The sequence below is a fragment of the Pelosinus sp. IPA-1 genome, assembly GCF_030269905.1.
GTDB lineage: Bacteria > Bacillota > Negativicutes > DSM-13327 > DSM-13327 > Pelosinus.
Genome location: NZ_BSVC01000005.1, coordinates 230,687 through 288,357 on the forward strand (window position 1 = coordinate 230,687; position 57,671 = coordinate 288,357).

58 protein-coding genes and 1 pseudogene (2 of these 59 running past the window's edge) are annotated in these 57,671 nt (G+C 39.2%); 21 read left to right on the forward strand and 38 right to left on the reverse strand.

Features of this window, described 5'->3' with window-relative positions:
* From QSJ81_RS13835 to QSJ81_RS13870, 8 genes are all read right to left on the reverse strand, one after another.
* Positions 1–816 carry the 5' portion of an ATP-dependent DNA helicase gene (locus QSJ81_RS13835; RefSeq protein WP_285717964.1) on the reverse strand. The gene continues 630 nt to the left of window position 1, outside the view, so only the first 816 of its 1,446 coding nucleotides appear in the window; it begins with the start codon at positions 814–816; the stop codon falls past the left edge of the window.
* A gap of 52 nt (positions 817–868) precedes the next feature.
* Entirely contained in the window at positions 869–2,212 is a 1,344-nt protein-coding gene (locus QSJ81_RS13840; protein ID WP_285717965.1) for an MATE family efflux transporter, read from the reverse strand.
* Between the two features lie 81 nt (positions 2,213–2,293).
* Entirely contained in the window at positions 2,294–3,166 is an 873-nt protein-coding gene (locus tag QSJ81_RS13845) for an AraC family transcriptional regulator (RefSeq protein WP_285717966.1), read from the reverse strand.
* 91 nt (positions 3,167–3,257) lie between these two features.
* On the reverse strand, positions 3,258–3,674 hold the full coding sequence (locus QSJ81_RS13850) for a GNAT family N-acetyltransferase (RefSeq protein WP_285717967.1): 417 nt from the start codon (positions 3,672–3,674) through the stop codon (positions 3,258–3,260).
* Between the two features lie 160 nt (positions 3,675–3,834).
* Positions 3,835–5,154 (reverse strand): gluconate:H+ symporter, encoded by a 1,320-nt coding sequence (locus QSJ81_RS13855; RefSeq protein ID WP_285717968.1) that lies wholly within the window; start codon positions 5,152–5,154, stop codon positions 3,835–3,837.
* The gene (iolC, locus tag QSJ81_RS13860; RefSeq protein WP_285717969.1) at positions 5,145–6,200 is read right to left on the reverse strand and encodes a 5-dehydro-2-deoxygluconokinase; all 1,056 of its coding nucleotides are present in this window, start codon (positions 6,198–6,200) and stop codon (positions 5,145–5,147) included. Before iolC ends, QSJ81_RS13855 begins: the two co-directional genes overlap by 10 nt.
* 55 nt (positions 6,201–6,255) lie before the next feature.
* The gene (locus QSJ81_RS13865) at positions 6,256–7,272 is read right to left on the reverse strand and encodes an alcohol dehydrogenase catalytic domain-containing protein (RefSeq protein ID WP_285717970.1); all 1,017 of its coding nucleotides are present in this window, start codon (positions 7,270–7,272) and stop codon (positions 6,256–6,258) included.
* Between the two features lie 244 nt (positions 7,273–7,516).
* Complete coding sequence (locus tag QSJ81_RS13870; RefSeq protein WP_285717971.1) at positions 7,517–7,735, reverse strand: helix-turn-helix transcriptional regulator; 219 nt, start codon at positions 7,733–7,735, stop codon at positions 7,517–7,519.
* Between the two features lie 158 nt (positions 7,736–7,893).
* On the opposite strand from QSJ81_RS13870, the gene QSJ81_RS13875 reads away from it, so the two are divergent.
* The gene (locus QSJ81_RS13875; protein WP_285717972.1) at positions 7,894–8,271 is read left to right on the forward strand and encodes a helix-turn-helix domain-containing protein; all 378 of its coding nucleotides are present in this window, start codon (positions 7,894–7,896) and stop codon (positions 8,269–8,271) included.
* Between the two features lie 591 nt (positions 8,272–8,862).
* Here QSJ81_RS13875 and QSJ81_RS13880 read toward each other — a convergent pair.
* The 3 genes from QSJ81_RS13880 to QSJ81_RS13890 all read right to left on the reverse strand — a co-directional run bounded on the left by QSJ81_RS13880 (position 8,863) and on the right by QSJ81_RS13890 (position 11,562).
* A complete protein-coding gene (locus QSJ81_RS13880) occupies positions 8,863–9,918 on the reverse strand; it encodes a DUF4917 family protein (protein WP_285717973.1) in 1,056 nt (351 codons plus the stop codon).
* A 38-nt stretch (positions 9,919–9,956) separates the two neighbouring features.
* The gene (locus tag QSJ81_RS13885) at positions 9,957–10,508 is read right to left on the reverse strand and encodes a DUF6680 family protein (RefSeq protein ID WP_285717974.1); all 552 of its coding nucleotides are present in this window, start codon (positions 10,506–10,508) and stop codon (positions 9,957–9,959) included.
* Between the two features lie 274 nt (positions 10,509–10,782).
* Positions 10,783–11,562, reverse strand: coding sequence for a hypothetical protein (locus QSJ81_RS13890; protein WP_285717975.1), 780 nt, complete (start codon positions 11,560–11,562; stop codon positions 10,783–10,785).
* A 263-nt stretch (positions 11,563–11,825) separates the two neighbouring features.
* Between QSJ81_RS13890 and QSJ81_RS13895 the strand changes: the two genes are divergently transcribed.
* A complete protein-coding gene (locus QSJ81_RS13895; RefSeq protein WP_285717976.1) occupies positions 11,826–12,047 on the forward strand; it encodes a hypothetical protein in 222 nt (73 codons plus the stop codon).
* A 590-nt stretch (positions 12,048–12,637) separates the two neighbouring features.
* On the opposite strand, the gene QSJ81_RS13900 is transcribed toward QSJ81_RS13895, so the two are convergent.
* Together QSJ81_RS13900 and QSJ81_RS13905 are read right to left on the reverse strand one after the other, a co-directional pair.
* On the reverse strand, positions 12,638–13,981 hold the full coding sequence (locus QSJ81_RS13900) for a TIR domain-containing protein (protein ID WP_285717977.1): 1,344 nt from the start codon (positions 13,979–13,981) through the stop codon (positions 12,638–12,640).
* 159 nt (positions 13,982–14,140) lie between these two features.
* Positions 14,141–14,761, reverse strand: coding sequence for a helix-turn-helix domain-containing protein (locus QSJ81_RS13905; protein ID WP_285717978.1), 621 nt, complete (start codon positions 14,759–14,761; stop codon positions 14,141–14,143).
* Positions 14,762–15,205: 444 nt separating this feature from the next.
* On the opposite strand from QSJ81_RS13905, the gene QSJ81_RS13910 reads away from it, so the two are divergent.
* The 3 genes from QSJ81_RS13910 (at position 15,206) to QSJ81_RS13920 (ending at position 17,280) form a co-directional block, all read left to right on the forward strand.
* Positions 15,206–15,547, forward strand: coding sequence for a LysR family transcriptional regulator substrate-binding protein (locus QSJ81_RS13910; RefSeq protein ID WP_285717979.1), 342 nt, complete (start codon positions 15,206–15,208; stop codon positions 15,545–15,547).
* Positions 15,548–15,994: 447 nt separating this feature from the next.
* On the forward strand, positions 15,995–16,567 hold the full coding sequence (locus QSJ81_RS13915; RefSeq protein ID WP_285717980.1) for a lipid-binding SYLF domain-containing protein: 573 nt from the start codon (positions 15,995–15,997) through the stop codon (positions 16,565–16,567).
* Between the two features lie 350 nt (positions 16,568–16,917).
* Complete coding sequence (locus QSJ81_RS13920; protein WP_285717981.1) at positions 16,918–17,280, forward strand: hypothetical protein; 363 nt, start codon at positions 16,918–16,920, stop codon at positions 17,278–17,280.
* A 142-nt stretch (positions 17,281–17,422) separates the two neighbouring features.
* Here the strand turns inward: QSJ81_RS13920 and QSJ81_RS13925 are convergent, their stop codons facing one another.
* From QSJ81_RS13925 to QSJ81_RS13955, 7 genes are all read right to left on the reverse strand, one after another.
* Positions 17,423–18,577, reverse strand: a complete 1,155-nt coding sequence (locus tag QSJ81_RS13925) for an epoxide hydrolase family protein (protein WP_285717982.1) — start codon at positions 18,575–18,577, stop codon at positions 17,423–17,425.
* 298 nt (positions 18,578–18,875) lie between these two features.
* Entirely contained in the window at positions 18,876–20,168 is a 1,293-nt protein-coding gene (locus QSJ81_RS13930; RefSeq protein WP_285717983.1) for a 3-deoxy-D-manno-octulosonic acid transferase, read from the reverse strand.
* A 188-nt stretch (positions 20,169–20,356) separates the two neighbouring features.
* Entirely contained in the window at positions 20,357–20,533 is a 177-nt protein-coding gene (locus QSJ81_RS13935; protein WP_285717984.1) for a hypothetical protein, read from the reverse strand.
* 217 nt (positions 20,534–20,750) lie between these two features.
* The gene (locus tag QSJ81_RS13940; RefSeq protein ID WP_285717985.1) at positions 20,751–21,197 is read right to left on the reverse strand and encodes a hypothetical protein; all 447 of its coding nucleotides are present in this window, start codon (positions 21,195–21,197) and stop codon (positions 20,751–20,753) included.
* A 326-nt stretch (positions 21,198–21,523) separates the two neighbouring features.
* The gene (locus QSJ81_RS13945) at positions 21,524–22,183 is read right to left on the reverse strand and encodes a suppressor of fused domain protein (protein ID WP_285717986.1); all 660 of its coding nucleotides are present in this window, start codon (positions 22,181–22,183) and stop codon (positions 21,524–21,526) included.
* 147 nt (positions 22,184–22,330) lie between these two features.
* Complete coding sequence (locus QSJ81_RS13950; RefSeq protein WP_285717987.1) at positions 22,331–22,915, reverse strand: hypothetical protein; 585 nt, start codon at positions 22,913–22,915, stop codon at positions 22,331–22,333.
* 282 nt (positions 22,916–23,197) lie between these two features.
* Positions 23,198–23,392 carry an aspartate/glutamate racemase family protein gene (locus tag QSJ81_RS13955; RefSeq protein WP_285717988.1) on the reverse strand — a complete coding sequence of 65 codons (195 nt, stop codon included), beginning with the start codon at positions 23,390–23,392 and terminating at the stop codon, positions 23,198–23,200.
* 309 nt (positions 23,393–23,701) lie between these two features.
* Between QSJ81_RS13955 and QSJ81_RS13960 the strand changes: the two genes are divergently transcribed.
* On the forward strand, positions 23,702–24,043 hold the full coding sequence (locus tag QSJ81_RS13960) for an SMR family transporter (RefSeq protein WP_285717989.1): 342 nt from the start codon (positions 23,702–23,704) through the stop codon (positions 24,041–24,043).
* A gap of 2 nt (positions 24,044–24,045) precedes the next feature.
* Positions 24,046–24,360, forward strand: a complete 315-nt coding sequence (gene mdtI / locus QSJ81_RS13965; protein ID WP_285717990.1) for a multidrug/spermidine efflux SMR transporter subunit MdtI — start codon at positions 24,046–24,048, stop codon at positions 24,358–24,360.
* Positions 24,361–24,915: 555 nt separating this feature from the next.
* Here mdtI and QSJ81_RS13970 read toward each other — a convergent pair.
* Together QSJ81_RS13970 and QSJ81_RS13975 are read right to left on the reverse strand one after the other, a co-directional pair.
* Positions 24,916–25,815, reverse strand: a complete 900-nt coding sequence (locus tag QSJ81_RS13970; protein ID WP_285717991.1) for an alpha/beta fold hydrolase — start codon at positions 25,813–25,815, stop codon at positions 24,916–24,918.
* A gap of 420 nt (positions 25,816–26,235) precedes the next feature.
* Positions 26,236–26,724 (reverse strand): GNAT family N-acetyltransferase, encoded by a 489-nt coding sequence (locus QSJ81_RS13975; RefSeq protein ID WP_285717992.1) that lies wholly within the window; start codon positions 26,722–26,724, stop codon positions 26,236–26,238.
* 220 nt (positions 26,725–26,944) lie between these two features.
* Between QSJ81_RS13975 and QSJ81_RS13980 the strand changes: the two are divergent.
* Positions 26,945–27,283: pseudogene (locus tag QSJ81_RS13980) on the forward strand (transposase family protein); the annotation flags it as partial.
* A gap of 147 nt (positions 27,284–27,430) precedes the next feature.
* Positions 27,431–28,081 (forward strand): hypothetical protein, encoded by a 651-nt coding sequence (locus QSJ81_RS13985; protein WP_285717993.1) that lies wholly within the window; start codon positions 27,431–27,433, stop codon positions 28,079–28,081.
* 134 nt (positions 28,082–28,215) lie between these two features.
* Here QSJ81_RS13985 and QSJ81_RS13990 read toward each other — a convergent pair whose 3' ends face one another.
* The 4 genes from QSJ81_RS13990 to QSJ81_RS14005 form a co-directional block, all read right to left on the reverse strand.
* Positions 28,216–28,398, reverse strand: coding sequence for a YgjV family protein (locus tag QSJ81_RS13990; RefSeq protein ID WP_285717994.1), 183 nt, complete (start codon positions 28,396–28,398; stop codon positions 28,216–28,218).
* A gap of 497 nt (positions 28,399–28,895) precedes the next feature.
* A complete protein-coding gene (gene dapF / locus QSJ81_RS13995) occupies positions 28,896–29,750 on the reverse strand; it encodes a diaminopimelate epimerase (RefSeq protein WP_285717995.1) in 855 nt (284 codons plus the stop codon).
* Positions 29,751–29,916: 166 nt separating this feature from the next.
* Positions 29,917–30,627, reverse strand: coding sequence for an alpha/beta hydrolase (locus QSJ81_RS14000; RefSeq protein ID WP_285717996.1), 711 nt, complete (start codon positions 30,625–30,627; stop codon positions 29,917–29,919).
* Positions 30,628–31,010: 383 nt separating this feature from the next.
* Positions 31,011–31,640, reverse strand: a complete 630-nt coding sequence (locus QSJ81_RS14005) for a class I SAM-dependent methyltransferase (protein WP_285717997.1) — start codon at positions 31,638–31,640, stop codon at positions 31,011–31,013.
* 375 nt (positions 31,641–32,015) lie between these two features.
* Between QSJ81_RS14005 and QSJ81_RS14010 the strand changes: the two genes are divergently transcribed.
* Positions 32,016–33,074: an NAD(P)-dependent alcohol dehydrogenase gene (locus QSJ81_RS14010; RefSeq protein ID WP_285717998.1), complete on the forward strand. Its 1,059-nt coding sequence runs from the start codon at positions 32,016–32,018 to the stop codon at positions 33,072–33,074.
* 294 nt (positions 33,075–33,368) lie between these two features.
* Here QSJ81_RS14010 and QSJ81_RS14015 read toward each other — a convergent pair whose 3' ends face one another.
* Both QSJ81_RS14015 and QSJ81_RS14020 read right to left on the reverse strand, forming a co-directional pair.
* A complete protein-coding gene (locus tag QSJ81_RS14015; protein ID WP_285717999.1) occupies positions 33,369–33,938 on the reverse strand; it encodes a dihydrofolate reductase family protein in 570 nt (189 codons plus the stop codon).
* A gap of 56 nt (positions 33,939–33,994) precedes the next feature.
* Positions 33,995–34,177 carry a GntR family transcriptional regulator gene (locus QSJ81_RS14020; RefSeq protein ID WP_285718000.1) on the reverse strand — a complete coding sequence of 61 codons (183 nt, stop codon included), beginning with the start codon at positions 34,175–34,177 and terminating at the stop codon, positions 33,995–33,997.
* Positions 34,178–34,267: 90 nt separating this feature from the next.
* Between QSJ81_RS14020 and QSJ81_RS14025 the strand changes: the two genes are divergently transcribed.
* From QSJ81_RS14025 to QSJ81_RS14065, 9 genes are all read left to right on the forward strand, one after another.
* Positions 34,268–35,182, forward strand: a complete 915-nt coding sequence (locus QSJ81_RS14025; protein WP_285718001.1) for a DMT family transporter — start codon at positions 34,268–34,270, stop codon at positions 35,180–35,182.
* 563 nt (positions 35,183–35,745) lie between these two features.
* Positions 35,746–36,204 carry a MarR family winged helix-turn-helix transcriptional regulator gene (locus tag QSJ81_RS14030; protein ID WP_285718002.1) on the forward strand — a complete coding sequence of 153 codons (459 nt, stop codon included), beginning with the start codon at positions 35,746–35,748 and terminating at the stop codon, positions 36,202–36,204.
* A 295-nt stretch (positions 36,205–36,499) separates the two neighbouring features.
* Positions 36,500–36,982 (forward strand): Fur family transcriptional regulator, encoded by a 483-nt coding sequence (locus QSJ81_RS14035; RefSeq protein ID WP_285718003.1) that lies wholly within the window; start codon positions 36,500–36,502, stop codon positions 36,980–36,982.
* A 360-nt stretch (positions 36,983–37,342) separates the two neighbouring features.
* Positions 37,343–37,885 carry a TetR/AcrR family transcriptional regulator gene (locus QSJ81_RS14040; protein WP_285718004.1) on the forward strand — a complete coding sequence of 181 codons (543 nt, stop codon included), beginning with the start codon at positions 37,343–37,345 and terminating at the stop codon, positions 37,883–37,885.
* A gap of 45 nt (positions 37,886–37,930) precedes the next feature.
* Positions 37,931–39,049, forward strand: a complete 1,119-nt coding sequence (locus QSJ81_RS14045; RefSeq protein ID WP_285718005.1) for an efflux RND transporter periplasmic adaptor subunit — start codon at positions 37,931–37,933, stop codon at positions 39,047–39,049.
* Positions 39,046–42,165, forward strand: a complete 3,120-nt coding sequence (locus QSJ81_RS14050; protein WP_285718006.1) for an efflux RND transporter permease subunit — start codon at positions 39,046–39,048, stop codon at positions 42,163–42,165. Before QSJ81_RS14045 ends, QSJ81_RS14050 begins: the two co-directional genes overlap by 4 nt.
* Before the next feature lie 88 nt (positions 42,166–42,253).
* Positions 42,254–42,697, forward strand: a complete 444-nt coding sequence (locus tag QSJ81_RS14055) for a universal stress protein (RefSeq protein ID WP_285718007.1) — start codon at positions 42,254–42,256, stop codon at positions 42,695–42,697.
* A gap of 189 nt (positions 42,698–42,886) precedes the next feature.
* The gene (locus QSJ81_RS14060; protein WP_285718008.1) at positions 42,887–44,182 is read left to right on the forward strand and encodes a TolC family protein; all 1,296 of its coding nucleotides are present in this window, start codon (positions 42,887–42,889) and stop codon (positions 44,180–44,182) included.
* A gap of 282 nt (positions 44,183–44,464) precedes the next feature.
* Entirely contained in the window at positions 44,465–45,667 is a 1,203-nt protein-coding gene (locus QSJ81_RS14065) for a CynX/NimT family MFS transporter (RefSeq protein ID WP_285718009.1), read from the forward strand.
* Positions 45,668–45,828: 161 nt separating this feature from the next.
* Here the strand turns inward: QSJ81_RS14065 and QSJ81_RS14070 are convergent, their stop codons facing one another.
* Both QSJ81_RS14070 and QSJ81_RS14075 read right to left on the reverse strand, forming a co-directional pair.
* Positions 45,829–47,106 (reverse strand): aminotransferase class V-fold PLP-dependent enzyme, encoded by a 1,278-nt coding sequence (locus QSJ81_RS14070; RefSeq protein ID WP_285718010.1) that lies wholly within the window; start codon positions 47,104–47,106, stop codon positions 45,829–45,831.
* A gap of 285 nt (positions 47,107–47,391) precedes the next feature.
* Positions 47,392–47,955 carry a TetR/AcrR family transcriptional regulator gene (locus tag QSJ81_RS14075; RefSeq protein ID WP_285718011.1) on the reverse strand — a complete coding sequence of 188 codons (564 nt, stop codon included), beginning with the start codon at positions 47,953–47,955 and terminating at the stop codon, positions 47,392–47,394.
* Between the two features lie 138 nt (positions 47,956–48,093).
* On the opposite strand from QSJ81_RS14075, the gene QSJ81_RS14080 reads away from it, so the two are divergent.
* Positions 48,094–48,855, forward strand: a complete 762-nt coding sequence (locus QSJ81_RS14080) for an SDR family oxidoreductase (RefSeq protein WP_285718012.1) — start codon at positions 48,094–48,096, stop codon at positions 48,853–48,855.
* Positions 48,856–49,013: 158 nt separating this feature from the next.
* Here QSJ81_RS14080 and QSJ81_RS14085 read toward each other — a convergent pair whose 3' ends face one another.
* Positions 49,014–49,757 carry a tetratricopeptide repeat protein gene (locus QSJ81_RS14085; RefSeq protein WP_285718013.1) on the reverse strand — a complete coding sequence of 248 codons (744 nt, stop codon included), beginning with the start codon at positions 49,755–49,757 and terminating at the stop codon, positions 49,014–49,016.
* Between the two features lie 744 nt (positions 49,758–50,501).
* Between QSJ81_RS14085 and QSJ81_RS14090 the strand changes: the two genes are divergently transcribed.
* Positions 50,502–51,389, forward strand: a complete 888-nt coding sequence (locus QSJ81_RS14090; RefSeq protein ID WP_285718014.1) for a VOC family protein — start codon at positions 50,502–50,504, stop codon at positions 51,387–51,389.
* A 59-nt stretch (positions 51,390–51,448) separates the two neighbouring features.
* On the opposite strand, the gene QSJ81_RS14095 is transcribed toward QSJ81_RS14090, so the two are convergent.
* The 7 genes from QSJ81_RS14095 to QSJ81_RS14125 all read right to left on the reverse strand — a co-directional run.
* Complete coding sequence (locus tag QSJ81_RS14095) at positions 51,449–52,543, reverse strand: threonine synthase (protein ID WP_285718015.1); 1,095 nt, start codon at positions 52,541–52,543, stop codon at positions 51,449–51,451.
* Positions 52,540–52,923 carry a RidA family protein gene (locus QSJ81_RS14100; protein WP_285718016.1) on the reverse strand — a complete coding sequence of 128 codons (384 nt, stop codon included), beginning with the start codon at positions 52,921–52,923 and terminating at the stop codon, positions 52,540–52,542. The genes QSJ81_RS14095 and QSJ81_RS14100 overlap by 4 nt, the downstream gene beginning before the upstream one ends.
* A gap of 14 nt (positions 52,924–52,937) precedes the next feature.
* Positions 52,938–53,573, reverse strand: coding sequence for a helix-turn-helix transcriptional regulator (locus QSJ81_RS14105; RefSeq protein ID WP_285718017.1), 636 nt, complete (start codon positions 53,571–53,573; stop codon positions 52,938–52,940).
* 328 nt (positions 53,574–53,901) lie between these two features.
* A complete protein-coding gene (locus QSJ81_RS14110) occupies positions 53,902–54,462 on the reverse strand; it encodes an acyloxyacyl hydrolase (RefSeq protein ID WP_285718018.1) in 561 nt (186 codons plus the stop codon).
* Between the two features lie 423 nt (positions 54,463–54,885).
* Complete coding sequence (locus QSJ81_RS14115) at positions 54,886–55,605, reverse strand: tetratricopeptide repeat protein (protein ID WP_285718019.1); 720 nt, start codon at positions 55,603–55,605, stop codon at positions 54,886–54,888.
* A gap of 270 nt (positions 55,606–55,875) precedes the next feature.
* Positions 55,876–56,508, reverse strand: a complete 633-nt coding sequence (locus QSJ81_RS14120; RefSeq protein ID WP_285718020.1) for a CBO0543 family protein — start codon at positions 56,506–56,508, stop codon at positions 55,876–55,878.
* Between the two features lie 170 nt (positions 56,509–56,678).
* On the reverse strand, positions 56,679–57,671 hold the 3' portion of the coding sequence (locus QSJ81_RS14125) for an MATE family efflux transporter (RefSeq protein ID WP_285718021.1). The gene runs 315 nt beyond the window's last position; only the last 993 of its 1,308 coding nucleotides appear in the window; its start codon lies beyond the right edge, outside the window; it ends in the stop codon at positions 56,679–56,681.

A 57,671-nucleotide genomic window follows, 5' to 3' on the forward strand; every position in this document is an offset into this window, starting at 1 on the left:
GGCCGTGGCTTGCTTACCTAGTATCCGCACTGCTCCCCGGGACTCGTTCGGAACAATGATCTGTTTAAGATTTCTAAGGCAGGTTGCATACAGTAGAATCTCACTGCTGGCGCCTTGACGCTTTACCTCGGTCAGTTCAAAATTTTTGTTATGGAGGATTTCTGGATCGTCACCGACGGGTTCTAATTGAAAGCTGTCGCCAAAGAAAATGACTTTTGCCTTCGCGGATTGCACTTCGTTGATGAGATCACTATAAACACTTCTGCTAATCATGGAGGCTTCGTCTACGAGAATGAGATGATAAGACTTAAAGGTAACACTCGGTACCCAATCGCCAGTATCAGGATCAGGAGAACCATAGAGGATGGAGTGAAGGGTTTTAAAAACGACTTTGATATCACCGAATTTTTCCTTCAACACCTTAACCGCTTGGTTGGTGGGAGCTGTGATGATACATTCATATTTAAGGGATAGCCCATATTTGACGATGTTCTCCGCTATCGTTGTTTTTCCTGTGCCAGCATAACCAGCCAGAATATAGCTGGATTCTTTTTGACTTAATAAGAAGGCGTCGATTTCCTTTAAAGCTATTTCTTGCTGTGCGGTATAGGCTATGGGATTGCTACGAAGGGTGAGAATGTCATCATTCGATACGATATCGGGAACAAACTCTTCTTCTACGGCTTCTTTTTTCGTTTCTTTGATTGGCTTCATTCGAGTTTTCCGAGGTTTAGACTCGCGATCCAAGGGAAATGAAATGAGTGCAAGCTGCTCAATATCGGACTCTTTTTTACCACTTATTTTAGTAAAACTCATATTCCCACCTCTTTGCCTTCACCTTTTAATCAGAGTACTATTACTCAATTCATTATCCTATATTGTCTTGTATATAGGCCAGTTTTTCTTTCGTTCTAGTCACTAAAAAGTACGCTATGACAAGCGTTACGGCCTCTGTCAAGGGCGTAGTCAGCCATATTCCTATATCACCTAAGATATGTGGTAACACCAATAAAAATATCACCAGCAGAATAAGACTTCGCAGACTGGAAACCAGCGCGGCTACTTTGGTTTCGCCAATTGAAGTAAAGAATACTAACGCAATAATGTTATAGCCATTAAGTATGAAAGCGATTGAAAAGATTTTTAGTCCTATCCCGCCAATATGTAAAAGTTCCGCATTTCCCTTAGAAAATATACTGATTATACTTTCCGAGGCAACAAAAGACACCATAAATACCAACACCCCTACTAAGAATACCGCTTGTAAAGCCGTTTTTAGTAGTTTGAAGATCATTCCTATATTCTTTGCTCCAAAATTATAGCTTATAACTGGGTGAATACCTATAGCAATTCCAGTAAGTATCATATTCTGTATAAATAAAACGTAACCAATAATGGTAAATGCAGCAACCCCATTGACACCAAATCTCTCTAGCAGCACCAAGTTGAATATAAATGTAGTAATTGAAATAGAAATTTGTGATATAAATTCCGCCGAACCAATCATCAATATATTTTTGAAATCAATTAACGTAACGCTAAATTTGTTGAATCTAAAGACTGATCTTTTAGTAAAAAAATATCCTATACCAAATAAAAAAGGCAGCAAAACGGCGATACCTGACGCTAATGCGGCTCCCTTCATGCCCCAATCCAATTTCATAATAAACACATAGTCCAGAATAAAATTAAAGACATTTCCTGCCAATCCAAAAAGTAAGGATAACTGTGGCTTGCCCTCTGCTCTGATAAACATGGAGAAGGCCATATTCATCATCATGAATATATAAAAATATACTACGACACTAAGGAAGTCCTTTACATATTGATACATAAAGTCCTTCGCATTTAACAGCATTACGACCTCGTCCAGAAATACTGCAATCATTACTACTATTATTGTATTTATAACGAAAATTGCCATCAAGGAAAATGAAAAGTAGTAATTTGCTCGATGGTTTTCTTTCGCTCCAAGGCTCTGCGTAGCAAGAGTTACTCCGCCAACCCCTATTGTTATCGTAACTGCCATTAAAATATAAAACACTGGAAGTGTAAGATTTATTGCCGCAAGACCATTTTCTCCTACTTTCCACCCAATAAAGATACCATCGACTATGATAATAAAAGATGTAAGAAACATACCTACAATACACGGAATGGAATAGTTTAAAAACGTTTTAATAATATTTTTTTCTCGAAATATTTCACTCATTTCTGAATACCCCTCTCATATCGATCTTTCTGATATGTATTCTACATTTTTTTATAAAAGGGGGCTTCTGAATTTGAGCTTTTAATTGTAGCTACTCTTTATGGGTATACAAATTTCAACAGCTATATTTCCTTTTTCATCCACGCCATCTTGGTAAATTTCCAAACTCGGCTTATTGTCTAATTCATATTTGCAAAAAGGGAACCACAACGCAAAAATTTCATTAAAAACCAATATAAGTTTCTCTAATTTATCGTAAAACTCATAACAGGCATACATCCCTGATTCAATCCGATGTACATTGATGCCTGATACCTGATCAACAACCATGCACATATCATATATACATCTTTCTTCATCCGTAATGAGTGGATCGTCATAAGAAATACCCACAAATCGAGAATTGATATCCAGTAATTTTTTCTCTTCCATTTCTTCACAAAAGATTTCCCATGCTCCTTGCAGGTCTCTCGTGTAGTTACAAATAGTCCTCTTATATACTAGATTCATACCTTCCATTCTTTTTATCCGTATTTTAGCGTCAATCTCTTCAAATATATTTTCTTTCTTTTTTAGATTATGAATATGATCGAATACCGCAGCAAATGAATCCTTGAAGGGTACACCATTCAGTTTTCTATAATCAGTGGCACTCAATCCGAAATATTGCTTGAAAGCAGATGCAAAATTGGACGGACTGTAGCCAATTTCTATTGCAATATTGGTTATAGGGCTATCTTTCGAAGTTCTCAACTTGAAAGCAGCATTCTCCAATTTCATTCGCTTTATGAAGGAATATATATTTTCACCAACGATTAACTTAAATACTCGATTGAAATAATACTTCGAAAAGCAGCAATGATCCGCGATCTCATCCACTGTCAAGTTCTTGTCCAAGTTCTGATAGATATAGTTTAGCGCCTGATTGATGCTCATAATATAATCACTATGCAAAAAATCGATCCTCCTATCGCAGAAACTATTAGGTGCATTCATTATAGCAACTATAAGAGTACTCTAGTTTTTATATAATCTAATTGTATCATTATGCCAATTGCTTTACAAAGTAATGACGTTTTCCTGTGATAGGATATTGCTCCAAGGTAAATACTTCTTTGTAACCTAGTTTTATATAAAAATCCTTAGCTTGAAAACTAAATGTATTTAGAAATACATAAGTACAGCCTCTTTTTTGGGCTTCGGTTTCAACATCCCGGACCAATTTTGAGCCAACCCTTGCCCCTCTTGCTTTCTCATCCACCCATAAATAATCGATTTCGAGCCAATTACCATGTGTTTCTCCGGTAATTCCCCCGATTTTACTACCATTTTCATCAGTAACAAAGATTGCGATCGGTTTGACGAGTTTGCATTCAATACGACTAAGATTGTATTCACGAAGATGATTCAATATTTCTTGGATATCCTCTTCCTTTGGGTTATCGGTCATTGTAAACTTCATATGCCCCTCCTAAAAATTGTCATTCCATTAATAATACAGTATTTTAAATTAAAAAGAAACAAAAGGGGCAAAACCTAATTATACATAAAAATACCCTATAGAGTAGACTTTTTTAAGAGTCTACTCTATAGGGTACATTTTTTTTACTGTGATCCATTCATTACGAGATAAAGGCATTGATTAAGAGTACGCCAGCCAAGCCCATGAAGGAAATGGCGGTTTCCATCACGCACCAGGATCGTACCGTCTCCCGCACGGAAAGATTGAAGAACTCTTTGAACATCCAAAATCCTGGGTCATTGGGTGGCCCCGCCATGACACTGCCCGCCCCGGTAGCCAAAACCATAAGTTCCGGGCTGACTCCCGTTGCCGCAACGAGTGGCAGTACCATTCCTCCTGTCGTCAAGGCAGCCACCGTTGCAGAACCTACTGCAAGGCGAAGAACAGCGGCAATGATCCATGCCAATACTAATGGGGACAACTGAGAGCCTGCCATTAAAGAGGCAATGTACTTGCCTACCCCGCTGTCAATCAGCACCTGCTTAAAAGCACCGCCACCGCCAACTACCAGCAGAATCATGGCAATGGTCATGGCAGACTGCTGTACTGATTCCATGATCTCTGCCACGGTTTTTCCCCGTTTCAATCCAAAGGTGTAGAAGGCGACAAGAACGGCTAATAATAAGGCCATATCTGCATTACCTACGAAGGCAAAGAACTGAGTCACAGGCGACTCCTTGGGAAGGGTTAACTTCGTAAGGGAAGCTGCCGCCATCAAAAATACAGGAATCAAGGTAGTAAAGAGACTCGTCCCAAAACTAGGCATTTCTTCTTCGCTAAACGACTTATGGCTATGCAGTCCTTCTGGTACAGAAGGATTGAGATCCTTCATGGTTTCGTAGAAGAAAGGGCCGGCTACAATAATCGTCGGTATGGCAATCAGAAAACCATAGACTAACGTAAGTCCAATATCTGCATTAAAGATGACAGCGATTGCCGTAGGCCCTGGATGGGGCGGCAAAAAGCAATGGGTAACGGATAAAGCCGCCGCCATAGGTACACCAACTTCCAACAGAGGCACCCCTGCCGATACGGCAATGGTAAAGACTAAGGGAATGAGGAGGACAAAGCCCACTTCATAGAATAAGGCAATGCCCACAATGAAACCCGTCAAACACACTGCCCATTTCACATACTTCTTACCAAACTGGTCAATGAGATGAAGGGCAATGCGCTGTGCCCCGCCACTGTCCACCATGAGTTTGCCTAGCATAGATCCCAGACTAATGACTAACGCCAAATGTCCTAAGGTTCCCCCTACACCGCTTTCAATGGAATCCACTACTTTTAAGAGGGGTAGTCCCTCTGCCAGACCAACAGTTAAGGAAACTAAAATCAAGGACAGAAAGCTGTTGAGCTTCACCCCAATAATGAGAATAAACAGGATGACAATCCCTAAGGCTAAAATCACTAACGGCATGATTTACCTCCTGTGATGGACTGATCCCAGGGAATTTCCTGAGCGATTGTTCCTGCTTCTTGGCTATTGGCAATGAAGCTTTTGATTTCCTCAGCCGTGGACATGGCATCGGAACAACTATGACTGGATACCACCCTTGCCGCCGAGGCCGCCGCAAATTCTAGTGATGGGGCTAACTGCCAGCCTTCTAAGATCCCATAGAGAAAAGCGGAAGCATAGGCATCCCCACCGCCGAAGGATTTTAAGAGTTTCACCGAGAAGGAACCCACTTGATAAGCCTTCCGATCACTGCTGTAGGCAAGAGAACCTTTCTTGCCATGTTTGATAATGACAATCTGATTCCCATGACTGAGATATTGATCGGCTAGGCAGTAGTCGGGTATGTCATTACCCTGTTCTAGCTTTTCCATGAGTTCGAATTCTTCCCGAGAACCCATGAGGATATCACTGCGCTGGCCTGTCAAGGAGTAGTATACCGCTACTTCCGCTTTTGACTTCCAGGTATAGTTACGGTAGTCAATATCAAAGATCACCCTGGTATCATGCTTCTTGGCATACTTCATCGCTAAGAAGCAAGCTTCCCGGGAAGGACTAGCTGCCAAGGCTGTCCCTGAGATCAAGAGGAACCTAGCTCTCTTAATGTACTCTTCGGAAACATCCTCGGGAGCTAATTGCAAATCCGCAACCCCCTCACGATACATGAGAATCTGACTTTCCGTGGGACTGGATATTTCCGTAAAGGTCAGACCTAAGACCTCCCCATGCGATGCCTTAGAAACGTGAGAGACATCAATCCCCTTTTCGATAAAGTAGTCTGTCACGTATCTGCCAAAGGCATCATCAGACACCTTGCCGATAAATCCTACTTTCTTACCAAGACGGGCTAAACCAACGGCGATATTGGCAGGAGAACCGCCTACATATTTGGTAAAGGTGTTGACCTTATCCAAGGTTCGATGAATCTCGTTAGGGTTCAAATCAATGGCAATACGCCCCACGGCAATAACATCAATATCTTTCGTAGATGCAAAGCTGAACTTTTTCATACGAATAACCTCCTATGATTTTTGTATTTTTAATTCGCTACTTTCACCGTTTCCTTTATAGCACCGCTACCACTTTCACAAACTTGTCGGGAAAACTAGCCATATTCATGACGGAATCGGGAATCTCGTCGAAAGTCACTACTCGACTGATGATCTCATGCACCTTGATTTGCTTGTTTTGTAGTAAGTCAATGGCTTCGGGGAATTCATTGGCACTGGTACGGGAGCCTACAATATCTAGTTCCTTCTTGGTAATCACAGCCGTAGGCAAGGGCGTTTCCCCATTGGGCCAGCCCACCAAGGCAATTCGCCCTGCGGCAGATACATAGTCAAACATCCCAAAGATAGCCCCTTTAGCTCCTGAGGCTTCGATAACGACTTCTGCCATACGTCCCTGAGTAATAATGTTCAGTTCTTGTATCACATTGCCCTTAGACGGATGCAGGGTATAGGGTATGCCAATCTCTTTAGCCAGTGTTAAGCGTTTCTCTTCCACATCTACTACGATGGGAACCGCTCCATAGACCATAGCAACCTGGGCCGCTAACAAACCAATGGCTCCCGCCCCAATTATGAGAATATGCTCCCCGTCCTTCACTCGAGCCCGATGATTGGCATGGAGAGCAATGGTCAAGGGCTCAATCATGGCAACCTCTTGCCACTCCATTTCGGCAGGTACTACATGCACCAAGTTGAGTGGATGAGACACATACTCCGCCATACCTCCATCCGTCTGCACTCCTAAGACTTTTAACTGTTCGCAGCAGTTGGTTCGGCCAATACTGCAAGGGTAGCACTGGTAGCAAGGTAGATAAGGTTCTAATACCACTCTGTCCCCTACCATAATTCCCTTGCTGTTCTCTCCAATCTCCACGACTTCCCCGCCGATCTCATGACCGATGATACGAGGATAGCTTACGGTGGGGTTGACGCCCCGATAGGCACCAATGTCTGATCCGCAGATGCCTAGGGCACGGACTTTGATGAGAACTTCACTGTCGTTCTTGCGTTCTGGCATGGGGATGTTTTTAATGCCGATTTTGAGGGGCGAATCTAGAGTTATTGCTTTCATGGTTTTGTCTCCTTTTGATGTAAGATTTAGTTTTTATGTACCGTTACTAAAATACGAACCTCCTTTCTGAGAATTAAATGCAGAATTTTACAAATATTGTTGGTATAATCTAGGTAACAGAAATTAATTGATCATTTCTTTACTACTGAAATTAGAAGGACTTCTGATTGTTATTGTCTTTTCTTTGGATATTTGACCGATAGAGAACAATTTATCACCTCCTTAGCTGGATCTAGATGTAGCATTATTCTTTTTGTCGCTTTTCGCTACATTTTTCTGCAAAAAAAAGTTCCCAATCAAAATCAAGAGTTAAAGCTATTCTTTTTGCAACTTTAGGACTTGGGTTTCTTAGTCCTAATTCAATTTGTGTATAATATGCCCGCTTTATATTAGCCTTGTCTGCAACCTCTTGATGAGTTACCCCTTGCTGATGTCGAAACTCTACTAACCAATTTCTTACCATCCTCATCACCTTTGTTCTAATTCGCTACAAATTCATTATAGTAGCGTTTCGCTACCATGTCAATGATCTTTATATTTATTTGTGACTTATTGCTACAATATATTTTAGTAGCAAACCGCTACATATATAATAAGCAGTAAGAAAGGTTGTGATGAGCTTTGTTAGGTAAAAGACTAAGAGAATTACGAACTGCCAAAGACTTAACACAACAGAAATTAGCAAATATGCTGGATATCCCCCGCGGAACGTATGCCCATTACGAAATTGGAAAACGTGAACCAGATAATGCTACCCTTTTGCAGCTTGCTAAGTTCTTTAATGTTACAGTTGATTATTTATTAAATAATGATACTGCCGGTCTCCAATCTGCTCAACCAAGCAAAGAACCTCCTAATGACTTAATTAAATTTCTTGATCAGCCAGAAATATTACTCGAAGGTATGTTGCTAACTAAAGAAGATAAAGCCAAAATTAAAGCATCACTTGATATTATATTCTGGGATACAAAACAAAAAAAGAAGCGGGAAAAATCGTAAATCGATTTTTCCCGCTTCTTTAGCATGCGAAAATTTTCAAAGCAATGCTCTGTTTCACGTTTCTTACAATTGGCAGCTTCTTTAATCCCAATAAGAATCGTATCTTAGGATTATCTTAATTATTATATTGCCTCTTCCATCTCCCAGGACAAACAACCTGACCCCGTGTCCCACTCTATAACTTCCTTAGTATTTATGATACATATAAAAAACAGGCTCTGAGTACAATACTCAGCAGCCTATTTCATTTTATTAGGCGGGCGAATGCATGATAATATCGTAGGAATAATCTAGTAAGGTCTTTGAGATCATATAATACTACATAAATTTTCCTCCCGGTCTCACACGGGTTACCTCATGCCCATCTCAGTGCTCCATCACCGCAAGTAAATCTCAAGATAAATTATATTATTATATTGATTCCTTATTCATTCCTGACCGAGCGCTCTACGCTAATTCGCTTTCGATTTATTACGGTAAGGGCTCAATTGTATTTATTATTCTCTATAATATTATATAAAATATCCTCACCGTTGGCAGTTAGTAGACAATGCCAACATTAATTAACGCAAATGTAACACATTTTACTTTTCACCCTTCATAATTCACCCAACAATTTTCATTTGACGCATTAAAAAATTTCACTTCAATCTCCTTATTTCTTCTTTTCAACAAATTGATAATTCTATCTTGTTCATCTCTAATATCATTAACAGAGGATTTCTCTGATATATATATTGATATCATTACTTTGCTAACACCATTTTTATGAAATATCCTATTTACCAGATGCTCTTCTTGCTCAGCTAGCCTCCAACCATATATGACTGCAAATTTTCCCAAATCCACTAATATATTTTCATATACATAATTAAGATAGGAACTCCTTTTTATCGTTCTTAATTTTTGCTTAGAATCTCCTTCACTCACAAATAAGGGGACATAATTTTTGCTCCATTTCTCAGATATTTCCTCAAATAAATTGTTCTGACTAGATACTGTTATTTTTAATTCTTCATTATTATCATTAGTTGCTAATATTAAACTACCATGCGGATAAAAAACTAATGTTGGGTCACTAACGCCTCCGTATCCACTTCTATATTTCTGAGTTTCGTAATCAAATCCAAGATTACCATCATCCATTTTCGCCGTGAAGCAATCCTTCATTTTATAATTTGCTTCAAAATTATTACTCATCATTGCCCAATAAATTAATAAATCATAATTCAAACTTATAACTGTCTTAAATTGTTCCATAAATTTTTTTATATTAAATAATTTAAAAAGTACATCACCATGCTTTACATGATTTTCCTTTACAACATTTATTAGTGCTTTTCTTATACTATCATAAGTCTTTAGAGCAACATTATCATTATCTAAGTCTAACACGTTATTAATAATTGATGCTTGTCTTAGTTTATTTAATACTAGTTCAAAATCTGTCGTATCTAATTTTTCAAATAACTCTCTAGAGTTACAATCTAATATTGAATTGCTACAAGCCATATCAAATAATTTTGAATAAAAAAAACAATCACTAACAGCTATACTTGCTCCATTTCCTAAAATTAAAACTGCACTTTTTAAGACTTCTTTATTAGGTATAAGATCATCAAATTCATAAATTTCATAATCCTGCATCCTATCACCACCTTATTTTTTTTATTTTATCAAGAGTCTTATGCAGTTTCTTTTTTCAATGTTGTAACGTGATCACTTTTTGATTGCTCCTGTGGTATAACTGCCATAACAGATAAAGCGCGTTCTGAATTAAGTAACTCTATTAGACCGATTCTAATAGATTGCAATTCAGAATCTAAATTAGCATATCCTTGCGGAAAGTAAGATGTTCTTTTTATATGTGATTTACCAAAATCATAGTTTAAACTAAGAGCCATATTTTCTAGTAATTCAATTAATAGTTCCTCGCGTTTTTCAATCCATAATTCAATTTGCATCTTATTGTTATTTAAATGATCTAAATACACCTTCCATGATTCCATAACCGCTCTATCTTTTTTGTCCGTGCCATAAAATATAACATCAATCAGATTTAAAGCTTCTACGTGTTCTGGGTTCAATATAGAAGCACGAGTTTTCATAAGCGTTCTAAATATATCCTCTTTACGTTGCTTCTTTTCAGCACTTTTTTGAAGTCGCCGACTAACTTGTAATGCAATAAGCGGTGACAAAAGCATTGCAGAAAGTGTTAAAACATTAATTAATTCCATTAATAACGCCATCCTTTCTAATTAATCAAATTAAGCTCTTCGACATTTTGAAGTTATTCACTATTTCCCCTAAAAATCCTGTCTAATTCTAAGAGATAAATAAAAAACCGTCTACTTTTCAGTAGCGGCGATATTAATAATTTACTGCTTTTATTTAATTTCACATTGGAGCGTATATCACATTAAATCAACCATAATAACGGTAAATAGCCAGAACATAGGCAACACCTCTATAGAGGTTACTATTCCCATATGGCAAACAGGTATTAAGTAATTAGTCTCTCTTCTTCATTAATAAATCATATGTTGTTTCTTGCCAAAATTGTAATACTAATTCTTCTTGCTTCTTTTTATCCTTCTTATCTTTTTCTTCTATTTCAAGCTCATATTCTCTAAGTGAGATTATGTGATTAACCAACGCAAAAGAAATACCTAAGGCAGATATAATAACTTTAATAATATCAATAATATCAATTTTAGAATAGTTATTTGCAAAATATAGTAATGAAGTCACTGTTGTAGATATCCATAAATAAAAAGTCAATAGTGCTTTAGCCGTTTTGGGAGTTACTTTATCGTTAATCACAACATGATAGGAAAACCATAATACTATAAATATTGCCAAAATACAAAGAAATATTTCAATTATATAATAAAAAATTATCTTGACACTATAATTAAATTCTCCTGTAAGAGTATATACAAAACAAATTAAAATAACAAATATAAGTGACATTAACTCAAAAGAAAATTTATATAATCCTGTCAAAAATGATCGGTGTGAAAATTCTTTCACTAATTCTAATCCAGCTTTGTCATCTCTTTTCGGTCCTTTCTTTGTTAAATATTGTAATAACATCAAGAACCAAAAATAAGTTCCTGTTATACCTATCATTAGAGAATTTAATCTAAAAATATGAGATACACTGATTGATAATATTACCATAATTATCAATAGTAAATAGTATAATTTAATATTAAATATACTCATTTTATTAAACCATTCAACTACACTTTCCATAATTGAAAATAATTTTCGGATTATATTGAGCATAAATTTGTACTCCTAATTTAAATAGTTACTTTAAAAATTCTCATATATCTTTTCCAAATTCGACCATAAATTGACAAACTCCTTTATTAAAGTAAAAAATAGAGGTAGGGCTTTTAGGTATCCTACCTCTTGTTTATCAATATTCTTCTGGGAGAAGCATCATAGAAGAGACGTGGGGAAGAGACGTGGGGACGGTGGTTATGTCTTGTTGAAAATCAAAAGACATAACCACCGTCCCCACGTCCTATTTTACACTGTCAACAATGCGATTTGCAGATGAGATCGTTCCTGTAAAGGAACTAGAAACTTACCTGCCTACAGATGTACAACTGTCTGACAAGGAACTTGGCATGGCTAAAACTCTCATTGATACCTTAATTACTAAATTTGATCCATCCAATTATGAAAATGAGTATCATAAGCAAGTTATACAAATGATTGAAGATAAGGCAGGAAATGAAGATATTGCCTTAATAATCCGGTAAATGAAAAATATAATGAGGACAATAGCGATAAATCCATATGGAGCGTTTGAATTTGAATTTGAATTGCGCATCATGTTACCTGCCTTAGTGATTTTCTAAACATATTTTTCTATACATTCTAGAGATTACGTCTCTTTAAAGTCTTAATTCATGAGGAAGCGAGGGGACAGTTCTTTTGCTTCCAATATTATCTTTCATTAAAATATTAACTTTTTATTGCTTTCAAGAATAAAAAAGACTACGCTTTTGCCATTCATGGGACACAGAGACAGGTTCCTTGTCCCATTAAAAACGCTAGCTTTCAATTGTCTTTAATTTATCGCTAAGTCAAATTTAAAGAGAAGCTCCTCATAAATCTACAACTAGGTCATTATGGGTAGCTTCTCTTTTGCAAAAACTAATTCCTGCTATATTTTTACATTATATTCATTATTTTACCAAAGCAATGCTCCGTTTCAGGCTTCTTATCAATTGACAGTTTCTTTAATCCCAATAAAAATCGTAGCTTAGAATGATCTTAATTATATATTGCCTCTTCCATCTCTCGGAACAAACAACATGTCCCCGTGTCCCAATCATTGCTACTAAAATCAACAAGTCTTATCTAAAACTTTACGTATTTTTTTTGCTATCTCAATTACACTACTAAATTCACTCGATAATGCAAGTCTATCTGCTAGCATTGGACTATAGTTAAGAATTTCATGTTTACTCACATTGTGCCAAATAGGTAAAATAACTTTTTGCCCATTAAGTTCTTTAGCAACTAAAGAATTTAATTCATATTTAGTCCAAGTTTTATCTATAAATTTTTTAGATAAAACTACAATTCCATATCTTGAATTTATTAATCCCTTATCTATAGCCTCCCTTAAACTATCACCTACTTCAAATTCAAATTCATCATAGCAAATCCTAAATCCATATTTTATAAGTAACTTTGCTAAAGGTCTAACAAATTCGTCTTTATCTTCACTGGCATGGGAAATAAATGCATCATATTTCTTCGCTTTTAAGCGCGCATTTAATTTTGAAGATAATTGCTGCTGAAATGATTGCTTTTGTATTGACAACTCAATTTCGCTTGCAGCAAGCAAATATACATCAGCAATATCTTTTACTTTTTTATCTAAAAATAAATCCTTTCCGCTTGCTATATAATTATTTATTCTCGATGTTCCAGGAATAACTGCTTTAATAATTGAAGCATCCATACCTAAATGTTCATCATAAGACTGAATTAAATTTGCTAATGCTTCATCAAACCATTGTTGATATTCCAGTTGTTCTTTTGTATTACCTTTGTTGTAGAAAAAGTAAATTTTCTTTGCTTTAGGGATTCCTATCAATTGATTAGCTTGCATTTTTTTTAAATAATTATATATAGATTGTACTCCGCGCAACGCATGCATGCTGTTATTTATTGGGAAAATAATAATATCTGCTAAATATATACTTTGTCTTTCAAAACTTGTATCTGTTCCGCGTCCACTGTCACACACGATATACTTATATTTCTTTGACGTACATATATCATTAAAAAGTCGTTTCAAATTTTCTTTTCCATTAATAAGCTCTTCTTCCGTTGTTATATTCTTAATACTACTATATGTAAGAATATCTACTCCTTGAGAATTAGTGTATATAGTAATTGGAGGAATACCTATTACTTTTTGCTTCACCACGTTATTGCTTAACTTGGCATCTATATTATATAATTGATGTTCTTTAAGGACCCCTAAAATCATTGAAGCATGATCCGCTGTATTTAAATTTGCACACAAAACCTTTTCCTCAGTTAACTTAGAAATAGCTACACTCAAAAAAGCAGTAGAGCATGATTTCCCTACTCCGCCTGCACCACTGCATATTACTATAACTTTGGAAGTTTCTTCATTACCTGAAATTGGGAGATTGTATATTTCTTCAGCCATTTGAATTCATTCCTTTTTTGAAGTTATAACACTTTATCTATACTCACAACCGTTAATCATTATATTTATCAATATTGGTATCAGAGCATTTCAAGCCCATCAAATATTTCAACAAGGTTTTTATGCTTAAATGCTACCTGCTCTCCTAATCTAGAGATTTTACGTGTACAATTGTTGCTGTTTAGGGTCGATTATAAAATCCTCTAAAAACTCGGGTAAGTAGCGCTCACATATTTCTTTCCTAACGATAGCCTGTCCACCAAACAGGCGAAATACAATTACATCATCCTCCTCGTTAAGTAACATCGGCCTCCCATACATTTTTGTACATGCTTCAATCGCTTTCATCGGAATAACTGGTCTCAACCTTCTGACTTCCAACGTGCGCGTTTCATCTGACCAGCCAATCCATTCGGTTTGTCCGCCGATTACGTTATTTTCTTCAGAATGAATCCAATAATATTCAGAACTCTCATCCACAGTAGTACTTCTTTTGCATTTAAGATAACGTTTATAAAACATATTATTTTTTCCATCATGAAAAATTTTGTTTGATTCTGCTTTTAAATCTCCCTCAAAAGCCAATAGTCCAAGCAAATAGTCTGCAGAGACATCAAAGTATGTTGCGAGCTTTACCAACGCGTAGGAATCAGGTTTAGATTTATCTGTCTCGTATCTCTGAATAGATTTTATGCTAACTCCTAAATCTTCCGCTAATGTTCCTTGGCTCAAGTTGAGAGAATTTCTTAGATCTTTTATCCTTTGCCCCTGAGTTTTCATAGGCTTCCCCCTCCAATTGTCTGTATATCTCGATAATAATACAAATATTTCCGTTAGAAAACAGACAATTATGTCCTATCTGAGTAATGGGACGGTTCTTTGACTCACAATGTTACTTTCCATATGAGACACGGAAACAGATATCCCTATATGTATCTTTAAACTGTCCGTATTTCATCTTTATGTCAAATTTAAAGAGAAGCTACCCATAATCTATTAATAAGGTAGATTATGGGTAGCTTCTCTTTCATAATTATTAAATCCTGCTATATTTTTACATAAGAGGAAGCAAGAGGACAATTCTCTTGCTTCCCAATAAGAAAAACGATACGCGTCTTTAAAAACAAAACATTTTGAAACACGAAGAGTATGAAGAACACGAAGGCTTTTTTTACTATTCTTCTTTTGTTTCCTTCGTGTCCGCACTAGCGGCTTCGCGTCTTCGTGTTTAACGTTTTTTCACCCATGGGACACGGGGACAGGTTAGTTGTTTCTTACCAGATTCTCCATGAAACAGCGTACCTGTCCCTATGTTTTAATCCAGTGATTGAGATGATGTCAATAGATTCGTTAATTGAGGTGGTCGGGCAGAATTTAGCTGTAACGATTATTCCGAAGTCATATGTAGAAAACATTCATGACAGTAGGGTTCAAGCGATTTCTATCATAAACCCTATATTTAAAAAAGATGTAGGTATTGTATACAGAAAAGATAGATTTATGTCAGCTGCTACCAAGGCATTTATTCAGCAATTAAAAATTGTTATTCAGACGTCAACAGATTGAGTTTAGATATTTCCAATCTGAATGGCAGGTTACCGTTCTTTTGGGAGGCGTTTTTTTCTTAATTGTCATAAATTTGCCATATTTTTACTGTATAATCACTGTATGGAACTTCATAAGGGATGTATATTGAAGATCCGTGTAATAGAAAGAGCTAGGTATGCTCTTATAGTAAAGAGAAGAAGAGGTTAATTATGAATAACAAAAAAGAAAGAGAAAATGAGTGGCGCGGTCATCCCATTGTAATATTTACTGGACTGCTAGTGCTATACACTGCCAGTAACTCGCTTATGGCACTATTCCATTTCTAATTACAAAAATAGGCCGCAGAAAACCTGACTAGGCTTAATTTGATTTGAAAGTTAAAAATAGATAACCTATTCAATCATTCCGTTGCTTTTCCTAGGGCGGTACAATATGTTTCAGTTACTAAATAAGGGGGATAATAATATGCATCTGAACTTACTTTACAGAATATGTACAATGATTACCGTCATCATGATTTTTCTTGCTCCTGTTGTTTCGGCAGCTAGTATAGGGGAAAAACGTCAAGCTATACGAGATATGTCTAATGAAACCCTGGATAAATTGTATGAGGTGCACCCGAAGGCTAGGGAAGCTATTAAAAATGCAGCAGGATATGCCGTATTCAGCAACTACGGTATAAAAGTTATTGTGCTTGGTGGTGGTAGAGGTAAGGGAATGGTTATTGATAGGAATAGCGGTAGAGAGGTTTTTATGAAAAAAGCTGATGTCGGTTTAGGTTTGGGGCTGGGAGTGAAGAATTATAGGGAAGTTTTTGTTTTTGAAGACAAAAAAGCACTGAACCGCTTTATCGATCAAGGATGGCAGCTTGGCGGACAAGCTACATTTGCGGCAACAGATGGCGTAACTGGGGGTGCTTTTCAGGGAGCGGTTTCTATTTGGCCTGGAGCGTGGCTGTATCAAATAACGGATAAAGGACTTGCTCTTGAAGTTACCGGACAGGGAACTCGCTATTATAAGGATAGTGATCTAAACTAAAATTACAGTAGTTCGGTTCTGTTTGGCAGCTAGTTTATACGGAAAATGACATCATTTCATATAAAGACCTATTCCGTTACAAGGAGAAGCGGAATAGGTCTTATATGTTTTCTTAGGTATTGACAACCTCCCCTGCCCAGTGTACTATTTCTCTAATACACCGGGCAGGGGAGGTTGCGGACTAAGGAGATGAAGGTGTGAATTTAGAATTTGATGCTAAAATGCCTATATATATAAATTATGGAAAAAACATTAGGGAATACAAATAGTGGTTGCTTTGAATAGTAAGCAAAACAAGTCAAGAAACAGTGCCTTGCCTTATGATACTCTTGGTACAGGAGGTGAAACAAATGGAGAACTGGGATAAGATAGATGCAGTCCAGCGGATGCAGAATTATATTGAAGAGCATCTGACTGAACCAATCATGCTGTATAGGTTAGCGCAAGCCGCTGGTTATTCTCCCTGGCATGCATCCCGTATATTCAAGGAGTTGACAGAAAGGAAGCGAGGGGACGGTTCTTTTGCTTCCAAAAAGGAAGCGAGGGGACGGTTCTTTTGCTTCCAATATTATCTTTCATTAAAAATAAGAGACAAAAGGGACGTTTCTTTTTTGTCAACCTTTTGGCTATTATGCCTTGCGTTATTCCCGTTGCTCGCGCAATTTGACGTATCAATAGCCCGTCTTCTTTTATTCGCCGAATTACATTATTAATGCCAAGGGGACGGGGTTATTGACACTACCTTCAATCGATTCCATTGTCAACAACCCCGTCCCTGTGAAATTCCTTAGCTGCGACAATTAGCACACAGTAAAACCCGCCGCAAGGGCAGGTTTCTTCCAGACCAGGCAGACGTTACTTTTTGGTTCTAAAGGGTCTGTAGAATGCACGAATGTCATCAGCGAGAGGTTCCGGTTCCTCCATAGCCGTAAAATGTCCACCGCGAGGCATTAATGTCCAGCGAGTTATATTTAGATTTCGCTCAGCCCATTCTCTAGGTGGTAACAGTATATCAGCGGGAAAGAGTGCAATGCCTGTCGGGACTTCTATAGGCCCCATAGATGGCAAAGAATGCATGTTTTCATAATACATATGTGCTGACGACCCTATAGTATTTGTTACCCAATAAATCATTATATTAGTAAGCAGTTCATCCTCGCTAAATATCTGCCGAAGATCACCATTACAATCACTCCATGCACGGAATTTTTCAACAATCCAACCAGCCAAACCTACTGGTGAATCTGAAAGTCCGTACGCAAGGGTCTGGGGTTTCGTCGATTGGATTGACATATAGGCTCCCTCTTGGGAAACCCATTTCTGAGCGCTTATCTTGTAATTTAATTCTTCTTTTGATAGACCTGCCTGATCGTTAGAATTCATGAGATCTCTAATGATACCGATGTCAGTGAGGTGGATTCCCACTAGAAGTTCTGGATGGTTTAATGCCAGATATCTAGTGACACCAGATCCCATATCTCCACCTGCAGCAGCAAATTTTCCATAGCCGAGTTCTTCTGTCATTAGTTTTGCCCAGAGCTCGGCAACACGAGAATTGTTGATGCCGCTATGGTCAGGGCGACTCGAGAAACCAAATCCAGGGATCGAAGGAACAATCACATCAAAAGAGTCCTCTGGGTCACCGCCATAACGTGCTGGATCCGTCAGAAGAGAGATGATTTTCTTGTATCGTATAAAACTGTCCGGCCATCCGTGGGTAAGTATAATGGGCAAAGGGTTTGAACCTTTACCACGTTCGTGTACAAAGTGAACATCGATCCCATCGACATTACAGCGAAACTGAGAATAGCGGTTCAATTCCTGCTCTTGTGCACGCCAATCAAAATGATCCCGCCAATACGACACGAGGGATTGCAAATAACCTATTTCAGTACCTCGTTCCCAACCTGAGTCTTTTAATTGATCTGGCCAGCGGACATGATCGAGTCTATATTTTAGATCGTCAAGTACTTCCTTAGTAATTTGGATACGAAAACGTTCAACAGCCATAATGATCCTCCTTCCGTTAAATTGTATACATTCAGGAATGTCACAAGACGCGGGGACGGTGGTTCTGTCTTGTAACTTCTTTAAACAACTCCCTTATGCCTGCACCATCCCCGTCTCCATAACTATTCGATATTAATTAGTAGCTGATTTAATAAGAGGGTGATTCTATGAATGAAATTGAATTACATGCTACCATCGTTATTGCCTAATGATAGAACCTAGTGGGACAAGTTGTTTGTCCTGGATGGAAGAGTCAATATGAAATTAAGAGTTCAAAACTGATTCTTATTAGAACGAATTAAGATACATGTAATATTTCTTTTATATGTTGTACAGTTTTATTCGCTGCACCGCGATTTTCTCGGGTAATTAACAAAGCGCGTTCACCAATTAATTGTCTCTTCTCATCATTCGCCAATATTGCAATTAATTTTTCGGTAAGATCATCGCAGTCAAATGCTGTTTCACATGCGCCACGTTTACTAAATAAATCATAAATATCCTTAAAATTGAACATATATGGTCCAACTAAAATAGCTTTCCCATGTACGGCGGGCTCAAGAATGTTATGACCACCCTTTGGAACTAGACTACCGCCCACAAAAACAATATCCCCGATACTATAAATTTTTCCTAATTCACCGATCGTGTTAAGCACTACAACATTATGATTACACTCTAATTTGTTTACTGTTGTACGTAATATGGGTGATAAATTATAATTATTCGCAAGATTCGCCACTGCTTCTGCTCGTGTTATCTCACGTGGTGCAATTATTAAAACTGCTCGATCAAAGTATTCTTGTATTTTTTTGAAAGAAGTAAATAATATTTCTTCTTCACCTTTATGAGTGCTGCCAGCTATTATAATGGGCCATCTTGTTTTTAGTCCCATTTTTAGAAGTAGCTCTTCTTTTTTACTTTGAATCGTGTCGATATAAGTTTGGTCAAACTTAGTATTCCCAGTTACAAAAACCCGATGGGGATCTGCACCTACTTTTATAATACGTTGTGCATCACTAATAGATTGCATACAAAATCTTGTTACTGACGTCAATATGTGTGGGAAGAAATGCAGTATAAAAAGAAAGCGGCTTAAACTTTTCTCACTAAGACGACCATTGACTGTTAATACGGGAATACCCATAGATTGGGCATTCCATAAAAAATTAGGCCACAATTCGGTTTCAACTAGCAATATAATATTGGGCTTGATTCTGGATATTAGATTACGCACTTGGAAAGGTAAATCGGGAAGGATAAAAATAATGCTATCAGCTTCGGGAATTATCTGTTTGGCCATTGCATAGCCATTGACCGTAATTACTGATATTAGAATTGGTATTTTAGGAAGTTGTTTGCGCATTTCTTTTACAATTGGACTGGCAGCAACTATTTCTCCGACTGACGCCGCATGTAGCCAAATACATCCTTTATCGGCTATCGGATCTAAAGTAACTTTCGGTATGAAACCAAAACTTTGGCGAAAACGTGTACTGAAACCCTTTTCTCGTAATAGCCGAATAATATATAACGGTATAACTGCTAAAACAATTACTATTACTACCAAAATATTATATAAAATAATCATAATTAGTACCTATTTCCCTTCGCTGAGGATGCTCCGTATGCAAGGTGTGGAGACAGTGGATGTGTCTTAGAGAAGCGCCGGGACGAATCTTTTCCTTCAGCCTAACACAAGACACGGGGACGGTGGTTCTGTCTTGCAAATTCTTTCAACAACTCCCTTATTGCCTGACACCACCTCCGTCCCCATTATTATTTCGTATAGATATTTAATCCAATCTTTATATCATCATTATTAGGTATAGATTGATTCCCCTCTGTACTGGCAATAATAATTGATTTACCACTACTTGACTTGCCAAAACGCTGGGATAAATCTACCTTTATTGTTAAAATATCTCCCTCAATGACCATATCAATATTTTTCATGCTTATACCTCCATTTCCCTTTGTGACTTGTGACTTTTTAAAAGAGGCAGGTTATATTTCACCACTATGGCAAATCCACAAGACGTGGGGACGGTGGATGTGTCTTATAGATAATCAAACGACAGTCTATGCTGACTTCCATCCCCCTGTCTTCTTTTTTACTAGGAGCGAAAGGTTCTGCCCTTCTGGATATTGTAACAGTAACCCTCCATCTAACCTACAACTCCACTCTCCATTTTTGTTCCATCTCTTTAGTTATATCATAACTTTCATATTCGCTTAGATACCCTTCATGCCAAATATGAAATCCATCACCAGCACATTTAACAAAAATACATTTTGCCCTCTTTTCTCTGCTGGAATAGTACTTAAACAGAAACCTTTCATTACTATAATCAACCCATTTTTTTACTAACGGTATCTCACCCACAAAAGTAGTGTAAATTTTATTATTAACAGTTTGGTAAGTGGCAATTTCCGTGCCTTTGCCATATTCCATAGTCCAAATTACATCATTACCTGATATTTCAGGAAAATAATTTATATTAATTATATACCTAAATAACTCCGTAAAATCGAAATCATCATCAACTTCAATATCAAATGCATGCTCTTCTACATCATCACCCATACATACACTATCTCTATCTATAAAGATTTTCATAATGGACCACACTTCCTATGTGTTATTTTTTTTAGGTTGGATTTTTCAAATCATCTCCGAAACTTTCTTCCTGAATTATGTGAAGGACAAAAGGGACGTTTCTTTTCCGTCAACTTTTTGGCTATTATGCCTCGCGCCATTCCCGTTGCTCGCTCAATTTGACGTATCAACACAAGACACGGGGACGGTGGTTCTGTCTTGTAACTTCTTACAACAACTCTCTTATTACAAGACATCACCTCCGTCCCTCGCGGCCCTTTCCCGTGTCCCTTTTATTCATTATAAATTTTCCCATTAACTATAAATACAAGTTACTACAATTTTGTTTACAAATAAGAATTTATACGCTTCATATCTGTAATCAAGCACGGATTATCTTTTTTCATATTTTCATAAAGTACACTTGCTTGTGTATGGTCCTCTTTCAGTACTTCCAATTCCCTTTGTGTAATTCCAACTAATTGCATAAATTCCACTCTGCCATGAACAGTATCAATTCCATTGCATTCAGTATCATTTACAACGAAAAGTGCTGTAATTGCAGATTCAAATCCTATATGAAGAGAAGTACCATTACCAGCAATGTATTGCATTGGTTCAAAGAACCTTTTCTTTGTGTATGTATATCGAGCGAGATTAGATAGCATATCTATCGCCCATTTACAATCCTCCACCGAATCTTCTTTAAGTTTTATAGTCATTTCATAACCCCATCGGCTCCACTCACCACCAAACGCTTCTTCATCTACGTAAAGCTCTGTCATTCCGTAAGTCAATAGATGCATGTAGCCATTTGATGATTGATAAATACTATAGCCATCTACATATTCATCTCCGCCGAATATAGCACGGCTTGTCAATACAGCCCCGAAATGTGTAGGTTTTTGATTAGGATATAGTTTTTCAAACATCTCATCAATTGCTTCCCATCCCGGTGCCCAATCTTCCTCTTCTGATGCACGCTTTTTATATTCATCTAAAGTCATATAGTGCTCCCCCTATAACTTTGTTTTTTTAGTTCAATAGCTGTTAGTTGATACATCCAGAAAAATGCCACGGGGACGGGGTTATTGACACTAACCCTCAACCGATTTTATTGTCGACAACCCCGTCCCTATGACATCCTTTTAAGTCTACTTATTATTATCTTGGCTTTGTGTTTCCATCAATTCTCGCATCTTATCAGTAAGTTGAGTATTAACCATAGATGAATATGACCCGTCTTCGTTCTGCCATATCAGGTAGTAACAGGTACTCTCATGAGACAGTTCTTTACTAAAGACAATCTTTTGCTGTTGCGGATCGTAGAAAAAGTCAACACCGCTAATCCCAATTCGATCATTAACTACCATTTTTATAGTGTCTGGTTTAGCTTTAATGTGTTTTAAAACCCAAGGGACAGCTTTTTCCCCTTGTATCACAACTACATATTTTACGTTATCAACTTCTTGGTCTAGCGTAAGGACGGAATTTTCTTTATCGTAACTCCACTTATCTGGTTGAACCCGAGTTTTCGTTCTGTTTGTTTTGTCAGTGCTTACAATATCTACTAACTCAACCGTCTCGAATGCTATGGGTACGCGGTAAAGCTTTTCTTGCCCTTCAACTTTCTGACAAACAGTTCTTGTGAACTCCTCATTCGCACTGGCTATTGCTGTTCCTGTTATTAACAGAACTACCGCTCCCATTAACAATGCCATCAACAAAAACTTTTTCATTTTTATAACCATTCCTTTCGCTTTGCTCAAGGCACAAAATAATGTAACGTATTGTCTTTGAGCTATTTTTTTACTATTCTACAGTCATATAGAGACACATGGGGACAGGTTCCTTATCCCAATTAAAGACGCTAGCTCATTTGTCTTTAATTTATCACTATATCAAATTTAAAGAGAAGCTCCCCATAAATCTACAACTAGGTAATTATGGGTAGCTTCTCTTTCATAAATACTAATTCCTGTTATAAATTTACATTATATTCATTATTTTTACCAAATCAATTATCTTAATGCATATTCAGCAGCAGCTTGGACATGCAAAAGAGCCGTATCATACACGGGAAGAATACTGTCCTCCTGCCTGATAAGCAGGCCAATTTCCGTACACCCTAAGATAACAGCTTCAGCCCCACGCTGCTTTAGTGAAACAATTATATCTTGAAAACATTCACGTGATATTTCTTCGATTTTTCCCAAAATCGGGATATATAGGTAGGATTTTCCATCTGCAATGCCTTATAGATTTAGAAATTCTTCATATCTCAAGAACGTGGTATCCGCCAGGACTTTGGAGAAGGTTGGCCTTTTTTCATAGCAAGTCAGCGGAAGTCAGCGGAAGTCAAGGGAAGTCAGGGGAACTTCAGAGCCATATCAAGCTATTACATTTAAACCACTAATAGAACGAATAGGCAGCTTTGTGGTTATACTTATCCTCATGATACAATCACAATATAGCTTTCATTGGTATATTTACCAAAATTTAGTTGTGTTAAAGAAGGTGACGATGTGTTTTATTGGTTTATGTTGTCCATTTCTATTATTGCCGAAGTCATAGGCACCATCAGTATTAAATTTGCTGGAGATGACGCTGGACCGATTGACTATTTGCTTTTATTTTCTTTAGTAGCATCATCCTATTACTTTCTTTCCAAGGCAGTTCAAGGTATACCTCTGGGCTTAGCCTACGCTATATGGGAAGGCTTGGGGTTAATAATGATGCTAATATCTGGTTACCTATTTTTTAATGAACGGATATATAAAGAGAAGTTTTTAGCTTGCATCATAATTATAATTGGCATAGTGATGCTTAACAACGGACGGATAAAGGCTTCTCAAAAGGGAGAATAATTATGAGTTGGATGTTCTTGATTATTGCAATTTTATTGGATGTTGTTGCTAACATAGCTTTAAAATTTTCGGACGGTTTTCGTCGAAAACAACATGGTATTTTTGCACTATTGTGCATTATGGCAGCTTTTGCTTGTCTGGCACAGGCACTTCAGATCATAGAATTAAGCATAGCCTATGCCTTCTGGGGAGCAATTGGACTTTGCTTGACTGTGTTTAGCGATTACTTTTTATTTGGGCAAAAGTTGACGGCACTTGGATGGTTTGGAATGATATTTATGGTCTTAGGAGTAGGTCTTTTACATTATACTAATTGATTTGTAGATTTCATCATTATGACAACAGGGACGCTCCTTTAGTACTATAAAAGTGTGAACACTAAATAAAAAATTTAATTGTTCGCACTTATTTTTATTATAATGAAGGAAGCGAGGCGACGGTTCCTTTGCTTTCAAGAATAAAAAAGACTACTCCTTTGCCATTCATGTGACACAGAGACAGGTACTTCGTCCCACTTAAAACCGATAAGTTCTTAATTCTATTTCTATCAGTATGTCACTAAAAAAGAGAAGCTGCCCATAAATTTACTAACTAGTTATTATGGGTAGCTTCTCTTTATCAATGTTAAATACTGCCATATTTTTACATTATAAACATAATTTTACCAAAGTAAGGCTCTGTTTCAGGCTTCTTATCAATTGGCAGTTTCTTTAATCCTAATAAGAATCGTAACTTGGGATTATCGTAATGATTATATTGCCTCTTCCATCTCTCGGGACAAACAACCTGTCCCCGTGTCCCATTTCATTTTCATATTGTTCCTCGATTTTATTGGATGCTTGATTCATTTGATGCGAACAGTTATGGGGATCTCAAACAAGTATGGGTTGTGTTGATTTTTTTATATGACGGGAAATAGCGGTTACTATTTCCGACCAGACCCCCGTGGGGAGATCGTGCCCCATTCCTTCAATAATCAATAAATTTGCCCCAGGAATTACGCGAGCTGTATCTTTCCCCGCTTCGACTGGGATCAGCGGATCACCGGATCCGTGTATTACGAGTGCCTGGGCTTTAATGGATGAAAGGGATGCTGTTCTATCGCCACGGGAAAGAATAGCCATATTTTGACGCGCCATTCCCTGTGGGTAATATGAGCGGTCATAGCTCTTCTCCAGGTATGTCCGAGCTCTTTTTTCCTCAAATGGAAAACCGGGACTCCAAATCTTTCGCCACACATTCATATTGTGTTCAATATATGCTTTGCGCTCCGTTGGCGGCGGTGCTACAACAGCGGCAATCGCATCCGGCCGTCCCTGCGGAAGATTGGGATTTCCCGTGTTTGACATGATTGAAATCAGACTCAGAACTCGCTGTGGATGCCTATAAGAAACAACTTGGGCTATCATGCCGCCCATCGAAGCGCCGCAAATATGTGCTTTTTCAATGTGCAAGGCATCAAGTAATCCCACACAGTCATCTGCCATATCGTCTAGGGAATATGCCGCTGCAACATCCTTGCCTTCCATAGCGCCTTTGATTGCAGCCATAATATCCGGGACTCCAGCTTCATCAAATTTTGTTGAAAGACCAGCATCGCGATTGTCAAAACGAATAACAAAAAGCCCCTTTTCCGCTAATAATTCGCAGAACTCGGCATCCCAGAAGAGCAACTGGGCACCATTGCCGGCAATTAATAGTAAGGCCGAAGAAGACCTATCGCCGAAAGTATCATACTCAATCTGAATTCCATTGGCCGTCACATTAGGCATTGTTTTCTCCTTTCTGCATCGTTTTCCAAATTGGCGCTTTTTACGCCTTTATTTCAAACTATTCCTCTTCAATTATAGCCCGAGGCTGAGAAGAAGCCATAAATGATCGGTAAACCCAAGGACATACAAAAACAGTCTGCCATTCTCTTATTATAAATCTTCGATTAAGCAGATTGAAACCATTTTTTTGTTTTCGCGTAACAAACTAAAATGTGCATGTAATGGGGACAGGTCCATTGACATAGTCACCTGCATGCAAGACGTGGGACGGTGGATGTTTCTTAGTTTTTAATAATTAAAAATTCTTTTTAGTTAGATTTTCCTGGAATCACTGAAAGTAATTTAAGCTTATAGCGTAGCTGGTATGCTTACTATTAGAAAGTCATCTAACTATTATTAAGAGCAATTTTTTTCTATTTCCTATAGATTTAGAAATTTTCCATATCTAATTTGGTCTCTATTATCAATAAAGACCCTGTCTACCATTTTAAAACCATTGCTTTCGTAAAAATTTCGCAGCCTGTTTCTAAGTGTACCGCAATTTAACCTCAACCATTTTATGTTACGCTCTTTGCATATTAATTCAGCAGATTCTATTAGTTTGCTTCCATACCCATTCTTTGCACTTTCTCTACAAACAGCTAACTTGTGTAGTATACCAGATTCATTCTCCTGTAAGCTCGCCCAAAATAGAGGGTCATACCATTGCAAAATATATACTCCAATTAAGTTGCCTTTCTCATAGCATAATTTCATATCCTCGATACGATATTTCTTTAGTAATTCTTCACTTGTTATATCTTCATACTTCCACATTGGTTGATTTATAGAATTAAGCCATAGGGAAGAGTCAGTTAAAACCTTTGAAAAAATATCTATACTTTCATGAGTTACATTTACTACTTCCATATTTATCCTCCTTTTCTATATGAATTATTGAGAACTGCATATTATCACTCCGTTTATTAGTTTATATAATTAAGTAGGAACTATCTGTGACAATATATCTCTTATTCCACCTGCTTAGAAGTATTTTTTTGGGTCAAATAATATACATTTATACAAACTGTAAATAAATTAAACGGGGTAGTAGGTTAGCTCCTCCTGGGGTATACTACTATTAAGAAGTATTCTTAATAGTGGAGGGCCAACAGTGAAATCTGTACTAGTCGCGGGAGTTGACTACCCAAACACATACCGGGAATTTGTCAAAATGTTTTCTGACGATGCTGCGTGCGCGGCCTATTTAGAACAGTTGCGATGGGGAGATGGATTTGTCTGCCCGGCTTGCGGAGCCAATCAACCCCCATGGCGACAAACTCGCGAACGTCTTGTGTGTACGGCCTGTCGCCACCAGGCGAGCGTAACCGCCGGTACGATTTTCGATAAAACACGGACACCTCTGACGACTTGGTTTGAAGCTGCATGGCATGTGACAACCGCCAAGAATGGTCTTTCGGCAAAAACGGGGAGTGAATAAAAAGAGTATATAAATTGTTGCTATGTTACAATGTTTATAAGAATGAAGAATATAATCGATAATTTGACCGATCCTGATATAAGGGAAACAGGGTCGTTGGGGTAAATTGACAATAGAAAGGAAATAATGACTATCATGAACACTGAACCAACTTCATCTATTATCGCAAAGGCGCAGCCGATTCTCGATGCCTTCTACGAAGCCATCGTGGCGTGCGGTCGCATCCCTCCGTTCAAGCCAACTATCCGCGTCGAGACCACACCCGGCGCGATACGCTACGACCAAGCAGACCGATCTGTTGTACTTGTCCCTTATGAGGTACTTCCTCCTGCTCAACGCGCGTCCATGGATCGCTTCGCGGCAATTGGCACACTCGGCTTGTCTGGACCCGAACAATACTCTGAGGTATTCAACAGTCTGCTGATTGCGCACGAACTTGGTCACTGGCTGCAGGAGGTTGCTCGTCGGCCATTGAATCGCTGGCAGGCCGAATATGAGGCGAATCAAATCATGGTTGCCTTTTGGCGCGAGCATCCTGCTCCGTCTCCAGCAGCTACGACAGAGAAACGGCTTGCGAATTTTGTTGCGCAATCACTAAATATGCCCTGTCCCATGCCAGAAAATGCCGGCATGAGCGTCGAGGACTATTTTAATGCCCATCTTACCGAAATTGAGAGTAATCCGATGGCCTATGCTGGCTTTCAGAAGATGATGGTGCGCGAAGCTATTGCCGAAAGTCCCGCTCCAAGTTTCTGTCAACTCGTGGCGACAACATGGCCGAAGTAGCGGTAGATTGTGAACGATAAACGAGATGTATATTAAATCGGTTCAGCCTTTAGCTATTCAGATCGCTGGTGCCTCCGGAGAACTTTACTTATGTATGTAGAAAACGAAGGCGTATAGCAGGAGGAGCTAACCGACTACCCCGTTAAATTAATTAAGGCCACTGGTATTGCATGAATAGCAACAGCGTAGATGACAAAACATATGGAACCTACCATGTTCACAAAACGTAGTTTATTTATAGATTTCATTAAGAAGGAAATAGCTACTAGAACTGAAGCCAAATAGCCCAAACATTCCACCAAATTGATGTTTTCCATATTTCCTCAACCTTTCTTTATAGTTTTAAAAACTGAGTACACCTTTAGCTAAATAGACTATTCAGATTAGCAGACAATCAACGACAGCCTTTGAAATAATCGGCCTGACAAAGTTAATCCTCCTTACTGATTTTTCCCAACATTTTTAAATATTCTATCGTAAATTATTGTAAAGTTAAAACTAAGTTTTAACACAACTACGAGTTTTATACTTTATGTAGCTTTGTGACGTCATGGAAAAGCCATCAGCAAATTTTAAGCATTTTTTCCATGATACTGAAACCTTCTATAAGTTCGAGTTTTACAAGTTCACGTAAAATTAAAAAGCATCTTTTCCTGTTTGATAAAGAAACAGGAAAAGATGCGAATTGATGTTAAACTTATTTTAATTTATAGCCATCTTTAGCTTAATATAATTCTATATCCTTACAAAAAATCCTGCTATATTTACATACCAATAACCCATAATCCTAGGCACTACCAATCCGAGCTCTCCTTCATTCACAAATTTGTTGCCGCAGGTCACTTGAGAAAACTCCTTTACTTACGCTTGTTACACTACCAGTCATATGGATGTGACCATCGGAATCAATTAAGATGTCAATAACCCCACCCTGCATATGAACACTGACCTTGTTTTCGGTCAAACCCAAACGGTATGCGGCACTAGCTGAAGCCGAGCTACTACTTCCCGAAGCAAGTGTATATCCTGCTCCCCTCTCCCAAATTTCAATTTGAATATTGTTACTATCTATTACTTTCATAAATTGAACATTGATTCGATTTGGAAATAATTCGTTTGTTTCAATTAATGAGCCGAATTTTTCGGCAAGTGATTTTGAGACTTCATCTTGTAAAATCACACAATGAGGATTTCCTACCGAAACACACGTAATTTTGAATTCATGTCCGTCAATAGCAAATGATTCATTAATTACTTCGCGAACAGCTCCAGCTACTGGTATTTTCGAGCTTGTAAAAGTAGCTTTACCCATATCAACTTGAATCAGGCTTGCATTATTATTGAGAATCTTAACCTTCACAACTCCTCCCAATGTATTAATCAGGAAGTCATCAGACGAAAGATACCCAGTGTCAAACAGATAGCGAGAAAAAATTCGAATTCCATTTCCGCTTTTTTCAGCCTCACTACCATCGGGATTAAAAATACGCAAGCGAAATTGACCATCTTCCAAAATTGGACCATACAAAATACCATCCGAGCCAACTCCGAAATTACGATGGCAGATAAGTTCAATCACTTCTTTTGTTAAGGGAATATCCTTGATTTGTGGGTCAATCACGATATAATCATTACCTAACGCATGGTATTTTGCATAATCAAACTTCATTTTGTACACCCCTTATTCTTATGATACTATCATATACAATACTAACTGTGTGGGACACGGGCACAGGTTCCTTGTCCCATTTATAAACGATAGTTCTAATTGTCTATTGAAGGTAGCTTTTCTTTACAAAATATAAAAACCGAATTAACTAAATCTCCTATTATACTCAAAATGTTAAGATATTGCCTTTCAGCCACTGTCTAAAATATTGCAGTTGTTCGTCAGTATGAAAATAATGCTCCCCATTCTCCAACACATGTAACTTGCAATGATAACGTTTAACAAATTCAGAAACCACATTAAACTCCGAAAGATTATCGTCGGAACCATAGAGAATTGCAGTCGGTTTGTTCCAATTGTCAATAGCATGGGATTTTACATAACAGTAATAATCCCAATAGAGTGTCTGCCCGATTGGTGTTTCAATTTCTTTTTCGATTTTTAATCGTTCTTCGCTTACATCGAACCATAGCATCATATTATTTATGATGCGCTCCATGTTTAACACAGGAGAGAGGAATAGGCATTGTTGGAGTTGCAACTCTCTGTATGCAAGTAAACTGAAATAGGAACCCATACTGCAAGCAAATACGCTTACATTATTTGAAATAGTTTGCGCATATCTCATAATAGCAGTAAGATCACTAACACAGTTTTGAACCTTGCAAACATAGTCTTCACCTTTACGATCTCCATGTTCAGGTAAATCAAAGCTGAGTACCTGGTATCCTTTGTCAATTGCTTCTTCTGCGAGAACTACAATTACATCATCATCCTTTTTGGACATGTTTCCGTGAATAGCAATAAATAGTTTATCCGATGACTCTCCCCACAGAATTGCAGGAATGCCTCTAATCGCCAAATTAATTTTTAACATGATTCTTTCCTTTCACCAAATATGGGATACGGGGTAAGTAGACCAAGAAACGACAGTGGGGACGCCTTTTTATTTACTAACTAATTTATGATGGTATCTTCTCTTTCATAAATGGAAAATCCTGCTATTCTTATACATTATAAGCATAAAGCAAGGCTTTGCTTCAGGGTTCTTATTAAAAGATCAATCAGTGACTACCTATGAATAGGTAGCCACTGATTGATCTTTTTTACAGCATTCAACATGGGACACGGGACAGGTTCCCTGTCCCACTAGGTGTCGAGGGGACGGTGCTATTGACATTAACTCTCAACCAATTGAATCTATCTCCGCGACATCCTTTAATTCTTCCAGTGCAGCGACTACTCCTAATTACAAGTATCTTATAGTTCTTTTTGACATTTTACCATTATAAATTTAAATGGAGGTTTATTTTCCATATCCTTATGTGGCTCAACAATTTCCGAGAATTCTATCAGTCCATACTTTCCAAATTCTTGTTTTATCGAGTCAGAATCATAAAAAAACATTTTTACCCCTTCCATTATCTCGAAATAGTCTTTACCCAATTTTTTACCCTTTCCAAACATTGGGGCTTCTTTTGAAATAGTAGTAAAAATCATGTATCCGTTTGGTTTTAACTGACTATAACAATCTTTAATAAATTTCTGTCTTTCGTTATTATTCAATAAGTGAATAAGTGCATAGCAAAATATACCGTCATAAAGTTTGTTTTCAAAGGGCATCTCAGTTACTGAGCCCTGATAGATATTAATATCAATGCCATTTTGTCTTGCCAAATTAATTGCTGTTTTTGAAATTTCAATACCTGTTACATTAATTCCGTTGTCAATAAAAACCTTTGCATTTCTGCCATATCCAATACCCGGTATTAATACGTCCTTGACTTTCTTTTCAAGAAAAAAGTCTTTTGTCAAGATTGCCGAGTCTGAAGGTTCAAATCCCCACATTGTTTGTTTTTCTATAAAACTTGACTCCCAGAATTCTGTCATAACTTTATCTCCTTACTATTTTATTTGACTCTGTCCGTAATAATTATTGCCAATTTCCAAAGGCATAATGCTAATTCCCGCTAAGGATGTCACAGGGACGGGGTTGTTGACACTAGCCTTCAACGATTGCATTGTCGACAACCCCGTCCCTATGACATCCTCTATTTTTGTATTACCGTTTATCTTATGACGTTTGACCATTCCTTTTCATGAAATATATTCTAGCTCCAGCCATCCATGACTCGCATTCATTAATTTGTAAGATTATTATAAATAATCTTTACAGAAGCATTGATTTGTGATATATATAACTTAATGATTGTGAAAAAAACCACATATTCTCACAGAACTACAACGTTAGGAAGGATGATGATTATGAAAGGTTTTGCAATGTTAAGCATCAATAAGGTAGGCTGGATCGAAAAGGAAAAACCCTGTATAGGCCCATACGATGCAATGGTACGGCCACTAGCAATTTCTCCCTGCTCATCGGATATCCATACCGTTTTTGAGGGAGCGATTGGTGACAGACACGACATGATCCTTGGACATGAAGCTGTCGGTGAAATTGTCGAAGTAGGAACTAATGTTAAAGATTTTAAACCGGGTGATCGCGTAGTCGTACCAGCCATTACACCTGATTGGCGCTCTCTTGAGGCGCAAGCAGGATTCCATCAGCATTCCAACGGTATGCTGGCCGGATGGAAGTTTTCAAATTTTAAAGATGGTGTATTTGGCGAGTATTTTCATGTTAATGATGCGGATATGAATTTGGCAATTTTACCTAAGGAAATCCCTCTAGCCAGCGCCGTCATGATCACAGATATGATGACGACTGGCTTCCACGGCGCCGAACTAGCCGATATCCAATTTGGTTCCAGCGTTGCAGTCATTGGCATTGGTCCAGTTGGTCTAATGGGAGTGGCTGGTGCCAAACTGCGTGGCGCCGGCAGGATTATTGGCGTGGGCAGTCGACCTGTGTGTGTGGAAGCAGCCACATACTACGGAGCAACGGATATTGTTAATTACAGAAACGGCGATATCGTAGAACAAATCATGGAATTAACCCAGGACAAAGGAGTTGACCGAGTCATCTTAGCTGGCGGAGGCACCGAAACCTTGGGGCAAGCAATCTCTATAGTTAAACCGGGAGGCATCGTTGCTAATGTAAACTATCATGGTAGCGGCGAAAGTCTTCCAGTTCCTCGCCTAGCCTGGGGCTGTGGAATGGCTCACAAAACAATAAAGGGTGGGCTCTGTCCTGGCGGTCGTCTCAGAATGGAAATGCTGGTCAACCTTGTACAACATGACCGTATTGATTTAAGCAAATTAATCACCCACGTATTTAAAGGATTTAATCATATTGAAGAAGCACTATTTCTTATGAAAGATAAACCAAAGGATTTGATTAAACCCGTTGTCCTAATAGAATAATCGGCCACATGACACGATGATCCTCGGAATCGTTTGTAAACGACTCCGAGGATCAAAATTTTAGGATAAATAGAGAAGCAAGGGAACGGTTCTTCCCGAAATTAATTTACGCCTTAATATTGGATCTGTTAAAATTTAATGTTGATAATTTTATAATAGCAATGGAAACCCATTATATAAGGGTTTCCCATTCTTATTGCAATAACTCTATCCATTAGTAGAATAAGTGACAGCTACTATCGAGTATTACCTTATGAAATTCATTACAATTTATCATTGTAATGAGCGATATTATTAATTACCATTCCAATGATAGATTAGTTGCACAACGCCAGAAGAGAACGTTCTTGTATTAACCATTTTTAAATTCAACCTCTGTTTTATATCAATAAACATCGGTTTTCCTTCCCCCAAAATAACAGGGTGAATCGATAATCTAAATTCATCAACAAGCCCTAAATTTATAAAAGTTGTAATGAGACTTGCTCCGCCATACAGCCAGATGTCTTTACCAGGCTTATTCTTCAATTTATTTACTTCTTCAAGAATATTTTCATTTATAAATATTGCTTGTTTATCAGTCTCTATTTGTGTTCTGGAAAACACATATTTATCTTTACTATGAACCAATTTCCAAATTTCTTTTTCGGTATCAGAGTCTTTAGTTTTTGGAATATATTGTCCCCATAAATCGTAGCTTTTTCTACCATATAAAATAGTATCAATTTGATTCAAGAAATTAGTGAACCCCATATCAGGATCCATAATGCACCAATCAACTTCTCCATTTTTCCCTTCAATAAAACCATCTAAAGTAACTGCTAAATCTAAAATTATTCTTCTCTGTTTTACGTTATTTGACATAACTCTTCCTCCTTTTTTCATTCAGATATTGTTTCTTCTTACCCGTTGAATAAGGATTACACATCAAACTTTTTTTGCACAACATAATATCCACTCTGGGATATAGCATACACCAAATCCTGCTGCTCCAATTTTTGAAATGCTTTAATCACTGTATTTACACTGCATTGATATTGTTCGGGCAGAACACGAATAGAAGGTAGTTTTTCCCCCGCTTCGTATCGAGTGGTTTGAATCATAGAATCTGCTTTTATTTCTATTGTACATTCGCTCTAATTCGATTACCATAAACTCAAATAAAGAATTATGAAAATCGGAGGATATTTATCATGTTGCAAAATGAAAAAGCCTATCTATCGGCTTTTGTCTATAGCTTAATTATTGGTTTTTCTTTTATGTTCACAAAATTAGCATTAGCCATAGCCAGTCCCATGGATACCTTGGCCCACCGCTTTACCATTTCTTTTTTGATTGCCTCTATTCCTTTTCTCGCTAAAAAAGCGCAATTAAATATGAACTACAAGGATTTAATAGCTATACTCCCGTTGGCGATACTGTATCCAACATTATTCTTTACTTTTCAAGCCTTTGGTTTGGTATACATCTCTTCATCCGAAGCCGGGATTATACAAGCTGTAGTTCCGTTATTCACAGTATTTCTCGCAGGACACTTTTTAAATGAATATCCAACCACCCAGCAAAAAATATTCATTTTATTATCCGTCATGGGAGTCATTTATATTTTTGTTATGAAAAGCTCTGGTCTAGAAGTAGCGAATCTACAAGGAGCCCTTCTTATTCTCTTATCCGCCTTGTCTGCAGCTTGTTATAATGTTTTGGCTAGGAATTTGACTAAACGATATGCACTCTATAAGTTAACCTATATCATGACAATGATCGGATTTATTACTTTTAATGTTATCGCGATCATCCAGCATAACATAGACCATACTCTTAGTTATTTCTTTGTCCCTTTTGGTAACAAAGAATTCTTACTCTCCATTTTCTATTTGGGCATACTCTCCTCCCTTGGTACTTCTTTTTTATCCAATTATGCCTTGTCCAAACTAGAAGCTTCCAAAATGAGCGTATTTAGTAATTTAGCTACGCTGATTACCATTATTGCCGGCGTCCTTGTTTTGCATGAAAAATTACAATACTTTCACCTCATTGGCGGCTCGCTTATCCTTATCGGTGTTATCGGCACAAATTATTTTAACACCAAAAAAGTTGTGAATCAGTAAAAGGGAGCTTAACTGTGTCAACTTTAAAGAGAAGCTGCCCATAAGATTATGAGCAGCTTCTCTTTATCACGTTTAAATTCTGACATATTTTTACATTATAAATATCATTTTACCAAAGTAAGGCTCTGTTTCAGGCTTCTTATTAATTGGCAGTTTTTTTAATCCTAATAAGAATCGAAGTGTCACGGGGACGGGGTTGTTGACACTAACCTTCAACGATTACATTGTCGACAACCCTGCCCGCTCCGCATCCTCAACGCCGCTCGCAGGGATGCGGAGCGGGCCTCTGGATTGACTAACAAGTATTTTTAAAAAGTATTACAATAACAGATAGCGCAACCTCTACTATTACATATTCACTGCATTTGTGATGGTAGCAACTATGTACAGTCCCAAATCGTAATCCCTCGTTACTTTTCAGAAACCGTCATTTGCCCATCCACCTTCTCGTCGGTTCTTTATATTCTTTGTAGAAGCATCGCTTGACAAATAGTTCACCTGGTGTACAATATAATCATAGAGCATCAGACATGATATTTTACTAACGATATGAGGTTAAAACAATGGTGGAACAAAGAAAAAAAATGTTGGAATCTATTTTCAGATTGTCAAAGAAATTCTTTGAGGCAATGAAACAGCCAAAAAAATTTGGCACAGACAGACTCTTGTACTCATCAGAAATTCATACCCTCGAAATGATTGGCAAACATCCAGGCATAACCGTCACCGAACTGGCAGACCGACAGGGTATTTCCAAAAGTGCCCTGCCAAAGATCATCCATAAACTCATCCAAAAAGATCTGGTCTACCGTTATCAGGAAACCGGCAATAAAAAAAATATTCTTTTGGAATTGACGGACAAAGGCCGGATTGCCGTTCAACATCACTTCAAATTTCACGAAACCTTTGACAGCGGCATTATGAAAAAAATTAACTCATTAACGCCGGAAGAGTATTTGTCTCTCAGTGATATTCTGCAAGAGCTGGAGCAGTATATTGACCACATGGAGCAGCAGGAATAAAAAATTCGCTTTATAGTTAACCCTGAAGCCAATTTGAAATTTAAATAACGAGGTGTTTACTAACAAATGCCGGTAAAATAAGCCTTCTTCACCGGCATTCTTTTATTCTTTATTATCGTTCACCTGGTTAACCTTTTTAGAAAAATAAAATGTTTCCCATTAAAATCCCTTCCTATCCGCCTTCCCCAACGACTTATTATCGAAGCCAAGCATGCACTTCACTATGCTCTGATCCCGAACTACAATATTCATTTTCTCTTAGCCAAAACCAATCTGGAGAAAGGAAGATTTACTAATGAATACTTCTGAATTACGGGAAAAACTCAATGGTAGATATAAATTAACCCGGCAGAGGGAGTTTATTTTTCACACGCTCAATAGTTATACAGGCCACCATCTTAGTGCCGAAGATATCTATGGAATTGTCCATGAGCAATATCCGGAGATCGGCCTGTCTACCGTCTACCGGACCATGGAATTGTTCAGTATCCTGGATGTTGTGCAAAAGCTCGATTTGGGCGATGGATGCCAGCGCTATGAACTGTACTCACTTCACCATCATCACCTTATTTGCAATGCCTGCGGTAATGTTATTGAAATAAAAGGAAGCCTGGCGGATACATTGGATACCGCTATGAATGCTATGGCGGATTTTTCAGTTCTAGATTATCGGTTGTATATATATGGATACTGTAAGAATTGTCAAGCCAAACGAAATCACTCGGGTCTTGCCGATTCCCTTGATCAGAATACGATGTCACGCAGCAATGTTGTCTGATTGGCTCTTTGCCCATTCATTCTATTTCCAGAATTAAAATCAATCGTTTACCTGGCGCACATTGTGATCATAAACAAACTACCCTATAATCAAGTTTATCTGGTTGCAGTTAAAACTATGATACTTCAGTAACAAGGATATCCTTTGCGAAAGTATGCGAACGACATCCTTATCTTTTCAAATTATCGTTCACCTGGTTAACCTTTTTGCAAATACCTGACGCTTCACCCAGGCTTCTCTGCAAATGCTTTCCCTTTTATTTTGTTGCAGATCAATTGAGGATGTTTAGTCTACTTTTTGCTATGCTTGGCCTGCATATCAACCTTATTCTACTTACTTTACTAAAGGAGGAAGCTTCCTGTGCCACAGCATGCACACATGCGTCAGCAAATCTTAACGATAGCCCTGACTGCCTTGAATCAGTATGGAAATGCCTTGACGATGGACCAGTTGGCGGCTCGCCTGCCTGCCCCGCCCAGCAGCCTGTCACCCTATTTCAGCAGTAAGCCGGAGTTAGTCAGACAGCTTGTCAGTTTCATACTGACAAGAGTCAGGCAACCGCCTCTCCCATTCTCTCATCGTTCACTTGCCGACGAACTCCGGGGTTTAATCGCTACATACCGTGAATTATTCACCGCTTTCAGACAGAACTCTCTGTTTGATTTAAAACGGCATTACCCGGAGGAATGGGGCAGCATCATGGAACTACACGAGAGCCAGTGGCAGAGAATAGCAGCCTCCATTAATTCGGGCATCGCCAGCGGCCAGCTGCGCCCTGTCGATACCAAGCTTGTGCAAATAATGACTGACGAAATGCTTCTCGCCCCCTTTCGTCAGGCCCCCCCATCTCTAGCTGAGTTATTGGACATTCTGTTGTTTGGCATCGCCCGGCGCGCACCGTAAATTCTCTTCCGCAAAAATAGATTGTATATGATAAGGAGTGTTTCTATGTTTAAAATTAGACTGAATCTCAGCCGAAAACAATACTATTATGCCCTGGCCGCTTTAACGGTAGGTTGCCTACTGGTCGGGGTCATGGCAAAAACACATTTCGCAAAAGCACCAATAAAACCGGAAAGCCTCCCCGTGGTCCGCACCCAGCTCATTCAGGCAGCTAATACCGGACAGGGTTACACATATGCGGGGGAAGTGCGCGGTCGCTATGAAAGCCAGTTGGCGTTCCAGGTCACCGGCAAAATCATCAAACGCAATGTGCAGCTAGGCAGCGTAGTCAATGCCGGCGATGTGTTGATGCAGATGGATGCTAAAGACATTCAGCAGACGGTAAGCAGTAATTCTGCTCAGGTATATTCCGCCCAATCACAACTTAGACTGGCGGAAAGCAATTTGAGCCGCTACCGTCAATTACTGGACAGCGGCGCAGTCAGCCGCGCGCAGTATGACCAGTATGTCAATGCCTATGATGTAGCGGCTGCTGCGGTGCAGCAGGCGGGGGCCCAGTATACGCAAGGCGCTAACCAGCTAGATTACACCTTATTGAAAGCTGATCAGACAGGGGTTGTCTCCGCAATCACCGCCGAGGCCGGCCAGGTCGTCAGCGCGGGTCAGGCGGTTGTCACCGTTGTCCAAGACGGAGAGCAGGAAATCGAAATCAATGTTCCTGAAAACCGGCTGGAAGAACTAAAAACCGCCGGACAGCTCAACGTTACTTTCTGGGCCTTACCTAACGTGACACTGAATGGCTCCGTACGGGAAATCGCCCCTATGGCAGATCCGACGACTCGTACCTTCAAAGTGCGCGTCAGCCTGCTCAATCCGCCGCCATCTGTCAAACTGGGTATGACGGCCACCGTTTCCTTAGCCGGCGGCGCTACCCATACTGCATTTTCCATTCCACTGTCTGCACTCTATCAGACTGGCGATACGCCCGCCGTCTGGGTTGTGAACGACAATGTTCTGACACTGCGCCCCATCCAAACCGGGTCCTTCGGTAATGGCACTATCCAGGTGCTTGCTGGACTGCAGCCAGGCGACCTGATTGTCAGCGCCGGCGTTCATAAATTGAAAGAAGGACAGAGGGTAAAAACAACCGGTGATGCCCTATGAGCCATTTTAACCTTACCGCCTGGTCATTAAACCACAAACAATTCATTTATTTCTTTGTCTTCCTCTTCTTTGTTGCCGGCCTCTTCTCCTATAAGAATGTGGGACGCATGGAAGACCCCGATTTCGCCATTAAACAAATGATTGTCAGCGTTTCCTGGTCAGGAGCCACCGCCAGCCAGATGGAAGAGCAGGTTACGGATAAAATTGAAAAGAAACTGCAGGACCTGCCTGGGCTTGACTATCTGAAAAGTTACTCTACACCGGGACATACGGTGATTTACGTCAATCTCAAAGATCAGGTGCCCGCCAAGGAGCTTCGGGCCAGATGGGTGGAAGCCCGCAATATGGTGAATGATATCAAAGGAACCTTCCCGGAAGGCGTTTCACAACCCAGCTTCAATGATCGGTTCGATGAAGTATATGGCGTGGTCTATACGCTGACCGGTGATGGGTTTACCTACGAGGAAATGCGAGAAAGAGCAGAAAAAATCCGCCGCATTCTCTTAAGCGTTCCCAGCGTGAGCAAAGTCCAGCTCTTGGGGGTGCAAACCGAAAAACTCTACATTGAAATCGAAAATAGCAAACTGGCCCGTTTAGGTCTTGATCCGTCCGTAATTACAGTCGCCTTAAAGGAGCAAAACGCCATGGCCGCCGCCGGCATGCTGGAAACGGTATCGGACAATACTTACTTACGAATTACCGGGATGTTTGAAAATCTGGAAGACATTCGCACTACGCCCATTCAGGCTGCTGGCCGCACCTTCCGTCTGGGAGACATAGCCAAGGTGACTCGCGCCTATTCCGAACCATCCGACCCGAAAATGTTCTATAACGGCCAGCCGGCCGTCGGCATTGCACTGGCGATGGAAACCGGTGGTAACATTCTGACATTGGGTAAAAATCTTGATAGTACTCTCTCCCAAATAAAACAAGAACTGCCAGTCGGGCTGGAAATCAATCAAACTGTCAATCAGCCGAAAGTTGTGAAATCCTCCATCGACGAATTTATTGAATCCCTGGTCGAAGCGATCGTCATCGTCTTAATAGTAAGCTTTGCCAGTCTGGGTATGCGGTCCGGCGTGGTCGTGGCCCTAACCATTCCCTTGGTCATTGCCATTACCTTTACCTTAATGTACCTGACAGGCATCGCTCTGCAGAGCATATCGTTGGGGGCTCTCATCATTGCGCTAGGCTTGTTGGTCGATGATGCCATCATTGCTACTGAAATGATGATCGTCAAGCTGGAGCAAGGGTGGAGCCGCTTTGACGCTGCTTGTTTTTCCTATACCTCTACCGCCTATCCCCGTTTGACCGGGGCGTTAATAACCTGCGCGGGCTTTATTCCCATTGGTTTTTCCAAAGGGCTTGCCGCCGAGTTTTGCGTCGATCTCTTTTGGGTTATATTCTTCGCCCTCATTGCTTCCTGGCTGATTGCCGGAGCAGTTACGCCTTTGCTCGGTTACCAGTTTATTAAAATAAAACCGACCCAGCAAACAGCCGATGAAAGCAATGCGCACCATGACCTTTATGACACCTCGTTTTATCGGCGATTTAAACGCTTGTTACTTTGGTGCATGCGTCACCGCAAAACCGTACTAACAGCTACTGCCGCCGTATTTATCGGCTCTATCTTTCTCTTGGGATTGGTCAAACAGGAATTCTTTCCTGCTTCCAACCGTCCGGAGCTCGTCATCCAACTCAAATTACAGGAAGGAGCTTCCCTAACCAACACCGAGGAAGTGGCCCGCCAGTTTGCTAAAGAATTGGACGGCGACCCGAATATTTCCTATTACACCTATCATGTAGGTGAAGGAGCTCCCCGCTTTGTACTCAGTTTTGAACCAACCTTCAATAAATCGAATTTCGCTGAATTCATTGTAGTGGCCAAAGATGTTCAAGCCCGTAATACGCTGGCCCAAAAAGCCGAGCAATTACTAAACACTGAATTTACAGGTGTTCGGGGGCATATAAAGTTATTATTCACCGGAACGGGACCCGATTATCCGGTGATGCTGCGAGTAAAAGGTCCGGACCATGAAAAAGTTCGTGAAATCGCTGAACAAGTTCGCGCCGTCATGGCCGCCCATCCGGCTACACAAAACGTAAACTTCAACTGGAATGAGAAAAGCAAAGTGATGCACTTGGAGATTGACCAAGCAAAAGCAAAAGCCCTCGGACTCAGTTCCCATGAATTGGCCGTATCGCTCCAAACCCAGTTGTCTGGGGCACCTATTACCGAATTTCGTGAGCATGATAAAACCGTCAGCATGGTTCTCCGGTTTGCGGAAACGGACCGTAATAACCCGGAACGGATAAAAGACCTCAACATCCATATCGGCAACGGCAAATATGTCCCGCTTGACCAAATCGCCACCATCCGTTATGACGCCGAAGAAGGCTTAATTTACCGGCGCGACCTGCTACCCATGATTATGGTACAGGCGGAACTGAATCCCACGTCTAAACTTACCGGCTCGGACGTGACCAAGCAAGTTTACGGCAACCTCCAGGAACTCAGAAGCAGTCTACCAGCCGGCTATTTCATTGAATTTGACGGTGCAACGGAACGCAGTATTAAAAGCAGCAAGTTCCTGGCGGAACCCATCCCAGCCATGATGATTATCATTATGATTCTACTCATGACGCAGCTGCAAAGTATACCGAAAATGCTGTTAACCCTCTTTACAGCGCCGCTTGGTATTATCGGTGTATCCATCAGTCTCCTCCTCACCGGAAGTCCTATGGGATTTGTGGTCCAATTGGGAATTCTGGCTTTGTTCGGTATTATTATGCGCAATGCCGTTATATTGATGGACCAGATTGAACAACATCTAGTGGCCGGCGACTCGCTATGGGACGCTATTGTGGCAGCGACGATCAGCCGCTTCCGCCCTATTATGCTAACAGCCGCAGCCGCTATCCTAGGCATGATTCCGCTGGTACCCAGTACTTTGTGGGGCTCCATGGCGATTGCCATCGCCGGCGGTTTACTGGGAGCAACCATCCTGACTTTGCTGGTGCTGCCGGTTATGTATGCTACCTGGTATAAGGCACAACCAGATGACGGTACAAAAAACAATTCTTTAAACGATGCCGGAAAGTCAATGTCTCAGTAGCATGAAGCAAATTGCGCAATTGCTGGAAGCCAGCGAATTCCTTTAGCTTATTAGGTCACCAATACATTTTTATAAGGAGTTGCTTATCATGGAGGTTTTGTATAAAAAAATTTTAGTCCCCGTAGACGGTTCTGTCCATTCACGCAAAGCATTATCTCATGCAGTAGCGTTAGCCCGTTCCTTTGCTGCCGAAATCGGGATTCTTTACGTATCAGTTTTATCGCAGCAAGTCCCTTTATATGACCAAGTCAAGGGATCCAAAATCCCGCCAAACGTATCTACAGATCCAGTAAACTTTGCTAAAGCAATTCTGTCAGAAGCTATCAAACAAGTTCCAGAAGACATACTCGTTCAAACACACAACGAAGTTGGCGAACCGCGCCTTCTGATTACCGATTTTGCCGCACAAAATGGCTATGATGTCATCGTCATTGGCAGCCGGGGATTAGGAACGATTTCCGGATTGCTTCTGGGAAGTGTCAGCACATACGTCGTCCATCATTCCCCATGTCCTGTTTTGATTATCAAATAATCTTCATCTCAACTAAAACCGCGGCAGTCTTTTCCCCATATATTTATGATCAGCTGACAGCGGCGAATGCAGCGTAATGACAGACATTTTCTTAGCTTACTGCATTCCCCTGTCACTCTGCTGCTTTGCATAAAATATCTTTGGCATAGCAATATAAACTTAAAATAATCCAATCGAAAGGAGACAACTATGAAATCATCATATTTTTATATAAAAACGTTCTTCGTATCAATTCTTGCGTCCGCTCTATTTTGTCCAACTGCCCTAGCAGCACCGCTGGAGCTCTCACTTGATGCGAGTATTGCTCTGACTTATAAGAATAATCCGGCATTGCAAATTGTAGAAGCACGCCAAGAACAGTCAGTTTGGGCACTGAAAGAGGCTCAGACCAATAAAAACGTATCCCTAGATTATACCCATACGGATATGCGTTCAAATTCCCCGCCCACATGGTCACCCTCTTCAGCGGCCGTCTCTCCCTATAACTATTTCAGCAACCAGATTATCGCCAGTATTCCACTTTATACCGGTGGTAAAGTAGAAAACACGATTGAACAAGCGAAACTTAGTCACAAGGTGTCTCAGCTTGAAAGCGCAGCCACCAAACAACAACTCAAATTAGAAACGAGTGAAGGCTATTATAATGTGCTGCAGAAAAAGACTTTGTTAGAAATCGCCAAACAAACGGTAGATGATTTTAGCGCTCATCTTAATCGTGTCCGGCAAATGTACGATACCGGCGTGGCACCCTGGCATGACGTACTGCAAACCAAGGTCCAACTGGCAAATGCGGAAAATGATTTAGTAAAAGCGCAAAACGATTATGATTTAGCCGTCTACAACTTAAATAAAACCATGGGCTTACCCTTGCGCAGCGAAATTACGCTGACAGAACCGCTAATCTATCAAGAATATGCTTTGGCTCTAGACGACATTACCTCCTATGGATTGGTGCATCGTCCGGAGATGGCTCAACAGCAGGCGAATATTAAAATAGAGGAAGCACAAATCAAAATTGCCCAAAGCGGACAACATCCCAAGGTTATGCTGACCGGGACCATGGCCTGGGATAATGACGACTTTGCAGGCACGGCGAACAGAGATTGGACCGCTATGTTAGTAACCCAATTTAACCTATTTGACTCCGGCAATAACAAAGCCAAAATCAGGCAGGCACAATCAGGCGAGTTGGCCGCACGAAAACGAGCGCAACAAACACAGGATAACATTTCCTTGGAAATCAGCGATGCTTATTTGAGTATGAAGGAAGCAGAAAAACGAATAAGTACCAACAAGTTAGCTGTTGAAGAAGCCAGTGTGAATTTTGATATTGCGCAAAGAGCTTATAGCGCCGGTGTCGGCACCAATTTAGATGTTATGGATGCCGAACTGGCACTAAACCAGGCAAAAACCAACTATACTAACTCATTATTTGACTATAACATCAGCAAAGCTCGGCTCGACAAGTCGATAGGCAGCGAATAAACCAATAAGGAAATATACTGCCAGTGCATGAACAATGTGATAAAAAACATGTATGGATGGACTGGGCCAGTAGAGCCACAAGTATAACTGTTCCCATCAGTCGAAAGATGGTGCGTAAAGGCGGTGTCAAGCATGTTGTAAGGCTCGACAGTGTATCTCCATGGTGTGTGTATGTGGCCGGCATAAATTATACATTTTTATCTATCAATCACTTCATCTATAATTTAATCAATATTTGTAATCAATTAAAAATATTGATAACTGAAAGGACACCTTACACCTATGCTAAAACACAAGAATGTATTACTTGTTTTAGGAATTATCTTTATTGCTTCTAATTTAAGAACTCCGCTGACAGCAGTAGGGCCGCTCGTTAGTGATATACGGTCTGATCTTGGTATTTCAAACGGTATGACTGGCTTCCTTACGACACTGCCATTGCTTACCTTTGCCGTACTTTCGCTGCCCTCTTCTAAATTAGGCACCAAAATAGGCAATGAACTTGCCATTTTTCTTAGCCTTATTGTATTAATTGCCGGCATACTACTGCGCTCTGCAGGAGGAAGTACCGCCTTGTTCGCCGGAACATTTCTGATTGGTACGGGAATTGTGGTCGGTAATGTTCTAATCCCCAGTATTATAAAACAAAAATTCCCCGGAAAAGTGGGGCTAATAACCAGTATTTTTTCAATTGCCATGTCTCTCTCGGCGGGAATTTCATCTGGCATGAGCGTGCCGCTTGCCAACGATCTCCACTGGGGATGGCGTCAGTCCCTGCTGGTGTGGATCTTGGTTGCTGTAGCAGCCATCATCCTTTGGCTGCCTCAACTTTATCATTGCAAAAGAGTAGTGAAAGTCGCAAAACCAGCTTCCACCGCTAACTCTGTTTGGCATTCTTCTCTGGCCTGGCAAGTGACCTCCTTTATGGGGCTGCAGTCATTTCTTTTTTATTGCTTCATTGCCTGGCTTCCTGCAATTCTCCAAAGCCATGGCTTAAGTATGGCAACTGCCGGCTGGCTACTGTCTTTTTCCCAGATCATTGCTATTCCTGCCTCGTTTATCGTACCAATATTAGCTGATCGCCTCAACGACCAACGTGGTATTACGGCAGTTTCCTGCCTGATCTATTTTATGGGACTGCTTGGACTTCTGCTGAGTAAAAATATGATACTGCTCACTACATCAGTTGCCTTGATTGGCGTTAGCGGAGGTGCCTGTTTCAGCTTAGCATTTACTTTTATCGGACTACGCAGCAGCAATGGCGCTCAAGCTGCAGAGTTATCGGGAACGGCTCAGTCTGTGGGCTATTTGTTCGCGGCCGCAGGTCCGATTATAATTGGTTATCTATTTGATTACACGCAAACCTGGGCTTCTTCTATTGTCGTATGGCTAATTATCACGTTACTTCTTCTATATGCCGGTCTTGGTGCCGGACGAAACCGATACATTTTCCCAATGAACGATCCCAAACAAAGCCCTAATTAAGACAAGCAGGGTTAGATTCGCGATTACCTGCCAATGGCAAGCAGTCATCAAAGAATGACTGCCTTGGAAAAATTGTTAGTCTACGACAAGAGCTTAACACTGTATCAACTTTAAAGAGAAGCTGCCCATAAGATTATGAGCAGCTTCTCTTTTATATTCATTTATAATCGAGACAATTCCATTGTTGCTATTAAGAATTTATCAATATCTGCAACTGAATGACAATGCAGCGGTGCAATTCTAAGGGCACCATCTAATTTGAAGGAATCAAGCATCCTCTTTGAATAGGGGCTAGAAGTCAATCTTTCATATACAATGACTCCTTTTTTATCGTACTCTTGAACTGCTTGCTCATATCCCAGATTTTCAAATCCCATTGCAATTATGAAATCTCTTTTGGTAAGGTCTTCAGAATCTAAGAATACTTTAACTCCTTTAATATTGCGAAGTCCAGGGATTTCATCAGTACCATTAAGCATTCTGGCCATTAAAGCTCTTTCTTGTAATGCAATCCTTTCCATGCCATATGCAAATAATTCACGCCTGTCATTGCTATTAATAAATTTTCCGCCGATCCAGCACACATAATTGACAATCTCAGTAACTACAGCAAATTGTGATATAGCTGGACTTCCAAGGTCCCATACATTTGTACCTTTAGCAGTCATCTTATGATGCGGAAGCACGGCGGCTCTTTCGGATAACCAAGCAATCCCCAAACCCCTACATCCGAAAAATTTGTAGGGAGCAAAATTAATACCATCCACAGGAATCTTTTGAAGGTCGATTACACTATGAGGAGTATGTTGTACTGCATCTACAAGAATATATAAATCGGGTTTGATAGCGCGAGCTTTTTTTACGATAGTTTCAATATCAAAAATTGCACCTGAAATGTTAGATGCATACATTACACTTAAGAGGCATGTATCTTTATCTACCAGTTTAATAAGTTCATCAACATCCACGCCGCCCGTAACAGGATTGCTTTTAGCTACTCTAAATTCTTTTTTCAATTTTTCAGCGTAGTACTCCATGGAGTCATATGCCGAAGGATGCTCGAGTATTGATGTTACCATATTTGTCCCACTGACATTTTCAGCAATTGCCCTCACCATATCGAACATAGCCTGTGAAGCTGTAAGCGTTGTTAAGATACTGCCAGCTTTTGCATTTAAGATAATTCTGATATCGTTAAGTCCATCTTCTTGTACTTTTTCTAAATAACGTGCCCTCTCATGAATGAGCCCTGGATAATCTGGAATAGAATCTATTCTTGCAAATGTATCTACTGCTTTTTTGAGTCTAAATGATCCTCCAGCATTCGCAAAGAAAAGCCGTTCACCCAAAATTGGATCATTATCTACATGATAAAAACACTCTTTTATTTCTTGTGATAGTCCATCTGAAAATAGTACTCCGTTGCTTACGTTATTCATTTGACCCCTCTCTTTCTTTTTATGCTCCAGCATCATCTGTTTTCACTCCGAGATTGTAAGGGACACGGGACATTTTACCCCTCCGATATGATATGTAAAACTTCTCTACTATTATTTCTGATTACTCTTCCAATATCCTTTAAAGCTATAATATGACAAGAAGTGACAGAAGAGACGTTCCCTTTTGTCACCCATATTCCAGTGAAGATGAGATGACCTTTGACTTTGAAAATCATTGCAGCACTTCTCAACAAGTGAAATGAGCATAGGAGTTTAAAGTCTTTTTCACATTTTCGTAATTAAGCTAATCACTTTGTAAATTGCATCCCTAGTCTCGATTGGCGTTTTCAAAGTATTGGGTTCATATGATGGACCAAATGCATTTGTAGGCGCCCATGCGGTAGCTAACACCATGATTGTAGTCAGAATAAAACCAGGAGTGAAAGTCGTTCCAATCAGTCCGGAACTTTGTGCATTCACTACCTCTGTTATTTTTTTTTGTTGGACTAGTGCACGCTCAGTTAAGTTAACAGTATTTTGCTCCAAATTGTACCAGGTCATTAATCGAAATAATTCGGGATTTTTCATAGCAAAATCAAATACCTTTACCGCGTAGTCGGGAAGATCATCAGGTGTGAAGGTGATTTCCTCATAGACACGTTTCAAGCTATTCTGTAGAACAGTTATAAAGAGTGTCTCTTTATTTTCAAAGTAAATATAGATCATGTTCTTATTGCATTTCGCTTTTTTAGCAATACGATCTACGCGTGCTCCAGCGATGCCATAGGACGAGAATTCCTCCATAGCTGCCTCTAATATCTTCTCTTTTGTTGCTTCAGCGTTTCCCAACTAGGAACCCCTCCTTGTACTTGAATGTAGTATCCACAATATATCATATCGTTATATAATTGACAAACTGGTTAGTTTATTCTAAAATGTAACTAACCAGTTAGTTTTTAATTACTTTAAATGAAAGGTGGAATTTATATGAAGCTTTCGGGAAACACAATACTCATTACTGGTGGCGGTTCCGGAATCGGGTTGGCGTTAGCGGAACGCTTTATAAAAGGCGGAAATCAAGTAATTATTTGCGGGCGACGTGAAAACGCACTACAAAAAGCCAAAGAACAATTTCCAGGCATCATTACCCATACATGCGATTTGACGATAGAATCCGAGCGTATCGCATTATTTGATTGGATAACCGCGAATTATCCAGAGGTAAATGTATTAGTCAACAATGCAGGAATTCAACAGCGCTTCAATGTGTTAAAAGCAGATGCGAAGTACAATTGGAGCTACTTCAGTAAAGAAATTACAGCAAATCTTGAAGCACCTATCCATCTTTCCATACTATTCGCACCATTCTTTGCTGAAAAAAGTACGGCGACTATTCTTAACGTGACATCTGGGCTGGCGTTTACACCGCTTGCGATTGCCCCTATATATTCGGCCTCAAAATCGGCACTTCATTCTTTTACTATGAGCCTAAGACACCAGCTTTCAGCTACATCAATAGAAGTGATCGAAGTAGCTCCACCTGCAGTAAATACGGATTTAGCCGGACAGGGGCTACATACACATGGAGAACCGCTAGATGCCTTCGCAGACGGCATTTTCAAAGGATTAGAAGAAGCTAGAACGGAAATTGGATATGGCACGTCCGTAAGTCGCTTGCGTATGTCACGAGATGAAATTGACGCGTACACAGAAAAAATGTACAACGCAATGAAAGATTCAATCAAATAACAGTAAGAAGTGACAGAAGGAACGTTCCTATTTGTCAAAAGGGAATGTTCCCCATCAATTCTAAGAGAAGCTACCTATAATCTACTAAGAAGAATACAATTAATTTTGAGAAAGATTGTGATCTTCAATCCATTGAACACATGTTTTACCTCAATATTTTATATCCACTCTTTATATTTGCTCCAGTCCCCACTTAGCCGAGCCTTAATTTTAGATTGATCTATTTCAAGTAGATCATATTTTGATGCTTCCTGATACATTGAGAGAGAGATTTCCCTATCTCCTAACAATTCATATACCTGAGCAAGATTAAAGTATGCCACTCCGTCTTTCGATTTTAATTGTAATGCTTTTTCCAAATCCTCAATAGCCTCGTTATATTTTCCCATGCCTCCATATGCATTACCACGTCCAACATAATAACGAGAAGTATTTGGTTGTAGTTCAATAGCTTTTGTAAAATCATTAATTGAGTAAGAAAATAGTTCGTTTTTCGATTCTGCATAACCACGTTCTGAATAATAGTCAGCATTATTAGGTTCTAAATCAATAGCCTTATTACAATCACTTATAGCCAAGTCGTACTTTTTCAACTCAGAATATGAATATGCACGACAATAATAAATAATAGCTCTTCCGGGCTGCAATTCTATTGCCCTGGTATAATCAGCGATTGCAAGGTCATATTGTTTTTTTTCAAAATAATCTAGCCCCCGAAGAAAATATTTCACAGCAGTAGAGTCTGGTAATTCTGCTTGTTTAGAAAATGCATCACTCTTATTATTTTCCTCTTTTTCCGCATATCCAGTTTGGGCAGCAAATACAACGTTACTTAAACTAATTAGACAAATAACAATTAAAGTTACTTTTAAAAACCTAAAAGGCATCCATATCTTTTTCAAGTAATAACACTCCTTATAATTGGGTTTTGTTTTTAATCTAATTGTTTTTTCTGCATTTAACCAACTATATCATTTATAGATAATTGTAGCATCTGTAGAAAGATATAGTCCTAGAAGAAATAAACTACTTAATCATCGAATCAGGTGACGGTTCTTTGACTCGCCACACTAATACCTTAGATATTACGTTTAAATTGTCCCATTTCACCGCTACCCCAAATCCAAGGAGAAGCTACCCATCAATCTACTAAAAGGTAGATTATGGGTAGCTTCTCTTTCGATAAATAATAAGTCTTGCTACATGTTTGCATAGTAAGCAAAAGAAAATATTGAAGCAGCCACTGCAATTGATTAATGATCCAATTCGGGTTATCCTGAAGAAGTTTGTAAACCTTTAGAGGCATTTTAAAAGTTTTTCTTTAAGAATCATGGCTATAAGAAGTGAATAATAAAATAATCATGAAAGTACATTCCTTAATAGCTACAAACTCAACTACCAAATGCGTTTATCTCTTATTGTTATCCGTACAAATTATCTCATTTTAGCTAGGTATAAAATCAGAAACTGCCTCACTCATTAGAAAGAAGACAGTTGATTTCCTAATCCACCTTGTGTTTAGTGTTTAAACTATGAGCCTAATTGGTATAATGAGATATAAGGTGCAAAAAAGAAGTCGCTCAGGCAAATTGCTGACAATTGAAAGCAAGAGGATTTTAATTAGTAGATATATGAAGGAGGTCCTTATGCTAAAAATAGTTCCTCATTTATGGTATGACAAAGAAGCCAAAGAGGCTGCCTTGTTCTATATCAGTTTATTTGACCAATCGAAACTATTAAATGTGGCAGTACTCGAAAACACACCTTCGGGAGATGCAGAAGTTGTAAGTTTTGAATTGGCAGGGCAACATTTCAAGGCAATTAGTGCAGGTCCCTATTTTAAATTTAACCCATCCATGTCCTTAATGGTAGCGTGCTACTCTGTAGAAGAAGTAAATACGAAATGGGCAGCGCTATTAGAAGGCGGCACTGAATTAATGCCACTTGGTGAATACCCCTTTAGCAAATGGTACGGCTGGGTTCAAGATCGATATGGATTGTCTTGGCAGTTGATGCTTACAGACTGTGGAAAAGTATTTCAAAAGATTACCCCAAACCTGCTTTTCTCAAACGAAGTCTGTGGAAAAGCGGAAGAAGCAATGAGGTACTACGCGGAAATCTTCGAAAAATCAGAAGTAGGATTCATCAGCAGATATGGCGCAGGAGAAGCAATGTCATCCAAGGCAAAAGTAAATTATGCTGCATTCAAACTTTGTGGTATTGATTTTTCAGCAATGGATAATGGCTTTGACGTAGATTTCAGTTTCAATGAAGCATTTTCACTCATTGTAAACTGCAAAGATCAAAAGGAGATTGATACCTACTGGGACAACCTTTCTGCCGTACCTGAAGCAGAGCAATGCGGCTGGCTCAAGGACAAATTCGGCCTTTCATGGCAGATTGTTCCACAAAATTTGGATGAGGTCCTGTTTAATGGATCACGGGATGAGATCCGCAGAATCACAGACGCTTTCTTGAAAATGAAAAAATTTGATATAGCTGCCTTAGAGCAGGCGCGTATAGGAAATCGATAATAGTATAATGTTCGTCCCTAATATGAAATAATTTTCTGCAAATGATATTTGCCAGCTAATTAGTGATCAGATTTAAGACCCGCGCCACACATAGGAAGCAAACAATCAGCTGTCTTGCCATTTAATTCACAATACTTTAAATAGGCTGCATAAGTGGCTGCGGTTGTATGTTCACAGTAAACACCCTTTGCAGCAAGCGCCATTCTTGCTTCCATAATACGATTTTCTGGGGCTGCAATTATTGCGATATTGTACTTGTAGGTATATTCCAAAATTTCTTCACCACGCATGGGTACACCGATGGCAATTCCCTCTGCCATTGTCGGGGTGGGAGTTACAGAAGTTGGATGTTTCGCTCCAGCAAGCACTGCTTTTATAAATGGATCACAGTTTTCACTTTGAACTGCTACGATATGCGGCATTTTATCAATGACAGCACTTTCCAGAAGTTCTTCTAAAGCCTTTACAATGCCGATGAATAGTGTGCCGTTTCCTAACGGCACAAAGATATTCGCAGGAATTCTGTGCAGCTGTTCATAGACTTCGTAAATGTAAGTTTTGGTGCCTTCATAGAAGAACGGATTATACACATGATTTGCGTAATACTTTCCCTCTGTATCTACTTTTGCTCTGCAGGCATCTGCACAGTTATCTCTCGTACCAGGAACAACATTAACGCGGGCATTATGGGACTTGATCATATCGATCTTCTTTGATGAAGTACCTTCAGGCACAAAAATTTCACAATCAATACCGATTTTTGCGCAGTAGGCCGCTACGCTATTTCCGGCATTCCCGCTACTGTCTTGCACGACAGAATTTACGCCAATTGCTTTACAGTGAGCCATCAATACGGCAGCACCTCTATCCTTGAAGGATAAAGTCGGCATGAAATAATCCATTTTAAGCAGTACATCCTCATTAAAGCGAATCACAGGTGTCATACCTTCACCTAGGGTTATTTCCCGCCAATACTCACCTTCCAAAGGCATGAAAGCACGATAGCGGAAGATACTCCAGGTATCTTGATCGACTAATGACAGATCAAACTTTTGGGGCTTATAATCCAGTTTCCAAAGACCTCCACAATCGCACTTTGCCTTTCGAGTCGTTACAGCTACTGATTCTGTGCATTTTGAACAAATATATTTCATTGTTTATTAACCTCCGCAATCGCTTCAATTTCTACAAGGCAACCAAAGTGGAGCTTACCTACAGGCACAACAATACGTGCCGGTTTGTGTTCGCCGAAGAACTCTGTATAAACATTGTTAACACTCTCCCATTGGTTAATATCCGATACATATACTCTACACTGGACAATATCAGTACGAGAAACTCCAGCTGCTTTTAGAACGCGCTCCACATTCTCCAAGGCAAGCCTAGCGTGTGCTTTTATCCCACCCTCCGGTACTTTCCGAGTATCAGGGTCGATAGATAGCTGTCCAGATATATACAACATTCCATTTGAAATAATCCCGGGCGTGTAATGCCCTTTGTTTTCGCCATCATATTGAGGTGTTATCTTCTCCATATGCCACTCCTTTCCTATTTTTTCCCTCTTACCTCGTCTAAGTAACTGTAAATAGTTACCTTCGATAAGCCCATGCTTGCAGCTACTTTATCAATTGCACCTTTTACCAAGAACACCCCTTTTTCATCCATGAAGCGTATGATTTCTATGCTATCTCTTCTTTTTAAGTTACCGACATCTGTATTCTTGATGATATTATCAATTAGTTCATCAATGATTGTCAGTACATCTTGATTAGGAGCACTATCTTCGGTAGAGGTCGGCTCGGAGGGAGATGCGGGGAGAAACTCATTGAGTCTTTCCTGTATTAGATTAGATACAGTCAAGTCATAATTGATACAGAGCATTCCTACTACTTCACCTTCCGGATTACGAATGAGCGCGGACGAAGACTTGACTTTTTTGCCATTCTCCGCTTCAAAAACATAGTTGGCGGTACAATCATCTTTAAACTTCTTGTTGAGCAAGACTTGGCGGATGAGATGATCAAATGACTGGCCCTCTTTTCGACTGGTTACAGTGCCATTTGCCACATATACTACTGAACTTTCTGGCTGTGTCAAATCATGGATAACTATTTCACAGCTTTTCCCAAATGTCTGTGTAAGCATATTTGCCACTGGAATATATGCCTTTAATATTGGATGCACTTTTTATATCCCCTACCTGTTTATATATTTTTTTATACACACTGTATATTTTGTATAATTATTTATATAAAATATACAATTACTAGCCCATTTCGTCAAGCACTTATATATATAATTTTATATTTTGTTGTTATTTTTATATATTTTTTTATATGATTATCAGTTTGTGTCATAAAGTCTAGAAACAATCGAGTAGGAGGCTAGTATTTGATATAAAGCCCTATGGCATCTTCTTGTAACACAGAAACGGCAAGGCTTCAGAGATTCTGAGCCTTGCCGTTTCCTGTGTTATAGCATTTTTATGTATTCCACTTAGAATTTTGTAGATTTAAAATTTTTCCACAAAGCCCACTGAAACTCCTTGACCGTTATATCCAGGATTATGAGCTCTAAAACCATTGGAAACATGCATTAGCATATACCCGATACTTACGGAAGAGTTTTCGCTGATTTTATAAATGAATCGAGGCCCTATTCGCCACATAAAATTATACGGTCTTCCTTCAGCCGGAAATGTTTTGTCATATACAATAAATCCGCCGCTCATATCTAATGCTTCAGATAGCTTTCCAGAAAGCTTTTTCTCATTGCGAATCATGTAAACAGGCCCGACACCAATTGCGGAACTGTCCTTCCGCTGATGATTATCATCATTCATGTACCCAAACGGCCGTGTAATTGTAATACCTCGATAGATAGACCGATTCTCTTTTTTCGAAATATTTTCAAGTATATGTAATGATACCGTGTCAATATAGCGATCTTTGAAGCTCGCGTGAGTCAAGTAGTCCCAATCCAGTTCAACCTTGGATTCGGCGCAATATGATTTTCCCGGCATGAAAATCAGCAAAATATTAATAACCATAACGAAACAAATTAACCTGCGCACAAAACAACACTCCTCGTATGAGTTTTCTATATTATATCGTTGCTATTATACAAAAATAACCATAGTTCCTTTTCAACGAAAATAAAGAGAAACATGATTTATATTCGCTATACCGAGTTGGTTCTCCTGTTAAAAGTATCAAGTATTGAAATTTTTATTCCATTTTTTGGGACCCTATTTAATTTATTTAATAATGTAATTTTTTTTAAAGAAATAACGACAGGCTATTGACCCGATTCCATATGATACATTCAAATTTTCTATATTCTACTACCGCAATCCTTCTAAAAGAGAAAAGCTATCTAGAATCTACAAATAAGGTAGATTCTAGATAGCTTCTTTTTAGAAATTGTTAACTGGAACTAATTCTTTCTATTATAACTGTTATTTTACCAAGGTGTCTTCAATGTTTCACTCGTTATTCTATATCCATTCCCTAAAATTACTCCAATCTCCATTTAGACGTGCCTCAAGTTTAGCTTGGCCAGCCTCGGATAGATCCGAAACTCCAATTTTAGCTGCCTGCTGATAATTTGTGAGAGAACGTTCCGTATCTCCTTGTAGGTCATACGCTTGCGCTAAATTAAAATATGCCATGCCTTCTTTGGGATTTAATTGTACGGCTTTTTCAAAATCACTAACGGCCTCATTATATTTCCCTATACATCCGTATGCATTTCCACGACCATCATAAAAATGAGCCGTAGGGTTTAATTCAATGGCTTTTGTAAAGTCATCAATTGATCGAGAGAAATTACCCATTTTCCATTCTGTATAGCCACGTTCCGAGTAATATTCCGCATTCTTCGGGTCTAAATCAATCGCTCTATTGCAATCAGTCATCGCCATATCATACTTTTTCAGCTCGGAATAGGAATAGGCACGACAAATGTAAAACAGCGATCCTTGAGGTTGCAATTCGATTGCCTTACTATAGTCTTTGACTGCAAGATCATATTGTTTTGCCTCTGCATACTGAAATCCACGTAAAAAATATAGTATGGCAGAGTTGGGTCTTGCCTCTATTTGCTTAGTAAGCGCCTCAACTTGCTCCACCTCCTGTGCATACCCTATTGAATGAAAAAATGGTAAACTACTTAGACTAATTAGATACACAACAATTATTATCCATCTCTTTTTCAAGTTAACTACTCCTTATCGTCGAATCTTCTTTTTTACTTCTATTGTTTTCTAAATGTAACTATATCATTTATGGATTGCTATGGCATCTGCAGAAAGATATAGAGGGTTATCAGCAAACTATCGATAAGGAGATGCGCATATCCAGCAATTGTACCTAACCGAATAAACTTAAAGCATTGTTTATTTTACAGGAAGGATATGACAGTCATGTGACATGTAAAGAGGTCGATAACTCTCTTTTATGCTTTGGAGCATAAAAAAAGACCATTTTCAGTGGCCTTCTTTTTCATCATCATTGGTTTCTATTGGTTTCATAGCGGGTTGTGATACGAGTGTAGAAGGGCTTTGTTCTGGATGATTCACTCTACTTTCCTTTTGGAGACTTATGCCGAAAATCATGATAGCTCTCATCACGATTGCTGTTACCAGCATAAAAATAAATGAACCATAGTAGGTCCAATTATATAGTTTAAGGATACCCAAATAAGAAAGAAGCGGCAAGAGCGCAAATGAGGTAATACCCTGGACTACTAAAAGCCAAACTATGAAGGTTTTCCAGTCAGGGGAATACTGATAGACTAACATAAGAAAAAGAGGAACAACAGTTAAGTCATTTAAAAATAAACTATATCCCACCGGGAGTAGGTCGAAGATATAAGTCCAACGTCCTGAAGAAATACCCCAATCATCAAAGATAACTCGGGAGACAGCAATATACGAGCCAAAGAGAAGTATCTCGATTACACGGCGTTTGTCCACAAACTTCCACCAGATAACATAGGAAGCGACAATAGTGATTGCTATGAGCCACCAGTGAGGGGTTAAAAAATTCTGGATCCATAGTTGGTTCTTAACTTCCGAGGATTGAAGTCGAAGCTGGTGAAGCAATGCATAACTGTCCATAAGTTCCCCCCTACTTAAAAGTGGTATTACTCATAAATTGCCCCATGATTTAGATTATTATTCCATAGAAAATCGTCAGGATAATCTCCAGTGTTTAAGTGTGCAAGACAAGCTACCCATAATCTACTAATAAGGTAGATTATGAGTAGCATTTTTTATTTATTGAGAATTTAATGTTTAAAGTGTCGATACAGTAAAAATCCTGACAACACAACCGTAACAATCTCTGCTATGGGTACCGTCAGCCAGATGCCTTGAATACCAAACAAAAGCGGCAACACAGTAATGCCGATCGCTATCCAGACGATCCCTTTGCTCAAAGCGATGAATAACGCCTGTTTCGGAGTGCCAATGGCAGTAAAATAACCGGCTGCAACAATGTTTAAGCCATTTACCAAAAAGGCAAACGCATATAATTTTGCACCATATACAGCAAATGCAAGCACATTTTCATGTCCGTCATTTAAAAATAGCGTAATGACTTCTTTGCTAAAAACAAATATCGCAATAAAAATTCCCAAGCCAATTACAAAAGCAGTAGCAGAAACCAGCTTTAAGGCTTTTTTTACCCGCGCCATCTGACGGCTGCCGTAATTGTAGCTGATGATTGCTCCTACGCCGTCGGATAACCCAAGGAGTACATTGTTGCCAATAAACGACAAGTAACTAATGACCGTAAAGGCAGCTACCCCCATTTCCCCCACATAACGCATTAGCGTAATATTAAATAAAAAAGTGGTAATCCCTGTTCCCATCTCGCTTAGCCCTTCTGATGAACCGCTATAGAGAATATGGCGGGCTGTCTGTTTATCAAAACTGCCGGCAAACGGTTTTAACACTGCTTTTTTGCGAAGAAACGGCAAGATTGCCATACCAAATGCAATACTATAACCAATCCCGGTAGCAATCGCCGCCCCTTTAATTCCCATTGTAAGCTTGGCAAGAAGAAGCCAATTGAACAATATATGACTGCTGACGGCAACCACCAGAGCCAGCATAGCATAAACAGGCATAGCCATCGTCTTCAAGACATAATCCAACACCATCATGAGCGCCAAAAAGGGCAGAAACAATCCTAAATAACGAATATATGCCGCTACCTGTGGCATTAAATGCTCATTAGCTCCCAGAAAATACGCAATCTGTACAGGAAAAACCACCGC

Excerpts from the sequence above, each read along its gene's own strand:
- QSJ81_RS13930 (WP_285717983.1), bottom strand. The coding sequence starts at position 20,168 with ATGATTATTTTATATAATATTTTGGTAGTAATAGTAATTGTTTTAGCA.
- QSJ81_RS13880 (WP_285717973.1), bottom strand. The coding sequence starts at position 9,918 with ATGCAGGATTATGAAATTTATGAATTTGATGATCTTATACCTAATAAA.
- QSJ81_RS14100 (WP_285718016.1), bottom strand. The coding sequence starts at position 52,923 with ATGGAGAAGATAACACCTCAATATGATGGCGAAAACAAAGGGCATTAC.
- QSJ81_RS13920 (WP_285717981.1), top strand. The coding sequence starts at position 16,918 with ATGGAGAACTGGGATAAGATAGATGCAGTCCAGCGGATGCAGAATTAT.
- QSJ81_RS14120 (WP_285718020.1), bottom strand. The coding sequence starts at position 56,508 with ATGGACAGTTATGCATTGCTTCACCAGCTTCGACTTCAATCCTCGGAA.
- QSJ81_RS13945 (WP_285717986.1), bottom strand. The coding sequence starts at position 22,183 with ATGACTTTAGATGAATATAAAAAGCGTGCATCAGAAGAGGAAGATTGG.
- QSJ81_RS13855 (WP_285717968.1), bottom strand. The coding sequence starts at position 5,154 with ATGCCGTTAGTGATTTTAGCCTTAGGGATTGTCATCCTGTTTATTCTC.
- QSJ81_RS14095 (WP_285718015.1), bottom strand. The coding sequence starts at position 52,543 with ATGAAATATATTTGTTCAAAATGCACAGAATCAGTAGCTGTAACGACT.
- QSJ81_RS14045 (WP_285718005.1), top strand. The coding sequence starts at position 37,931 with ATGTTTAAAATTAGACTGAATCTCAGCCGAAAACAATACTATTATGCC.
- QSJ81_RS14065 (WP_285718009.1), top strand. The coding sequence starts at position 44,465 with ATGCTAAAACACAAGAATGTATTACTTGTTTTAGGAATTATCTTTATT.
- QSJ81_RS13840 (WP_285717965.1), bottom strand. The coding sequence starts at position 2,212 with ATGAGTGAAATATTTCGAGAAAAAAATATTATTAAAACGTTTTTAAAC.
- iolC (WP_285717969.1), bottom strand. The coding sequence starts at position 6,200 with ATGAAAAAGTTCAGCTTTGCATCTACGAAAGATATTGATGTTATTGCC.
- QSJ81_RS13935 (WP_285717984.1), bottom strand. The coding sequence starts at position 20,533 with ATGAAAAATATTGATATGGTCATTGAGGGAGATATTTTAACAATAAAG.
- QSJ81_RS14050 (WP_285718006.1), top strand. The coding sequence starts at position 39,046 with ATGAGCCATTTTAACCTTACCGCCTGGTCATTAAACCACAAACAATTC.
- QSJ81_RS13975 (WP_285717992.1), bottom strand. The coding sequence starts at position 26,724 with ATGGAAGTAGTAAATGTAACTCATGAAAGTATAGATATTTTTTCAAAG.
- QSJ81_RS13850 (WP_285717967.1), bottom strand. The coding sequence starts at position 3,674 with ATGAAGTTTACAATGACCGATAACCCAAAGGAAGAGGATATCCAAGAA.
- QSJ81_RS14030 (WP_285718002.1), top strand. The coding sequence starts at position 35,746 with ATGGTGGAACAAAGAAAAAAAATGTTGGAATCTATTTTCAGATTGTCA.
- QSJ81_RS13865 (WP_285717970.1), bottom strand. The coding sequence starts at position 7,272 with ATGAAAGCAATAACTCTAGATTCGCCCCTCAAAATCGGCATTAAAAAC.
- QSJ81_RS14070 (WP_285718010.1), bottom strand. The coding sequence starts at position 47,106 with ATGAATAACGTAAGCAACGGAGTACTATTTTCAGATGGACTATCACAA.
- QSJ81_RS14005 (WP_285717997.1), bottom strand. The coding sequence starts at position 31,640 with ATGACAGAATTCTGGGAGTCAAGTTTTATAGAAAAACAAACAATGTGG.
- QSJ81_RS13970 (WP_285717991.1), bottom strand. The coding sequence starts at position 25,815 with ATGCCTAATGTGACGGCCAATGGAATTCAGATTGAGTATGATACTTTC.
- QSJ81_RS13925 (WP_285717982.1), bottom strand. The coding sequence starts at position 18,577 with ATGGCTGTTGAACGTTTTCGTATCCAAATTACTAAGGAAGTACTTGAC.
- QSJ81_RS13895 (WP_285717976.1), top strand. The coding sequence starts at position 11,826 with ATGCGATTTGCAGATGAGATCGTTCCTGTAAAGGAACTAGAAACTTAC.
- QSJ81_RS14025 (WP_285718001.1), top strand. The coding sequence starts at position 34,268 with ATGTTGCAAAATGAAAAAGCCTATCTATCGGCTTTTGTCTATAGCTTA.
- QSJ81_RS13990 (WP_285717994.1), bottom strand. The coding sequence starts at position 28,398 with ATGGAAAACATCAATTTGGTGGAATGTTTGGGCTATTTGGCTTCAGTT.
- QSJ81_RS14090 (WP_285718014.1), top strand. The coding sequence starts at position 50,502 with ATGCTAAAAATAGTTCCTCATTTATGGTATGACAAAGAAGCCAAAGAG.
- QSJ81_RS13915 (WP_285717980.1), top strand. The coding sequence starts at position 15,995 with ATGCATCTGAACTTACTTTACAGAATATGTACAATGATTACCGTCATC.
- QSJ81_RS13985 (WP_285717993.1), top strand. The coding sequence starts at position 27,431 with ATGAACACTGAACCAACTTCATCTATTATCGCAAAGGCGCAGCCGATT.
- QSJ81_RS14000 (WP_285717996.1), bottom strand. The coding sequence starts at position 30,627 with ATGTTAAAAATTAATTTGGCGATTAGAGGCATTCCTGCAATTCTGTGG.
- QSJ81_RS13890 (WP_285717975.1), bottom strand. The coding sequence starts at position 11,562 with ATGCTCAATATAATCCGAAAATTATTTTCAATTATGGAAAGTGTAGTT.
- QSJ81_RS14080 (WP_285718012.1), top strand. The coding sequence starts at position 48,094 with ATGAAGCTTTCGGGAAACACAATACTCATTACTGGTGGCGGTTCCGGA.
- QSJ81_RS14015 (WP_285717999.1), bottom strand. The coding sequence starts at position 33,938 with ATGTCAAATAACGTAAAACAGAGAAGAATAATTTTAGATTTAGCAGTT.
- QSJ81_RS13950 (WP_285717987.1), bottom strand. The coding sequence starts at position 22,915 with ATGAAAAAGTTTTTGTTGATGGCATTGTTAATGGGAGCGGTAGTTCTG.
- QSJ81_RS14060 (WP_285718008.1), top strand. The coding sequence starts at position 42,887 with ATGAAATCATCATATTTTTATATAAAAACGTTCTTCGTATCAATTCTT.
- QSJ81_RS14055 (WP_285718007.1), top strand. The coding sequence starts at position 42,254 with ATGGAGGTTTTGTATAAAAAAATTTTAGTCCCCGTAGACGGTTCTGTC.
- QSJ81_RS13885 (WP_285717974.1), bottom strand. The coding sequence starts at position 10,508 with ATGGAATTAATTAATGTTTTAACACTTTCTGCAATGCTTTTGTCACCG.
- QSJ81_RS13900 (WP_285717977.1), bottom strand. The coding sequence starts at position 13,981 with ATGGCTGAAGAAATATACAATCTCCCAATTTCAGGTAATGAAGAAACT.
- QSJ81_RS14020 (WP_285718000.1), bottom strand. The coding sequence starts at position 34,177 with ATGATTCAAACCACTCGATACGAAGCGGGGGAAAAACTACCTTCTATT.
- QSJ81_RS14010 (WP_285717998.1), top strand. The coding sequence starts at position 32,016 with ATGAAAGGTTTTGCAATGTTAAGCATCAATAAGGTAGGCTGGATCGAA.
- QSJ81_RS13870 (WP_285717971.1), bottom strand. The coding sequence starts at position 7,735 with ATGGTAAGAAATTGGTTAGTAGAGTTTCGACATCAGCAAGGGGTAACT.
- QSJ81_RS13940 (WP_285717985.1), bottom strand. The coding sequence starts at position 21,197 with ATGAAAATCTTTATAGATAGAGATAGTGTATGTATGGGTGATGATGTA.
- QSJ81_RS13905 (WP_285717978.1), bottom strand. The coding sequence starts at position 14,761 with ATGAAAACTCAGGGGCAAAGGATAAAAGATCTAAGAAATTCTCTCAAC.
- dapF (WP_285717995.1), bottom strand. The coding sequence starts at position 29,750 with ATGAAGTTTGATTATGCAAAATACCATGCGTTAGGTAATGATTATATC.
- mdtI (WP_285717990.1), top strand. The coding sequence starts at position 24,046 with ATGAGTTGGATGTTCTTGATTATTGCAATTTTATTGGATGTTGTTGCT.
- QSJ81_RS14035 (WP_285718003.1), top strand. The coding sequence starts at position 36,500 with ATGAATACTTCTGAATTACGGGAAAAACTCAATGGTAGATATAAATTA.